This window comes from Mycobacterium montefiorense (assembly GCF_003112775.1).
In the GTDB taxonomy this organism is placed as follows: domain Bacteria; phylum Actinomycetota; class Actinomycetes; order Mycobacteriales; family Mycobacteriaceae; genus Mycobacterium; species Mycobacterium montefiorense.
The window spans coordinates 176,084-231,696 of the sequence record NZ_BFCH01000007.1 but is presented as its reverse complement, the minus strand read 5'-3'; the positions used below and the strand labels follow the sequence as shown (position 1 = coordinate 231,696).

Below are 55,613 nucleotides of genomic sequence, written 5' to 3'. Positions count from 1 at the left end.
GCGCCTTCGCCTTGCCCGGAATGCTCTTCGGGCCGGAAGTTGCCGGCGTTTCACGCGCAGCCGAACTGGCAGACCTCGACGCCGCCGCCGGACTGCCACACGATATGCCTGGCGGGCACCCGTCGGTAGGTGCTGGTGATCACCTGCCTACTGGCATTGGTGATCACCACATCCCTGCGGCGGGGGACCACACCGTCGCGGATGGGAACCACAGTCTTGGCGGCTACCCCATGGACGCGGCGGGTCACTACCTACCCGGCAGCTTGCCGTCATATGAACAGCTTCAAGGAATCACGTCGACAGCGCCGAATAGCGCATACTACTGGTCGGGGCGAACCGCCGATGGAATCGGAGTTGGCCCCGATGGCGCAGGAGTAGCGGAACTTATTGCTCACGGATTTGGGGGCAATACCTTGGAAATGACGCTTGCGGAGAACGGCGTAGATCCGCTCCCAGCCTGGAATCGCCATGATCCGGTATCGGTCAAGTTCTGGGAGGATGCTTCGGCGGCTTACGCGGGAAGCGCACGCGGTGAAGTTACCGCAATCGTGGGCAGCAATTTGCGTCCGGGCAACATTTGGCAATCTGTTGAGATACCTCGCTTGATGGAAAATCCAAATGTGACTCGCATTGTGCAGATAGATCCCGATGACGGTCATTCAACCATAATATTTGAGAGAGGTAAGTGAGGTTACACTACGTGACATCCGGAAATAACTTCAATGCAAATGATGCCGTTGTGCTATACCTGAGGCGCTATCCGGGAAAGAACGAAGAAGAATTCAATCTACACTATGGCTCGGCGAGAGAATACGCGCATGAACAGGTGCAACTATTACTCAAAGAAGCGATGCGGATCGAGCCTGACTGGAATCGCCTTACTCTAAATGAAGCCGGCGATTACATCGAATCTGTGATGCAGGAACGGCATCCAGATCTCACATCGGAAGCGCTGGAAGCAATCGGTAACTACTACACCTTCCTGATGCGCTGAGCTTGAGGCCTGGGGCGGTAGGCGAAAGGTTCCGTTGTGTTCTTCCGTTCGGTTGACCAATCGAGAAAGTCGCACTACTTCAACGACTTGCAGATCAATCCAGACTGTCGCTGGAAGAGATGGTGCAGAAGCTTCGGGGAGAGCGCGTAAATCTCGAAAATACCCCACGAGTCATCCCGATACTGCGCCCCGCCCGGGTCCTCCCCAGCGACGAGCCACGCGCTAGCTGCAGTGTGGCTAGTGTGACGACGGCAGACCAGCGGTTGGCCCGTCGCAGGAATTTGCGTTGCACTCGCGGGCGTTGGTTGTCGGCAGACCAAAGATCAACGGCGGCAGATAGGGAAGAGCATGAAATTCGGGATCGCGACGTTCGTCAACGACCACACCATCGACACGGTATCGCTGGCACGAGCGATCGAAGAGCGGGGTTTCGCATCGCTGGTCATCGCCGAACACACCCACATTCCGGCGAGTCGGGAGTCCGCCTATCCAATGGGTGGCGAGCTGCCGTCGATCTACTACCGCACCCTCGACCCCTTCGTGACGCTGGCCGCGGCGGCAGCGGTGACCTCATCCATCGAGTTGTTCACCGGGATCGCCCTGCTGATCGAGCGCGATCCGATCATCACCGCGAAAGAGGCTGCCAGCATCGACCTGATCTCCGGTGGCCGCTTCGTGTTCGGCGTGGGCGCCGGCTGGAACATCGAGGAATTGCGCAATCACGGCACCGATCCGAAGACGCGCGGCGCGCTGCTCGACGAACGCATTGAGGCCATCAAGGCGCTATGGACCACCGAGCCGGCGGAGTACCACGGCAAGTACGTCGACTTCGACCCTGCCTACCTTCGCCCCAAGCCGGTTCAAAAACCGCACCCGCCGATCTTCATCGGCGGCGATTCGGATGCCACCGTCAAACGGGTGATTCGCCACGACGCCGGGTGGATATCCAACCCGCTCCCGGTTGAGCGGCTCACCAAACGCGTTGATCAACTGCGTGAGGGCAGCGGACGCGATGTTCCACTGGCAATGTTCGGCACGCCGGCCGACCCCGGCTATTGGGACGCTGCCCGGGACTTGGGTTTCAGTCGACTCGCACTGATGCTGCCCACCAACCCACTGGACGAATCGCTTCGGTTGCTCGATGAGTACGCCGCAAAGGTAGGCAGCTACTCCGATTGAGGTGGTTCGACCCGTTCGATCGCGGCGGACGCTGAAACTGCGATCCCAATAATCCGTCGGCAGGCCTGGCCGATGGCCTTTGGGCCGTCCCACAAACCTTCGACAGGACAGCGTCGTCGATCTGTAGGAGGATGGTCTGATGCGGGGAATTCTTCTTTTGCTTGCAAGCTTTACTGCAGTAGTTGCCCTGGCCGTGCCGGCTCAGGCCGACCCCAGCCCGGATGCGAAATTTCTGGCCGCGCTGACCAAAGCCGGCATCACCTATCAGACCCCGAGCGTCGCGATCAGCGTCGGCAAGAGGGAATGCGCACTGATGGACCAGGGCATGCCCGAGGGGGACGTCATCAGGACGGTGTCGGAGAGCAACCCGGCATTCAAGGGGAACGCCGCCGTCGAGTTCACGACGATCGCAGAAGACGCCTACTGCCCTCAGCACGAAGGCGAATCAGCTGCCCAGCCGGCACCGCCTCCTGCATAGCTGAAGCCGATAGCCCTGTGCGGCAAACTATTTCGTAACTTATTGCTGGGTGCGGCTGATGTGGCCCGTCGGCCGCGTCCGCAATTGCGCTGGTAGGCTTTTGAATCCGTGCAAGGTCACCAACTCGAGTGGTTCGGGCTGCTCGCGCAGGCTCAAGCCGGGGAACCGTTCGAATAAGGTGCGAAGGGCGATGACGCCCTCTATTCGCGCCAGGGCCGCGCCGAGACAACCGTGTATGCCGGAACCGAACGCCAAATGTTCTCGCGCGTTGGGTCTGGTGATGTCGAACCGCCCAGGGTCAGTAAAGACGCCTGGGTCGCGGTTCGCGCCGCCCATCAGTAGCACCAACATCGCGCCGGTGCGGATGTGTTCGCCAGCGATCTCAACGTCGCGGCGAGCGGTGCGTACGAGCATCTGCACGGGGCTTTCGAACCTTAAGATCTCTTCGATGGCAGCCGGCCAGAGTCCCGGATCATCGCGCAACAGCGCCAACTGCTGAGGATGTTTGAGCAGCAGAACGATCCCGTTGCCGATCAGGTTCACTGTCGTCTCGAACCCGGCGCCGACCAGAAGCGCTGCATTCGCAGCGAATTCGCGGTGGGTCAGCTCGCCGCCGGCGGCCACCCGGCCGAACGGATCGTCGCCCGAGTCAGCCGCACGCGCCCGTTCGATGAACTCGGCGGCGTAGCGGTCGACCTCGCGCAGATGCTCGATGGCGTGCCGAAACGTCTTCCAGTTGGTACCGAAATCCAGCAGCGGCGCCAAGCTATAGCCCCATTCGCGCACTTGTGGGCGTGCATCGGTTGGTAGACCGAGGATCTCGGCGATGACGGCCACCGGTAGTTCCGTCGCGAAGTCGGCGACCAGGTCGGGTTGCGACTTCCGCTCCAAATCGTCGAGCAGTTGCGCCGTGATCTCTTCGACTCGAGTGTTGAGCCTGTCGATGGCTCGAGGTGTGAAGCTCTGCGCGAACAGGCGTCGATAACGGGTGTGATCGGGCGGATTCGTCATCACCATCGCCGGCCGCTCGACGGGATTGGGCAGGCCCGGATCACTTCGGGCGAGCAATGCCGGAATTGGCTGGGGGAGAGGCGCGTTGACGAGATTGGTGGCCCCGAACGCGCCGTCGCGCAGTACCGTGCGGCAGATTTCGTGGTCGGCGCTCACCCACACGAATGGCCGTTGTACCAGCCGCCCCTGAGTCCTGATGTCTTCGACGAGCCGATACATCTCGTCTCCGCCGGCACGGCCCAGCAGAAACCGGGCCAACGGTTGTCCGCGGCGAGCCTGCACCGTCAGGAATGCGCGCGGCGCACCGTACCTCGCCACCCAGCGAGCCCAGATGCTCGTCCGCACAGCGATTCCCCTTCGGCGGCCGCGATGTCGTTTGCGGGAACATATCACCGGCGTCCGTCGTCCGCCGCTCGGGCTGGACCATGCCAGCTGGTCAAGATTGGCCGGGGGCCAGGAATTTCCGGACTAATTCGGTTGCTCAGTACGAGCCGACCAATAACGGACGCACGCACTTTCAGTGAGTGTCGCTCCAGCGATCCAGCGACGGCTGTACGTCGGGGCAGAATGTCGCGACGGCGGCCCCCATGATCATGCCCGTCTGTCCGGCCGCATAGCCATTGCTCGCCTCCGTCGGGTAGATGGTGTCCTGGTCGCGAAGTGGTCTATATCTTGGCGGGCACGTAGCTCGTCCGCCCGCCGTCGACAACGAACTCCGCTCCGGTGGCGTATGCCGACTCGTCGCTGACCAGGAACACCACAAAGGTGGAAACCTCGCCCGGCGCGGCACCGCGCCGCAGCGGAATGGGTTGCATGAATTCTTCGGTGACGCCCTGGCTTAACGGGGTGTGCACCAGGCCCGGGTGGATGGAGTTGACCCGGATGTTGTGTTGGGCCAATTCCACCGCGGCCGATTTGGTAATGCCGCGCAGGCCGAACTTGGCGGCCACATAGCTATGCAGGTGGGCGCTTCCAGCCAATCCCTCTACCGACGAGATGTTGACGATCGATCCGCCGCCGACGGCGATCATTGGTTCGATCGCCGCTCGCATACCCAGGTAGGCGCCGGTGAGATTGACATCGAGGACTCGCTGCCAGTCGGACAGCGAGGAGCCGCGCAACGAACCGAGCTTGACGATCCCGGCGTTGTTCACCAGCGCGTCCAATCGCCCGAAGCGGCTCACCGCCGCATCAACGGCCTGGTCCCACTGATCCGGGTCCGCCACGTCCAGATGGACGAAATGAGCTGATTTCCCGAGCTTTTCGGCGACTGCGCAGCCAACGTCGTCGAGGACGTCGGTGATCAGAACGCAGGCGCCCTCGGCCACCAGCGCATCCGCATGGGAAGCACCCATGCCGCGGGCACCGCCGGTGACCAGCACTACCTTGCCTTCAACGCGTCCCGCTCGTCCCATGGCGGGTTACCGTACACCCGATCGAACTGCGCAGCGGGTACCCTCCAACGCCATGGCGGGGACACGATGAGCGCAGGTCTCTTCGGGCTCCTCGACGACGTCGCGGTTCTGGCACGCCTGGCGGCGGCCAGCGGCCGCGCGACAGCCAAGGCGGCCGGCGTGATCATCGACGACACCGCCGTGACGCCGCAGTACGTGCACGGCATCGCCGCCGAGCGCGAGCTGCCGATTATCAGGCGGATCGCGATTGGATCCCTACGCAACAAGCTCTTGTTGATCCTGCCCGTCGCGATGTTGCTCAGTCAGTTCGCGCCCCGGCTGGTGACCCCGATCCTGATGCTCGGCGCCGTCTATTTGTGCTACGAAGGCGCGGAGAAGGTGTGGGGGAGTTTCCGCGGTCATCACGCCCACGCAGCGCCGGCGGCCGAGAATGTCCTGGTGGCCGGGGCAGTCCGGACCGACTTGGTGCTGTCCGCCGAGATCATGGTGATCGCCCTGAATGAGGTCGCCGACCAGGTGTTCCTGCCGCGGTTGATCATCCTGACCGTGGTTGCCCTGATCCTCACCGTGGCGGTCTACGGCATCGTGGCCGTCATCGTCAAAATGGACGACGTCGGCTTGCATCTCACGTCGACCGGATCCCGAATCGGCCAGCGACTCGGCCGGGGCTTGGTCGCGGCGATGCCCCGACTGCTTTCAGCGCTCTCGGCCACCGGGATGGTGGCGATGCTCTGGGTAGGCGGACACATCTTGCTCGACGGCGTCGATCACTTGGGCTGGCACGCACCGCGGGGCCTGGTTCACCACGGCGAGCATCAGGTTGGCCATGCCGTCGATTCCGTTGGTGGCGCGCTGGCCTGGCTGCTCAATGCCGGGGTGTCCACGGCGATCGGGTTGATCGTCGGATTCGCTGGTTTCGCGGTCGTTCAGCTGCCGTCACGGGTCCGGCGAGGTCGTTAGGGCCCGCTACCGACCAGGTTGTTGTGCTGCGGGCAATAGGCGTGTACCGAGATGGTCACGTACGCCTCGGCGTCGCTGGCAAGTGCGGGGTTGCTCGTCCGGAAATCTGCGATTATCTGCTGCACCGTCATGCCCAGACGGATGTTCTCGCACACCATCTTGCCGTTGTAGATGGCGGCGTCGGGATTGGCGAAGGAGATTCCCCGGTCGTTGAGGGACTGAACGTACTTGTTGTCCTGATCCGGCGTCGACACGATCGATGACGGCGCAGCCGTCGATGCCGTCCTGGGTGTCGTGGGGGCTGCCGTTGATGTCGGCGCCGCGGTCGGTGGGGGCGCCGCGACTTTCGGAGGCGGGGTCAACAGCGAACGCCCCAAGACAATCGCGCCAGCGATCACGAGCCCGGCCGCGAGCAGAGCGGCGGCGGTGCGCCAGGTCGACCGCCACGATTGGCGCTGATTCGCCTTTTCGGGCGGCGTTTCGACGTCGTCGTCGCGGGACCACGCCAGGCCGGCCGAATTCGCCGAAGTGGCGGCCTCGGGCTCCGCGGAAGTGGGCGCGGCAGCTGTCTCGTCCCCGCCCAGCCCGGCAGTCTTGTCGGTAGCTGGTACCGGCTCGGACATGACGGCCATGGTAGCGGCCGTCAACGACGACTTGGGGAGCTAGTCGGGCGCCCGGGTGCCGAGCAGCTCACGGACCTGCGGACGCGTGCCCTCAGACCGAAGCAGGAAACTCGCCGGCCGCGGTCGCACCCGCAGTGGCCACCAGAACCAGCGTCCGAGCAGCGCGGCGATGGATGGCGTCATGAATGCGCGCACGATCAAGGTGTCGAACAGCAAGCCCAGACCGATCGTGGTGCCGATTTGGCCGATCACCATCAGGTCGCTGACGACCATCGAGGCCATCGTGACGGCGAATACCAAGCCCGCGGCCGTGACGACCTTGCCGGTACCGCCCATCGCCCGAATGATGCCGGTGCTTATACCGGCGGCGAGTTCTTCTTTCATTCGTGAGACGAGAAGCAAATTGTAGTCAGATCCGACGGCCAACAGAATGATGACGGACATCGGCAATACGAGCCATTCCAGCCCGAGCCCGATAATGTGCTGCCACAGCAGCACGGACAATCCGATGGATGCCCCCAGCGACGTTACGACGGTACCCACGATCACCATGGCCGCCACAAAACTCCGCGTGATCATCAGCATGATGGCAAAGATGAGGCAGAGCGACGCAATCCCGGCGATCATGAGGTCATACTCGGAGCCATCTTGCAGGTCTTTGTACGTCGCCGAGACGCCTCCGACGTAAATATTGGTGTTCTCCAGCGGCGTCGACTTAAGTGATTCCTCGGCCGCATTCTTTATCGCTTCGACGCGCGCGATACCTTCGGTGGTTGCGGGATCGCCCCGATCCGAAATGGTCATGCGCGCCGCTTTCCCATCCGGCGACATGAACAGTCCCATAACCCGCTGGAAGCTTGGGTTCTGGAAAACCTCCGGCGGCAGGTAGAACGAATCATCATTTTTCGCGGCGTCGAACGCTTCGCCCATCTGCGTCGAGATGTTGCCCTGCGAGTCGGCCTGGCCGATGATTCCGCTCATGGTGGAGTGCATCGTCAGCATCATGGTGCGCATGCTCTTCATGGTTTCAATCTGAATCGGGAGCTCTGCGGCCAGTTTCGGCATCAAGATGTCGATCTTGTCGACGTCTACGACTAGTTCGCCCAGTTTGTCGTTGATCTCGTCGATGCCGTCGAACGAATCGAAAAGAGATCTGATCGCAAAGCAGACCGGAATGTCGTAGCAGTGCTTTTCCCAGTAGAAGTAGCTACGGATCGGCCTCAAAAAATCCTCGAAATTCGAAATCTGATCTCGGATCTCACCGGTGATTGCCTGAATGTCGTGCGTCCTGCCGGCCAGGTCATGGGTCACGGCGTTCAGCTGCAGGATTAGGTGGTACAGCGTTGTTGTGATTCCGATCGTTTTGTTCAGCTCTTCGGCCTGCGTGAGCATGTCGTTCATGCGGGCTTTTTGATATTCGAGATTGACCAGCTGACTCGCGTTCATAACGCCGAACCGGAACGGGATGGTCGTATGTGCCATCGCGGTGCCCGCCGGCCGAGTGACAGATTGCACTCGAGAAACACCAGGAACCGCGAGGACACCCTTGGCCAATCGCTCCAACACCAGAAAATCGGAGGGATTACGCATGTCGTGATTGGCCTCGATCAACACGAACTCGGGCAACATCCGGCCCAGGGGAAAGTGCCGACTTGCGGCCGCATATCCCTGATTCGTCGGGAGGTCGTCGGGGAGGTACACGCGGTCGTGGTAGTTGGTGGTGTATCCCGGCAGTGCCAGCAGGCCGACCAGAGTGACCGCGCACGCCGCGGCGAAAATTGGTCCCGGCCAGCGCACTACTGCCGTGCCGATCCGTCGCCAGCGCCGCACCGTGATCCTTCGCGCGGGCTCGAACAGGCCGAATCGGCCACCGACGGCCAGCACGGCAGGAACCAGCGTCAGCGCAATCGCGACGGCAACCAGCATGCCCACCGCGCAGGGGACACCGATCGTCTGGAAATACGGCATCCGGGTGAAACTGAGGCAGAAGACCGATCCGGCAATCGTCAAGCCGGAAGCCAAGACGACCTTCGCCGTGCTCCGGTACGTCGTGTAGTAGGCCGTTACCGGATCTTCGCCGGCCTGGCGTGCCTCTTGATAGCGGCCGACGAAAAAGATCCCGTAGTCGGTCCCCGCCGCGATCCCGAGAGTGATCAGCAAATTGACGGCGAAGGTGGAAAGGCTGATGGCGCCGACATTTCCGAGGAATGCGACGATTTGGCGCGCGACTTGCAGCTCTATTCCGACCATCAGCAACAGCAGGACGACGGTGCCAATAGATCGGTAGACGAGGAGCAACATCGCGAAGATCACCACGAGGCTCACCACGGTGACCTTGAGGATCGTCCTCTGGCCGCTGTGATTCAGGTCCGAGATGAGCGGAGCGGGGCCGGTGACGTAGACCTTGACTCCCGCCGGTGCGGGCGTGCGCTCCACGATCTTGCGGACGGCGTCAGCTGATTGGTTCGCCGTGCTGGTGCCTTGGTTGCCGGCGAGCTTCAGTTGCACGTACGCGGCTTTACCGTCCTCGCTTTGGGCGCCACCCGCCGTGACTGGGTTGCCCCATAAATCCTGGATGTGCTGCACATGCCGCGGGTCGTTTCCCAATTGACGGAGCAACTGGTTGTAGTAGTGGTGAGCGTCGTCGCCCAGCGGCTGCTCGCTCTCCAGGACGATCATCGCTAAGGCGTCCGAATCGGATTCGTTGAAGTCCTGGCCCATCCGCTGCATGGCCTTGATCGACGGCGCATCTTTGGGGCTCAGCGATACCGAGCGCTCCTGCTCCACTCGCTCGAGCGAGGGCACGCCGATGGTCACGATGACGGTGAGAGCCAGCCACGCCAGGATGATGGGCACCGACAACAGATGGATCGTCCGCGCGACGCGGGGCGTACGACGTCCGCCGTTCACGCGTTGATCGGTCATGCGGCCCTCAGGCGGCAGAAGTTGTCGACGTTCACGTCGGATGTGGTCACGGTCGACCACGCCCTCCACCCCGGTGCGCCAGCAGCTGCTGTCACTATTGCTCGTCTCCTCTGGTGATGCAGTCGCCCCGCCCCGAGAGCAGGTGATATCCACGCAAGGCTTCCAAAGTCTCTCATTGATGCATCGGTGGCGACAGGAAACCTATTACACCTGACCGTAGCGGCCCGGTTTCGCGCGCGCCCGACAGGGCTGTGACCTGCGGTAACCATTTGTGTCTATCAGTTGCATGGCGGCACCTCTGATGGACCAGTAAGTTCGCGGGCAGGCTAATCGGGGCTTGTTTGCGCGCGGAGTTCGCGCGAGGACGGGATGTCAATGCATTGGGCGATCACCGGCGCGACCGGGTTTCTCGGGGTTCACATCCTGAGCGAACTCCTCCGTGAGGACGATACGTTCACCTTGCTGACTAGGCCGCAGTCCGACCCGGTGCTGCGCATCCATAAGGCTCTCCCGCTCGCGGTCACCGACGGGCTGGTGTGGACCGAGGGCGAGCTGCGCGAAAGATTCACCGTCGTGCCGGTGGATCTCGCCGCGCCCAAGCTCGGGTTATCGGATCAACAGTTCCAGAACCTTGCCGACAGCGTTGACGCGATCCTACATTGCGCCGGAATCATCGAGCTGGACGCCGATCTCGCCGACCTTCGATGTACGAATGTCGGCGGTACCACGCGCATCCTTGAACTGGCCGAGGCCGGGTCGCGGGAGCCGGATCTGTTCCATGTGTCGACCGCCTTCGTCGCCGGCCGGCGCCGGACGGGTCTCATCTACGAGACCGAGCTGCGCGACGACCAAGGATTCGAGAACAACTACGAACAGTCCAAATTCGAGTCCGAAACGCTGGTGCGGGAGTGGGCGCGGCGCACCGGGCGCCGGGTCGTGGTGTTTCGGCCGAGCGCCCTGATCGTCGAGCGGCCGCCGCATCCGGACTTCCCGTTGCACCCGCTTTCGTTTCTTTCGACGTCGGCAGACAGCGGGATGCGCCTGTTCTCGGTTTCCGGACGACCGTTGCGCACCAATTTGTCGATGCGCCTGCGAGGTGATCTCAACGGCCACTTGAACTACATGCCGGCCGACGAGGCTGCCGACGAGATGGTTCGGCTGATGCGGCTGGCACCCGATGGCCTGAGTAGCTTCCACGTCGTTCACCATCACGACGTCGCGGTGCAAACTCTGGTCGAACTTTTCAACGCCGTGTCTCCGATCCCCTTGACGCTGGTCGAGGGACCGATTGAGAACCCCAATCTGCTGGAACGCCGCCTGCGGTGGGCCAGCGGATTCATGCCCTACCTGGAGCACAGCCGGACCTACGACACGACCGATGCCCGAGCGGTGATCGGAGAGCCGCACCGCCGGACGGTTGTCGACTTCGACTACCTGCTGGGAAGCGTGGGGCGGTACAAGCGCTACTTCACGGTGAAATCCGAACCGCGCCAGCCCCGCGAGTCGGCGCCGGCGGTTGAACCCCTGGTATCGATTGGGCGTCCCTTCGATGTGACTGCCCACAGCGCCGACGAGGTTCGTCCCACGCGAGGGTTGACATTCATCGTCACGGTCGGACGAAGCGGATCCACCGCACTGTCGCGAATCCTCAGCGCGCACCCGGATGTGCTCAGCCTCAACGAGTTCTACCTGTCGGTGCGTGCTTCGTCGGCGGCCGATCACGTCCTGTCGGGTGAGCAGTTCTGGCGGATGCTGGCTGAGCCGCACCCGATCTTCGATTCGATGGTCCGGGGCGGTTCGGCCATGCCGGAGTTCATCTATCCACGACTGCAGGGGACCCGGTTCGATGCGAGCACGACCGGGATTCCCGCGATCTCCATGATGACGCTGCCGCATCTGACGTCGGACCCCGACGCCGTGTTCGATGCCCTTTCCGCGGAGGTTCCGTCGTGGCCGGAACAGAACTCGCGGCTGCACTACGAGCGTCTCTTCGCTTGGCTGGCAACATATTTCGGCGGTACTGTCGTCGTCGAGCGGTCGGCCATGTCGCTGAGCAGTGTCCCGTGGTTACGCGAGACGTTTCCGGACGCGAAGTTCGTGCACCTATTCCGGGATGGTCCGGACACGGCGGTTTCGATGAGCGACCACACCGGATTTCGCTTGATGGCGCTCATTCAAGACGCGCTGGAGCTGCTTGATCTCGATCCGGAGCGTCGCCATCCCGGGCTGCGGCTGGATCCGACGGCGATACCGATCGAGCTTGCCTCTTTGGTCGGCAACACCTGCGAGGTCGAATACCTGATGGGTCAGAACATGCCCGTCAGCCGATTCGCTCGTATGTGGAGCGAGCTGATCGTCACCGGCGAAGCCGAACTCGCCGATCTGAATGCAGACCGTTATCTCCCGCTGTCGTACGCCGACCTGGTGGCCGATACCCGGTCATCGCTGGCGCGGCTGGCGCGTTTCCTCGACGTCGACGCGGACCCGAAGTGGCTGGAATTCGGCGCTAGCGTCATCGACCCGAGGTTTACCGGCGCCTCTAATCGGTTGTCCGCGCAGGAACTACAGGCAGTCATCGAAAGCTGCGCTCCCGCCGTGACCCGTCTCGCGGAACATGCCGTTGCCGCAGCAGCCAACGAAATTGGGGCGGCCCGGTAGACGGCGCAGTAGGCTGCGGCCATGGCGATCGACCGTGCCGCGCTTATCGCGGGCAGTATCCGACTTGCTTCAGGTGTCCACTTTCTCGTCGATCCGCTGGGTGCGAACCGGCTCTGGGGCGACCCTGGGGAGCCGACGCCGACGGCGCGACTGCTGTTGCGATCGATGGGCTACCGCGACGCATTGATCGGCGGGCTGCTCGCGACGGCGGCGCTGCGCGGCAAGAACACCCGCGGCTGGTTCCTGGCGTCCGGCGGAGCCGATGCGGCCGATCTGCTGGGCGGACTCAGTGTGCATCAAGAACTCAAACGCTCACAGCAGCTGATCGGCCTGGGCGGCGCCGTCATCGGAATCGGCGTTGGATTGTGGGGCGCGGCGCGGCCCGCACCTAGAGCGGCGGAGACGTTGGAGGACTGAGGCCCGCCGCGAGCCCGGATGGGGTTGACTGGTGACCGTCAATCGGGGAAGGGAGCAGACGTGGGTATCGGTGTCCTGACTTTTGCGACCGACGAGGGGATCGGCCCCGTCGAGCTGGGTAGAGCAGTTGAGGAGCGTGGGTTTGGGGCGCTGTTCCTTGCCGAGCACACGCACATTCCGGTAGACGCGAAGACTGCCTACCCGCTGGGCGGCCCGATCCCGCGCAAGTATTACCGGACTCTGGATCCGTTCGTGGCGTTGACCGCGGCGGCGGGGGCCACCGAGAATTTGGTCCTGGGCACCGGTATCGCCTTGATCCCCCAGCGCGACCCGATCCTGACGGCCAAGGAAGTGGTGTCGCTGGATCTGGTGTCACAGGGGCGTTTCCGCTTCGGCGTCGGCGTGGGCTGGCTACGCGAAGAGATCGCCAACCATGGTGTCGATCCCGCTGTTCGCGGACGCGTGGCTGACGAGCGGCTGCGCGCGATGATCGAGATCTGGACACAGGAAAAAGCGGAATTCCATGGTGATTTCGTGAATTTCGACCCGATCTACGGGTGGCCGAAACCGTTGACGAAGCCGCATCCGCCGCTTTACATCGGCGGCGGGCCGGCCGGTTTCAAGCGCATCGCCCGGTTGAAGGCGGGCTGGATCGCGATGGCTCCCTCACCGAACGCGCTTTCGGGTCAGCTCGAAGAATTGCGCGCGGTGGCCGGGCACGACGTGCCGCTGATCAACATGCATATGGGGGAATCGACAGCGAAAGCCGTTGAGGGCTACCGTGATATCGGTGTTGAGCACGTCCTGGTAGAGCTGGAGACCGAGCCCCGAGACGAGACGCTCCGACGCTTGGACCAGTTGCGGGCCGAATTCGCAGAGGTTATGTAAGGCTAAGTGCCGCAAAACGTTTGGTAGGTCCCAAAGTCTTCAGGGGCCGGGCTGGTGTAGCGCTCGAGGCCTGGCCGCTCGTCGTAGGGAGCGGTCACGGCGTCGAGGAGCTGCTCGACTGGACCGAGATCGCCCGTCGTCGCCGCGGCCAGTGCCTCTTCGACCAAGTGGTTTCGCGGAATGTAGATCGGGTTCGTGCGATCCATCAATTCGGCGTCGGGACCCAACCCGCGCCAGCCCGACATCCAGTCGTCGAAGCCGGCGAGGTCGATGAACACACCGCGCGCTGGCTCGGCGTCGCCCCGGGCCGCATGGCCGAGGTGGCGGAAGAACGAGGTGTAGTCGACGTGGCTTTCCTTGAGTAGCCGCAGCAACTGATCGGCCAGCGCCGTTACGGCCCCGGCCGCGACACTCGCTGGTAGGCCGAGTTTGGCGCGCATGCCAGACGCCCACGTGGCGTCGTATTCGGTTTGGAATTCCCCGAACGTCTCCTCGGCGAACGCGACTCCCTCCTCGATTTCGTCGGATAGCAACGGAAGCAACGCCTCTGCAAACCGGGCCAGATTCCACCCGGCGATGGCGGGCTGATTGCCGTACGCGTAGCGCCCCCAATGGTCGATCGAGCTGAAAACGGTGTCGGGGTCGTAGGCCTCCATGAAGGCGCACGGACCGTAATCGATCGTTTCGCCGGAGATCGTGGTGTTGTCGGTGTTCATCACGCCGTGGACGAATCCGGTCAGCATCCACCGAGCGATCAACGAGGCCTGGACACCGACCACCGATTCGAACAGCGCGCGATACGGGTTTTCGGCCTCTGCCGCGCCGGGGTAGTGGCGCGCGATCGCATGGTCGGCCAGGCGTCGCAGCAGGCCGGCGTCGCGGGTGAGGGCCGCGTATTGGAAGCTCCCGACCCGCAGGTGGCTGCTGGCGACGCGGACGAGCACGGCCCCCGGCAGCAGTGAGTCGCGCTGCACCGGCCGCCCGGTGGCGACCACGGCCAACGAGCGCGTCGTCGGGACACCGAGGGCGTGCATCGCTTCACTGACCACGTATTCGCGCAGCATCGGGCCGACCGCCGCGAGCCCGTCGCCACCACGGGCGAACGGTGTCGCCCCGGACCCTTTGAGGTGGATGTCGCGAACGCGGCCGCGCTCGTCGGCCAGCTCGCCCAGCAGCAGTGCGCGTCCGTCACCCAATCGCGGGACAAGGCCGCCGAATTGATGCCCGGCGTAGGCCTGCGCGACCGGGACCGCGCCGCTGGGCAGCAGATTGCCGGCGAGAAAGCGCAGCCCGTAGGGACCCCGCAGCCAGGCGGCGTCCAGACCGAGCCCGGTGGCCAGCGACTCGTTGAGCACAAGCAGCTGCGGGGCCGGAGTCGTCTCGGCCTGCCAGCGCACCCCCATCTCGGGCAGCTCGCGGGCGAAGCGGTCTTGCAGGGGGACGCTGATCTCCGAAGCAACACTCACCCCATCGAGACTACGAGCATCGACACACCCGGTCCTTTGGGTGCGGTGGCTACGCTGGCGGGATGAGCGCCAAAAGCCGTATTCGGGTCGGGCGTCTCTACGACGACATCGACCCCGACGACGGCCAGCGCGTCCTGGTTGATCGAATCTGGCCGCGGGGGATCCGTAAGGACGACCCACGAGTAGGCATCTGGTGCAAGGACGTTGCGCCGTCGAAGGAATTACGCGACTGGTACCACCATCAGCCGGAACGTTTCGACGAATTCGCGTCGCACTACCAAGCCGAACTGACCGGCAACACCGCGCTCGACGAGCTGCGCGAGCTGGCCAAACGAGAGGTCGTGACCCTGGTTACCGCCACCCGGGAAGTGGAGGCAAGCCATGCGGCGGTGTTGGCGAAGTTGCTCAAAGGCCGCTGAATCCACGCGTGAGACGATCGTGCGATGCAGATTGGATTGCACGCTCTGGGAATCGGCGCCGGTGCCGATCGGGCGGTGATCGATGCCGTCGCCTCCTCGGCCGACGAATGCGGTTTCGCCACCTTGTGGGCGGGTGAGCACGTTGTCATGGTTGATCGATCTGCCTCGCGCTACCCGTACTCCGATGACGGCACCATTGCCGTTCCGGTGCAGGCAGATTGGCTTGACCCGATGATCGCGCTGGCGTTCGCCGCGGCGGCATCGTCACGAATCACCGTGGCGACGGGCGTCTTGCTGCTGCCCGAGCACAACCCGGTGGTGGTGGCTAAGCAGGCGGCGAGCTTGGACCGGTTGAGTGGCGGGCGGCTGACGCTGGGCGTGGGCGTCGGGTGGTCCAGGGAGGAATTCGCTGCCCTTGGAGTGCCTTTCGAGCAGCGCGCGGCGCGCACCGCCGAGTACGTAGCGGCGATGCGCACGTTGTGGCGCGACGACATCGCCTCGTTCGGCGGGAAGTTCGTCGGCTTCGAGTCGATTCGGGTGAATCCCAAGCCTGTTCGCGATCATCGCATCCCGATTATGTTGGGCGGCAACAGTGATCCAGCGCTGCGTCGTGTGGCAAGCTGGGGCGACGGTTGGTACGGATTCAACCTCGACGATGTGGCCGCGGTGCGCGATTGCGTTGGCAGGCTGGACCGGTTTTGCGTCGAGTCGGGACGCGACCGTGCCGGGCTGCGGTTGGCAGTGGCACTTCGCAATCCGCGCGATAGCGACGTCGGCGCGTTAGCCGAATTGGGGGTCGACGAACTGGTCTTGGTGGCGACCCCGCCTGACCGTGTGGACGCGGCCGCCGGCTGGGTGGCCGCGCTCGCCGAACGGTGGATCAAGAACCGCAGGTAGGCCCCGGGGGGAGGGGGTAATCTCGCCGGAAGACATGAGTAACTCCGAAGCGATCCTGCCCCGCCAACTGACCGGCATCAGCGCCGAGATCCGAAAGATCGCGCCGCCGCCGATACCGCAACTGCCGGCGCCGTACGGCTTGCGTCTTGCCGATCCCGATGTCGATGCCGAGTTGATCTCTGACTGGATGCACCGACCCCATTTGGCCGAATCGTGGGAGTATCCCTGGCCACCGGAGCGCTGGCATCGTTATCTGCGTGCGCAACTCGACAGTGACTTCTCCCGCCCCTTCGTGGCCAGCCTGGACGGGGTAGACCACGGATACCTCGAACTCTACAGAGCAGCAAAGGATTCCATCGCGGCGAGATATGACTACGATCCCTACGATTTAGGGTTACACGTCGCAGTCGCCGATCTGGATTATCTGAGTCAGGGGCACGTCAGCTACTTGCTGCCGTACTTGTTGATCAGCATCTTCGAGCTTGAACCGGAGTGTCGCCGGATCATGTTTGATCCCGACCACCGCAACGTGTTGGCGCGCAAGTTCTGTGAGCGTGGTGGCTGCGTGTTTCTCGGCGAGCACGATATGTCCAACCGGCGGATGGCGCTGTACGTGCTGCCCCGGACGCCCGATGACGTGCCCCGGCCTCGCGAGAGCTGATCTGTCTCTGCGAAAGTGAACAGCCATGTGGGCTCGACTTGTGGTGGCGCCATGGTGGGTGCTGTGGCTGGTGAATGCGGCAACCTTCACCGTCACGCTCGGCGCGATTTGTGTGCTCGGATTCTCCGGCTTTGCCGCCTGCGGCTGGACGTGGCCACTGCTGTCGGTCCTGGGCTTCAGCGTGATCGCGACCGCGCTGATAACCCTTTCCCGGCGCCCGGTACAGCAGAGCTATGCGCGGACCGTGGCCGGATTGAGCCGGGCGCAACGCTCGCAAGCGGTCGGGGCGCTGCGGCGTGGTGAGGCCCCCTCCGATCCGGCGGTCTTGGCGGCCGCCATCCGCATCGGCAACCTCTCGATGGCGTACCGGCGGCGGGTGCCGCGGTGGCAGAAGAGGCTGGCTTGGTGCGTGCCGCTGCTGTGGGTGGTGGCCGGAGTGCTGGAATTCATCGGCAACAATGCGCGCGGCGCGCTGACCTGGAGCGCGCTGGCGCTGCTGGTGTCGGCTCGAATGGCCTGGGCATCGCAGCGAGCACGCCGATTGCCGCAACGCCTTGAGCTGCTGCGTTCGGCGGCCGCCTTGAGCCCGCCTGCACTGTCGGCGCTGGCTGATACCCAGGACTCCGCCGCGCCGCCGCCGAGCCGGCGTTTTCGTCTGGCCTTTGCGGCCGTGGTCGCCGTTGCAGTCGCCGGAGCAATCGTCGCGGTGTACCAGCAGGGACAGCCCAGCCGGGACTGTCGTACCGCCAACGCGGTCGTTGGCTTCATCCACGCCCACCCCGACATGCTCGATTCCACGCTGATCAACCCCGGCGGGCCCGGCCTGGACAAGTACCAGGACTGGTCGGATCAACTGATCGCCTACTCGCAGCAGGTGTCCGCGCCCGATCTCGCGCCGCACCTGCGCCGCATCGCCAAGATCTCCACAGAGGCACTCAAGCTGGTGACTGAGGCGCGACAAGACTCCTTTGCAACCCAGCCCGGCAGCGAAGTAGTCGCTCGGCAAGTCACCTACCACGCGATCATCGGCCAGCTGATCGACGACGACAAAGCCCTCATCCCGCCGTGCCACCCACACCGCTAAGCAGTTGTAGGCGAACAGGTTTAGCGTCAGTAGTCGAGCTGTGCCAGCGAGATGTCGCCGAGGCGTTGCGCGTCGTCCAGTGACAAAACGGCCGGCACCATTTCGCTGGTGACCAGCCCGTGGCTGCCGGTCAACTCGTCGACGATGTCGAAACTTCGCGCGATCGACTCTGGGGTGTCGACGATGATGGTTGTCACCGGAACCCGCCGCGCGACCTGAAACATCTTGTCCCCGTGCGGTTTATGGTCGCCGTGGAATCCCCAGATGCCACGCAATACCGTCGCCCCGCGGGCTGTTCCGGAGTGCAGCAGTCGCTGTACGAGTGCGCGGTGGATCGGCAGCGCCTCGTGCCGGGTGGTTTCGGCCGTGTACACCATCAGCTTTTGCCACAGGGTGCGTCCCTGGCTGTCCGTCATCGGTAGCTGCTGCGGGCGTGCGAACGTCTCGCCGTCGCGCTTGCACAATCGCACCCGTTCGACCGTCATCAGCGGGTCGGTCAGAATGTCGGCCAATTCCGTTGCGGCATCAGATGCCTGAGCAGTTGTTCCGATGCCGATGATCATCATCGGAACATTGACGTTGCGGCCGAAAAAGTGTGCCCGGTGGCGCTGTCCGTGTGCTGTGCCGTCGACGCCGAGAAGCACGATGGCGCCGGCGAATCCGTGTCGATACAGCAGGTCGCAGACCGCGTAGTGGGCCGCCTTCGCGCCGACGCGCTCTTGACGGCCGACATACACGGTCAGTTTTGTGGCATCTCCGTTGTGCGCCTCGAAGCCGCCGAGCGCGTCGGTGCCTCGTCGCCGGGTGAACAGCCGCGCCCGCTCCAGAGTCAGCAGCCCGCGGCCGGTCATCGCGGCCACATCGTCGACCAGGGAGCGGATCTTGGGCTCAATGTCGACCGCGGCGATCGCCACCGCGGGATCCTCGGACAAGCTCAACGACACGTCGGTGCGCAGCTCGTGGCTCGACCCGAAACTTGCGATACCGCGCAGCATCACGCTGGTCGCGACGTCGTTGGCGCCGAACACGTCGAACATCGCATCGGCCAGAAAGCGCCCACCGTCACCGACGGCGCGTTGGCGCTCACCGAAGTACGCGGTCAACTTCAAGCAGGGCTGGTTCATAGCTGCTCCGCCAGCCATTGTCCAAGTAATGCCGCGGCCACGCCGAGCACGACGCTGACCACGATGTTGGCGGTCGCCGCCCACCTCCGACGCTCCTCGCCGAGGCGTTGGGTCTCCAGCATCCAGGTGGAGAACGTGGTGTAGGCGCCGACGAACGCGGTGCCCGTCAGCATCGCTGCGTCCTTGCTCAATGCGAGGCCGCTGAGAAATCCGAGCGCCAAGGCGCCGGTGATGTTCACCGCCAGCGTGCCGACCGGAAATGGCCGTGCCACCCGGCGGGTGACCGTGCGATCCACCAGAAAACGCAGCACCGATCCGATGCCGCCAATGACAACGACACCGGTCCAGACCAACATGGTCGTCGCGGTCATGAGCGAACCCGTACCCGGCGGACCAAAGCGGTGGCCAGATGCACTGCCAACAATCCCAGCACGATGCTGACGACCGTGTAGGACACCGCCAGCATCCAGTGGCCGTGTTCAAGCATCTTCAGGGTTTCGACCTGCATCGTGGAGAAAGTGGTTAAGCCGCCACACAATCCGGTGCCCAGCACCGGCCGTCGATAGCTCGACAACGGCAGCCGCTCCAGCAGACGGGTGGTGAAATAGCCGACCAGGAACGCGCCGACGATGTTGACGGCAAATGTCGGCCATGGCCACGTCGCGGGGTCAGGGGCCGCAAGGGTGCTCAGGGCGGCGCGCGCCAGCGTGCCCAGCGCACCGCCGACGAAAACCGCGGCCAACTCGCGATAGTCGGGTTGTGCCACTGGTTTGTTCCCTTTCGTTTGGCAATGCGCTACGCAGCATAGAGCGACGTGAACGTCCGACGCGGGCACAATCTGTAGATATGGCCAACCCGCGAGCCGGTCAGCCGGCCCAGCCCGAAGACCTCGTCGATCTATCCCATTTAGTCACGGCGTATTACTCCATCCAACCCGACCCCGACGACGTTGCGCAGCAGGTGGCCTTCGGCACGTCGGGCCACCGCGGCTCGGCCCTGGTCGGTGCGTTCAACGAAGCCCATATCTTGGCGATCACCCAGGCGATCGTCGAGTACCGGGCCGCGCACGGCACGAGGGGTCCGTTGTTCATCGGCCGGGATACCCACGGTCTCTCCGAGCCGGCGTGGGTGAGCGCGCTGGAGGTGCTGGCCGCCAACGATGTGGTCGCCATGATCGACTCGGCCGACCGCTACACGCCGACTCCGGCAGTCAGCCACGCCATCCTCACCTATAACCGCGGCCGCACCGACGCGCTGGCCGACGGGATCGTCGTGACGCCGTCGCACAACCCGCCGGCCGACGGCGGCTTCAAGTACAACCCGCCCAACGGCGGCCCGGCCGATACCGACGCGACCAACGCAATCGCCAAGCGCGCCAACGAGATCCTGCGCGCCCGTGGTGCGGAGGTGAAGCGGGTCCCGCTGGCCCGCGCGCTGCAGACCGCCCAGCGCCACGACTACCTAAACGCCTACGTCGCCGATCTGCCGAACGTCGTCGACGTCGACGTGATCGGTAAGGCCGGGGTCCGGATCGGCGCCGACCCGCTGGGTGGGGCCAGCGTGGATTACTGGGCCGCGATCGCCGAACGGCACAGCCTGGAGCTGACCGTGGTCAATCCGCTGGTCGACGCGACCTGGCGGTTCATGGCGCTTGACCATGACGGCAAGATCCGGATGGACTGCAGCTCCCCGAATGCGATGGCCTCGCTGATCGCCAACCGCGATCACTACCAGATCGCCACCGGCAACGACGCGGACTCAGACCGCCACGGCATCGTCACTCCCGACGCGGGGCTGATGAATCCCAATCACTACCTGGCGGCGGCTATCGACTACCTCTATACGCATCGACCGTCCTGGCCGGCTGGCATCGCGGTCGGCAAGACCGCGGTCAGTTCGTCGATCATCGACCGGGTGGTCGCGGGCATCGACCGCAAACTCGTCGAGGTGCCCGTCGGGTTCAAGTGGTTCGTCGACGGCCTGATTGGCGGCACCATTGGCTTCGGCGGCGAGGAGTCGGCAGGCGCGTCGTTCCTGCGGCGCGACGGATCGGTGTGGACCACCGACAAGGACGGCATCATCCTGGCGCTGTTGGCTTCCGAGATCCTCGCCGTCACCGGCGCCACACCCTCGCAGCAATATCAGGCGCTGGCCGACAAGTACGGCACACCGTTCTACGCCCGGGTCGACGAACCCGCCGATCGCGAGCAGAAGGCCCGGCTGGCCAAGCTGTCGGCCGACCAGGTGACCGCGACGGTGTTGGCGGGGGAGCCGATCACGGCAAAGCTGACCGCCGCGCCGGGCAACGGCGCCGCACTGGGCGGATTGAAGGTGACGACCGCCAATGCATGGTTTGCTGCGCGGCCTTCCGGTACCGAGGACGTGTACAAGATCTACGCTGAATCCTTCAACGGGCCCGAGCATTTGGCCGAGGTGCAAGAAACCGCGCGCGAGGTAGTTAATAAAGTCATTGGGTGACTTGTTCCCTCCGTCTTGCCCGCCCGGGGGGGCGCGGGTTGTCTTCAGTTCGGTTGCCGCGCGAAGTTTGGATTCTGAGCTGGGCAAATATCATGATCGCGCTCGGCTACGGCGTCGTCTCACCGGCGCTACCGACCTTTGCGCGCACTTTCGGGGTCAGCATCAAGGCGGTGACCTTCTTGGTTACCGTCTTTTCATTGGCCCGATTGTGTTTCGCACCGGTAAGCGGGTTACTGGCCCAACGGTTGGGTGAGCGGCGTATCTATATCGGTGGTTTGCTGATCGTGGCGGTATCCACAGCCGCGTGCGCGTTTTCGCAGACTTACTGGCAATTGCTGCTTTTCCGTGCGCTCAGCGGCATCGGGTCGACAATGTTTTACGTTTCGGCGCTGGGTCTGATGATTCACATCAGCCCGCCCGACGCGCGTGGGCGAATCGCTGGCCTGTTCACCACCTCATTCATGGTGGGCGCGGTCGGTGGGCCAGCGGTCGGCGGCCTGGCGGCGGGGTGGGGCCTGACCGCCCCCTTTGTCGTGTACGGCGTCGCACTGCTCGGTGTGGCGGTGGTGCTGTTCTATAGCCTGCGGAATTCGGAGCTGGCCGCGTCCCCGCCCCCGACACGAGCGACGGTGACGATGCGCGAGGCGCTGCGGGTCCGCGCGTATCGATCGGCGCTGCTGTCCAATTTCGCGACGGGCTGGGCGGCATTTGGGCTGCGCGTCGCGCTGGTCCCGCTGTTCATCGCCGACATCATGCACGGGAGCGTCGGCGTCATCGGTTGGGTGCTCGCGGCGTTCGCGGGCGGGAATGCTCTGGCCGTCGTGCCCAGTGGCTACTTGTCTGACCGGATGGGACGGCGCACGTTGTTGATCGTCGGCCTGGCGGCGTCCGGGGTGGCGACCGCCTGGCTTGGCCTCGTGTCGACATTGCCGGCGTTTGTGGTCGCGGCGGTGGTGAGCGGTGCGGCGACCGGCGTCTTCATGTCACCGCTGCAGGCCGCGGTCGCCGACATCCTGGGCGGTGAGGCTCGCGCGGGCCTACCCGTAGCGGCGGTCCAGATGGTGACGGATCTGGGCGCGATCGTCGGGTCCATGGTGGTCGGCTGGGCTGCCGAGCAGCTCAGCTACACCTGGGGCTTCGCGATCAGCGGGGCCGTGCTGCTGATCGCCGCGGTCGGCTGGGTGGTGGCACCGGAGACCAGGACGATCATCGATCCGGCACCGGATCTCTTACCGTCTGAAGCGGACCTGGATGCCGTCTGAGCAGCAACTTTGAAGGACCGTTGCCGGTGGTGTAGCTTCGATGGGCACGACATCTTGGGGCTATGGCGCAGTTGGTAGCGCACCACACTGGCAGTGTGGGGGTCAGGGGTTCGAATCCCCTTAGCTCCACCAAGATCAATGGCATTTTGAGCGACCTCGTTTGAGGCTTCTGACGACAACGGCAGGCTCCTCGGCGACCGCGACTGAAAAGCGGGGTGGCGCAGGAATGCGGCAAATCACGGACTCGTAGCTGTCGCAAGCCGGCCGTCTCGCACAGCTGATGGAACATCCGATTGACGCTGCACGGTTCGACGTAGCTGCCGGTCGCGGTTGTCTGAGGCTACTTTCCCAAACGGGAAAGGCGTTGTGTCGCAACCATAGTCAGACGCGTCCATTAGACGGCACGACTTTAGTCGATGTCATTGCGCCTAATGGTCGATCACCGCGCGAGCCACTGCGGTCACTTGTGGAACGCACAGATATCCAAGGCGGTTAGGAGAGCGTTGCGGTGAAGTGGTAGCTGGTACCGACCGCGGATTGGCTCACTCGATCGCCGTAGGCGTCGGCCAGTGCGTGTAGCGCTCGCCAGCCCGTGCAGTGGCCGCAGATGATGTACCGAATATCAAAGGGTTCCAGGCCGTCGACTGTTTCGGGGATGATCCGTTCCATGACCCCACCAAGATGTAAACCGCCCATTACGGCGTGGATCGGGATATCGGGAAACAGGCGGCGCACTTCGGTGCACACATTGACGATGCCGGCGTGAGAGCAGGCACTAAAGACAATGAGGCCGAGATCGCGAACGTGGACAACCAGCATCCGCTCGTCTAGAAGCAACGGATCCGGTTGCCAGTCCGCGGATCCGCCGGCGGGTCGGCACACGTGATCATCACGGCCCTTCTCAAAGGCCGTAACCCGCGGGATCTCGCCGCTGTAGTACGCGTGCCCGTCGCCCAGCAAGCGAGCCTCGTCGTCGTTGACCACCGTCGCGCCGTGGCTTCGAAGCTCGTCTGGTGTGGGTACCATCTCGACCGGTATTACCGCGCCACGCGACAGTCGCACCGCGCGCTCGTTGAACATCTGGGAATTGACGTGCACGGTCACCGATCCCCGTTGTGCGACGATCGCATCGACGGCCGCTGTCAGCGCCCCCATGTGGTCCCAATGTCCGTGGGTGATCGCGATTTCCTCGACGGCTCCCAAATCGAGGTCCAGGGAGTCGCAATTCCGAAGGAACGCAGCGGGTTCGGTACCGGTGTCGAACAGAAACGCGTGCTCGGCGGCGGCTAACCGGGTACGGAGCAGTAGGCCATAGCCAAGGTTGGCCACAAGCAGCGAATGGCCTGAGATAATCCTGGCGCCGCCGTTGATGACGTTGTCAATTTCGGAGCGGGCGAACGGCGTCTTGCTCACATAGGTGTCGCTGACGTTGTCGCTGATGACATCGACCTGCAACGAATCCAACGCAACCAGTGCTTCAACGGCGAGGCTCACCTCTTCACCCACCCGCCTGACCCAGAGACGGCAACCAGAGAGCATGGCATCTGCACGATGGTACGCAGGCACCGTCAAGTCAGGAGGCTGCGATCACAGCGCGGCTCATCGCAGCGCGCAGGAAAACTTCCCCTGCCCACCGCGCCGAGAGTCTCGGTGGGCTCGCCGTCGATGACGACGGCTGGCCACTGATCAACACCGCCTTCACCGCCTTCGCCAGGCCGCCGGCGGCAACGCGACAACAGAGCCGACCGTGAATGCGACTCGGCGTCCGACACCACCGTCGTCACCGTCCGCGCCGGGGCTGGTCCACTCCACCTGAGCCGTACCGGACAGCTGAAGGCTGGCGCCGGTGACAAAGTCGACGAACAACAGGGCAGCCTCATCGTCGACCGCCAGGTTGCCGAAGCTGTTGAACATGTTGTTGCCCGGGTAATCTGGCCACCACAGCCGTGTGGGGGAGTCGACCCGGACAAATCCGGCCGGACCTCCGCGGTGCGACGCATCACTGCCCCGGGTGGGATGCGTCGTACCCAGGAAGAAGGTATCCGCGGCTTCGATCATCGCCCGATCATCGGCGATCAAAGATGTTGTGTGCCTTGATTGTTCCACGGGAGAGGTGTCCGCGGGCACGAAGATGTCGCGCCGGTGGATGTACTGCGGGCAGTTCCCGTATGCCTGGTCGACGCGCACCGTCATGCCCGCGTTGTTCCGATCGACGAGGCTGCCGTTGATGCGCATTCTACGTCGGGCAGCGAACTCGAGGGCGATCAACCCAATCTGTTGTCCGACGGGCATTCCATGCAGGGGATCGCCTTCGCGCGCAGCGGCCGCGATCTGCAACGTGTCGTTGCAGCCGCGCAGGAATCCCGGCTGTCCCGACAGGGGGGAAATCCACAGCACCCCGTCGCCGTCGCGTCCGGTCAACGCGGCAAACCGCTGCCTTGTCAAGAACTGGGTAGCACCTGCGGATAATTGGTTCGCGCCGAGCATGTTCTCCAGCCGTTTTGCGGCGGCTTCGACGCCGGCTCGGCGTTGGGTGGCTATCTCACCCTCGTGAAAACCCGTTACGGCCACAGGCTGAGCAACGCCGCCGGTGGTGCAAAACTTCCCGTTGCCTGACCCGTACCGTCGTCAGCGAAATCTTGCGTCCTGGTACGCGTTGCTCGCGTGCTTCAGCTTCGCAACGCTGCCCGGCCTGCGGCACGGTGACAACAGCTCGAGGACCGCGTCAGCCATATCGCGGGCCTTCGACACCACCGGGTCGATGTTGTGTGGCTCCTTCGAGAAGCGCAGCGCCGCGGCTCTCAACTCGGCCTTCTCTTCGTCGGTGGGTGCGTGGTGGCCGAGCCAGTGGTCGCCAAGAAACCAAAAGACCCGCACCGCCAGGTCGTCGGCGTGCTCGAGTTGACTCATATTTCAGAATTCGAAGCTGTGCACCCTACGGATGGGTGTTTCACATCACCAAGGCGCGGAGCGGGCGTCCCGGGACGCTAATCCGGTCAAGACGCAGCGGCGGCTCAGTGCCTCCGGGGCTTATGAGTGCTCACCAGGTCGCGGATCAGCAGCCCCACCAAGGCCGCCACGCATAGTGGCACGTACAGCCTGAAGTTGTTTGAGGCGTGCTCATACAGCGCGATGTAGGCGATCGTTACGAGCGCCATGATGGTGAGCAGAATGTCGCGGATAACCTTGTCCGTGCTCATGCTTCGACCTAACTTTTCGGTCGGCAGTTTGCCGCGAACATCAGCATAAACCTCTCAACCTCATTTCTCACCGACCTATTTCGCGCGCCGCTGAAACGACGCGAATTGTGCGACACAATCGTGGCGATTCTGCGACACACGGATCATCGCTTTGCCGTCCGGCGATCCCGCGGAAAGCGGCTACCACTCTGGACGAGCGAGGCGCAAGCTCTACTCTGGCCCCATGGCACCGACGCCGCGCCCGCGCCGATCCGCTCTCTATCTCCCCGGCAATAAAGATCGAGCACTCGAGAAGGGGAAATCGCTACCCGCGGATGTGTTGATTTTCGATCTCGAGGATGCGGTAGGCCCCGACGCCAAAGCCGATTCCAGAATCAGGGTGTGTGACGCGGTCTCGTCAACGGGCTATCGGCCGCGCGAGATTGTGGTGCGCATCAATGGTGCAGGCACCGACTGGCATGACGACGATCTGGCCGCCGTGGCCGGTTCGGCCGCCGACGGTGTGCTGGTGCCGAAGGTCGAGACGGGAAAAGAGGTCCAAGCGCTGGCCGACGCGCTCGACGCGCTCGATGCGCCGCCGTCGTTGCAGCTGTGGGCGATGATCGAAACGCCGCGGGCCATTTTGCGGGCCGAGGAAATCGCCTCGGCCAGCGATCGATTGACTGTGCTGGTCGTCGGCACCAACGACCTGGTGAACGATCTCCATGGCTTGCACGTACCCGGGCGTGCGCCCGTCGCCCCGGCGTTGTCGCTTGCGGTATTGGGTGCGAGGGCTGCGGGGAAAGCCATCTTGGACGGCGTGTTCAACACCATCGCCGACGAGGCCGGCTTCCGGGCCGAGGCTCAGCAAGGCCGCGAGCTGGGTTTCGACGGCAAGACGCTGATCCATCCGTCCCAGGTTGGTCCGGCGAACGAACTGTTCGGCCCCTCGGAAAAGGAATTGGCCGACGCACGCAAGATCGTCTCGGCCTACCAGGAAGCCCGGGCAGCGGGAACCAGCGTTATCACCGTCGAGGGCCGCATGATCGAAAGCCTGCACGTGCGCGATGCTCAGCGGATCCTCGCGCTGGCTGACCTCATTTCCGAGCTGCAATCCCAATGACGGTCCGCCCGAGCCCATTTCGGGCCGATCTCCTGAAAGGGAAGGTCGCGCTGGTGACCGGTGGGGCTACCGGACTCGGTCTGGAGATCGCGCGGGTATTGGGCACTCACGGCGCGCGTGTGGCCATCTGCAGCCGAAAAGAACCCAATCTCCAAGCCGCGGTTGCGGCGTTGCGGGAACAGGGCATTGAGGCCAGCTACGGCGTGTGCGATGTTCGTCGTGGCGACGAGGTGACGGCCGTCGTCGAGGAAGTGTTGGCCACCTTCGGCCGACTCGATGTGGTGGTCAACAATGCCGCCGGAAACTTCCCGGTGCCGATCAGTGAACTCAGTCCCAACGGATTCAAAGCAGTGGTCGACATCGACCTGCTGGGAACGTTCAACGTATCCAAAGCGGCATACGACCTTTGGCTGCGCGATCACGGTGGTGCAGTGGTCAACATCAGCGCGGCGATCCAGTACCGCGGCATGGCCCTGCAAGCGCACGTCGTTGCGGCCAAGGCCGGTGTTGACGCGTTCAGCCGCGCCTGTGCGATCGAATGGGGGCCCAACGGTGTTCGGGTCAATGTCGTTGCCCCCGGGGCGATGTCGGGAACCGAGGGGGTCCGCAGAATCGCCGGCGACGACCAGCACCGGGCCATCCAGAATCCGCTGCGACGTCCCGGCTCGACCACCGAGGTCGCCGAGACGGTGCTGTTCCTGGCCGGCGACGCCGCGTCCTATGTGACCGGAGCAGTGCTGGTGGTCGACGGCGGTGGCTGGTTGACCGCCAGCGGCGTACCGGATCTACCGGGCTATCACTGACAACGATCACGCAACGGCGAGATCACGGCCGAGGCTCGGAGTCTCCTGGCCGATTAGGTGTTTTGCCCCGATCCGCATTATTCTTGCCCGCGGCTCATTGTCGACTCAGGAAAAGCAGATGCTTATTCAGCCCACTCTGCGACGGGCACAATCGCCGCGCAGCGCTCAACGTGTGATCTTCCCGAAGATCGGTCAGTGCTTCGACGTCGAAGTTACCCGGGAGACCGACGGGTGGCTCGTCCAGATCCCCGAGATCGCCGCGATGGCTCGTACCGGCCGCCGCTCGACCATCGAGTTGGTGGCGCGCGAGTGCATCGCCGCTCGCACCGGCATCCCGATGGGTTACATCAGCGTCTACGTGACGAAAGAGACCCGCTAGCGCCGCAACTGCGGTGCGTCGCCAGCGGTCGAGCCGACCGCTGGCTCAGATTTTCACGGTCAGCGGCCAGACCTTCCAAATGTCGTCGCAATACTCCGCGATCGCGCGATCGGATGAGAACTTACCGCTGCGCGCGGTGTTCAGGATCGACATCTTGGTCCACGACTCCCCATCCAGCCACGCGGCGCTCACCCGGCCCTGGCACTCCACGTAGGAGGCGTAGTCGGCGCACACCAGGAAGGGGTCGTCGTAACGCAGGTTGTCCACCAACGGCTTGAACACCTCGGTGTCGCCGTGCGAGAACGTCCCGTCGGCAATCAGATTCAGCACCGCGCCCAGCTCGTCGTTGCTGTCGATGTACTCCGCCGGGCGGTATCCGCGTGCCTTGAGCGCCTCAACCTCGTCGACGGTCAGGCCGAATAGGAAGAAGTTCTCTGCTCCGGCCTCTTCGCGAATCTCTACGTTGGCGCCATCGAGCGTGCCGACCGTCAGGGCGCCGTTGATCATGAACTTCATATTGCCGGTGCCCGAAGCTTCCTTGCCGGCGGTCGAGATCTGCTCGGAGACATTGGCGGCAGGATAGATCAGGTGCGCGTTCTGCACATTGAAGTTCGGTATGAATGCGACCTTTAGGAACTTGTTGACCATCGGATCGTTGTTGATCGTGTCGCCGACCGCGTTGATCAACTTGATGATCCGCTTGGCCAAGAAGTAACCAGGCGCTGCCTTACCGCCGAAGATGAAGGCGCGCGGCGGAATTGAGAGCTCCGGATTTTGCTTCAGCCGATAGTAGAGCGCGATGATGTGCAACACGTTGAGGTGCTGACGCTTGTATTCGTGAATCCGCTTGACTTGGATGTCGAAGATCCATTGCGGGTTCAGTTCGACGCCGGTCGTCTCGTGGATGAAGTTGGCCAGCCGCGCCTTGTTGTTGCGTTTGATGTCGCGCCACTGTTCCCGGAAGGACGAATCGTCGATGAACGGTTCCAGCCCACGCAGCATGCCCAGGTCCGTCAGCCAGCCATCCCCGACGGTGCGGTCCAGCAGCTCGCGTAGGCCGGGATTGGACAACGCAAGGAACCGCCGTGGTGTCACGCCATTCGTCTTGTTGCTGAAGCGCTCCGGCCACATCTCATAGAAATCTTTAAGCACACTGGATTTCAGTAGCTCCGAGTGCAGGGCGGCGACACCGTTGATGGCGTGGCTGCCGACGGTTGCCAGGTGTGCCATCCGGACGAACTTGGCGCCGTCCTCGCCGATCAGCGACATCCGGCGCACCCGGTCCGCGTCGCCGAGAAATCGGGTGCGCACCTCGTTGAGGAAGCGCCGGTTGATCTCGTAAATGATCTCCAGGTGTCGCGGCAGCGAGTCGCCGAACATCTCCAGCGGCCACGTCTCGAGCGCTTCGGGCAGCAGGGTGTGGTTGGTGTAGGCGAATGTGGCGACGGTGATGTCCCACGCCTTCTCCCACGCCAGTCCTCGCTCGTCGATCAGCAAGCGCATCAACTCGGCGACTCCGATAGACGGATGAGTGTCGTTGAGCTGCAAGGCGAATCGCTGGGGGAGTTCCCGGACGCCCGCGTCGGCGAGATCGTCCATGATGTGCAGCACGTGCTGTAGCGAGCAGGACACAAAGAAATGCTGCTGCAGCAGACGGAGCCGCTTGCCGGCTTCGGGTTCATCGTTGGGGTAGAACACCTTGGTGACCGTCTCCGAGGTCACCTCATCTTCGACCGCTTTGTAGTAATCGCCGGTGTTGAAGGCGTCCAGTGCAAACGACTTGACCGCCCGCGCGCTCCACAACGTCAACACGTTGCAGGTGTTGACGCCATAGCCCTGGATGGGCGTGTCGTACGCAACGCCTTTCAGTAGCAACCCCGGCACCCATCGGGAGCGCTCGCGCCCGGCCTCGTCGGTATAGCGCTCGACGTAGCCGCCCCATTTGACGAGATAGTTGACGTCGGGTTTAGCTATTTCCCAAGGATTTCCGCGATCCAGCCAGTTGTCGGTCTGTTCGACCTGCCAACCATCGTGGATCTCCTGGTCGAAAATGCCGAATTCGTAGCGGATTCCATAACCGATTGCCGGGCGCTCCAGAGTGGCCAGCGAGTCCAGATAGCAGGCCGCGAGCCGGCCGAGGCCGCCGTTGCCCAGTCCGGGTTCTTCTTCGCAGGCCAGCACCTCGTCAAGCCGCTGTCCCATCGCGGCCAGTGCGGACTTCGCTGCGCCCTCCAAGCCCAGGTTCAGCAGGTTGTTGCCCAGCTGCGGGCCCATCAGGAATTCGGCCGACAGATAACAGGTCACCTTGCGTCCGAGGTCGAGCGAGGTCTGCGTCGATGCCACCCGACGGTCCTGCATGCGGTCCCGCACGGCCAGCGCCAGGGCCCGGTAGTAATGCTCGGGCCGCAGCGCCGCGGCCGGACGGCCGATCGAATACCGCAAGTGATCGGTGATCGCACGTTGCAATGCGGGAGCGCCCATCCCGGTACGGGAGTGCTCGGTCAGGTCGGCCGGCCGGGATCCGGCGGCCGACATACCGTCGGAGGGGGTCTGATCGAGATCGGTCATGTGAATCCTACTCCCTAGATGTGGTGGCAGTATCGCACCGATCTGGTCGGCTTGGCGCAGTTCGTCAGTCTGACAGCGGTGTTTGCATTCCTGGCGCGAAACGGACGACGGCCACGTGAACGCAACCTCACGCACTGGCGACAAACCGGCGTTGCCGGGGCAGACGAAGGCCGGGCAAAATCTCCTGCTGTGAAGCAGGTGCCGTTGGCGTCGGCGGGGGCGCGCTGGTTGATCGCGGCGGCCGTGCTCGGCTCGGGGATCGCCTTGCTGGACGCCACCGTGATTAATGTCGCGCTGCCGGCCATCGGGCGAGAGCTGGGCGCGGACCTGACCGGCCAGCAGTGGGTGCTCGACGGCTACCTGCTGACCCTGAGCGCGTTGCTCCTCTCCTGCGGCGCGGCGGGCGACCGCTATGGCCGCCGCCGGGTATTCCTAGTCGGGTTGGCCGTCTTCACCGTGGCATCACTGGCCTGCGGTGTCGCCCCGACCATTGGCTGGCTGATCGGCGCCCGGCTGGGGCAAGGTGTCGGCGCGGCCGCACTGGTTCCCGGCAGCCTCGCGTTGATCGATGCCGGAATCACCGACGACGACCGGGGCCGCGCGGTGGGAATCTGGGCGGGCATGTCGGGGGTGACGACGGCGCTGGGCCCGTTCATCGGCGGGTGGCTGGTCGACTCGGCGTCGTGGCGCTGGGTGTTCTTCTTGAACGTTCCACTCGCCGTCGCGGTGGCGTGGATCGCGGCCCGCCACGTTCCCGAATCACGAAATCCGGCCGCCTCTGGCCCTCCGGATATCTTCGGAACGTCCTCTGTCGCAGTCGGTTTGGGCGGAGTGGTATACGCGCTGATCGAGATTCCGGCACGGGGTGCGACGCTGAGCACCGTCGCCGCCGCCATTGTCGGCGTCGCCGGGCTGGCTGCCTTCCCGCTGATCGAAGAGCGGGTGCAGTCACCGTTCTTGCCTCTCAAGCTCTTTCGTTCCCGGCAGTTCACCGGTGCCAACCTGACTATCCTAGCCGTGTACACCGCGGTCGGTGGTGCGCTGTTCCTGTTGGTCCTGCAGCTGCAACAAAGCATGCACTACTCGGCGCTGCGGGGTGGGCTGGCGACGCTGCCGATGACGATCATCATGCTGGTCGGTTCCCCATGGATAGGCGCGGTCGCACAGCGAACCGGTCCGCGGATCCCGATGACGGTCGGGCCGCTGATTGCCGCGGCAGGCGTGGCTCTGATGGCGCGCGTCGTGCCCGGGGCGACTTATCTGGGTGCGGTTCTGCCTGCCGTAGTCGTGTTCGGCCTCGGCTTGGCGATCACCGTGGCGCCGCTGACTTCGGCAGTCCTGTCCGCAGTCCCCGACAGCCATTCCGGCACCGCATCCGGTGTCAACAACGCGATTTCGCGCGTCGCGGGACTGCTCGCCGTCGCCGTGCTGCCGGTCGCAGCCGGGATCCGTGCGGGCCCCGGGCAACCACTGGGCCCCGGCTTCTCACTGGCGATGCTGATTACCGCCGGCATCTGCCTGATAGGTGGGATCACGGCGTGGGTGACCATCCGCACCGGCGCCGTCGTCGCACACCAGGTGCTGCCGGGAATCAACCACGCCTGCCAAGACCCATCCACCCGACGAGCCCGCGATGTTGCCTAGTCGAAGATGACGACCGCGCGTCCGACCACGTCGCCGCGCCCCAACGCATCCAAGTGCTCGTTGATGTCGTCCAAGTTGACTCCGATGACGTGGTGTCTGATCAGCCCACCGCAGACGTGTTGTGATACAGCCGCTTTGACCCTGACAATGCCAGCAAACAATCAAGCTGGCAACAGCGAGCTCGCTCGACTACCCGGTGACCGTCATCTGGTCGTCACCGCTGTCCCACGATCGCATGAAGACGTCGATCGGGACCTGCTCGTCGCGGCCCTGCTCGCTGCCGCTGTCGTTGAGGTGCACGATTCCGGCCGCGGTGTCGACACCGGTCACCACCACGGCGTGGTTCGCCATGGGCTCACCGTCCGAGTTTTTGTCCTCGACGGGCTCGCCCCAGATGATTTCGGCGTTGACCCCGGCAATGACCTTGTGGCCCTTGGCCAGATCCTGCTCGAGCGCCACCAGGCCGGTTGGGACGTGTGTCGTCGCGGCACTTTGCTTGTCGGTGCTTTCGGCACGGATTCCGTAGTGCGCCAACAGCGTCGGTTCGTCGTCGAATGAAGTGCCCTCGCCGCTCTTGTGTTTCTTCGGCTTGGTGTAGATCGGCCCGGGGTGAACGCTGCTGGGAGTCGTTTGGGCCAGTTTGACGATCTCGGGCTCGGAGGGCTGCTTGCCGGTCAGTTCGCCGACCACGTCGGCGACCGCCATCTCCACGCAGTCGTCGTCGTATTGCTGGTAGCGCCAGAACGGGGCGGCTGCGGTGGGGTCGCCGTAGAGCGTGCCCGCGCCGCTGGGTAGGCCGGGGCCGCCCGGAGCGGCGTGGGCTGTGCCCACCGCCAACCCGAGGGCGGCCGCGCCGGTCAGCACCGCAACGGCAGCGCTGCGGGCCACGGTCGCAATCCTGATCATTCGGTGTCCTGTTCCAGAGCTTCGCGTCGGTGCGGCGACTGTCCAGGAAAGGGTCTCTTGCCGACCTCCACGAATTCTTGAAGTCCTGGTCCGGATAGGTGGAGGCGCGCGTTAGGGTCATGCTCCATGACTTCTGCCCACGTCCGAACGCCGATGCGTTTCGACGTCAGCGACGTGGTCGGGGAGCAGGCCTCGCTGGCCGCGACTTACTACCCGGCACGCAACGGCATCGCAGCCCGCGCGCTGCTCGTCTGCCTGCCCGGCGGCACCTACAGCCGCGAATACTGGGACCTGCGCGTTGTCGGCCACAGCGGATACAGTTTCGCCGACTTCGTCACCGAGAACGGCTATGCCGTCCTGACGGTCGACCCGTTGGGCACCGGCGAAAGCTCAAAGCCGGCACGCGATTTCGGCTTCACCGATATCGCCACCGCGCTCGCCCGCGCCGTCGCCGTGCTGCCCGCCGCAACCGGTAACCACGCGCCGCCCATCGCGGTAGCGCATTCGCTGGGCGGTTATCTAGCGATCACCCAGCAAGCGCTGTTCTCCAGCTACGCAGGGCTCGCGAATTTCGGATGCACCAATCAGCACGTCGCACCGCTGAACTTGGACCCGGCATTCATTGCCCGCGCCGCCACTGCGGACGGCCGCGCGGCGCTTGCGCAAGAGATCCTTTCGGCTCTTCCCGAAGCGTATTTCGAAGGCCCGCGCGAACACTTACAGGGTTGGTTTCACCTCGACGATGTTCCCGCCGATGTGGTGGAAGCCGACATCGTAACCGCGAAATCGGTGGTGCCGCGGGTATTTGGCACGGCCATGATTCCCGGCGTTGTCGCCCAGCACGCCGCGCTGATCGATGTCCCGGTCCTGCTCGGCTATGGCGTGGTGGACGTCTCGCCGAACCCGCGCGCCGAGGCCGCCCTGTATTGCAGTAGCCCCGACATCACCACGTTGGTGGTGGCCGGCAGCGCACACTGTCACAACATGGCATCGAGCCGGCACCGGCTGTGGCGGCGACTGCTCGCGTGGACGGAAGGCGTCGTCGCTCTCAGTGGGCGCCGGACAAGTTCAACATAATCACGCCCACGATGATCAGCCCGACGCCGACGACTTTCGCCACGGAGATCGGCGAGCCCAGGAACAGCACGGCGATCAGCACGATCACCGCCGTACCGATCGCCGACCACAACGCGTAGGCGACGTCTGTCTGCATACCGCGCTGGATCGACCAGGCCAGCAGCGCGAAAGAGGCGCCGTAGCCGAGCAGGCAAATCACGGTCGGCCATAAACGGCTGAAGCCTTCGGTGCTCTTGAGCAGGCTCGTCGACACCACCTCCGCGGCGATCGCGCCGAACAGGAGCAGGTATGTCAGTGCGCCTCCTTGCATACGGACGTGTTTACACCACCCGCACGACCTCGTGGTCGCGACGCTCACTGGGCCGTCGGCCGTAACGTGGCGCTATGACGACGAGTCTCAACGACCGCCTGACGCGCTACACGCCAGCCGCGGTGAGCCTGTTCCGGTTGGTCTACGGGTTCCTGTTCGCCTGCTACGGCTCGATGCTCCTGTTCGGCTGGCCCGTCCGGCCACCCGCGCCCGTGCCGTTGGGAGCATGGCCCAGCTGGTATGCGGGACTCATCGAATTCGTTGCTGGGCTACTGATCTGCGCCGGATTATTCACTCGCCCAGCCGCATTCATCGCCTCCGGTCACATGGCGGTCGCGTACTTCTGGATGCATCAACCGCGTTCGGTGTGGCCGATCGGTGACCCACCGGCCGGCAATGCCGGAACCCCGGCGATCCTGTTCAGCTTTGGTTTCTTGCTGTTGGTGTTCGTCGGCGGGGGCCGCTACTCGGTTGACGCCTGGCGCAAACGCTGATCAGATCAGTTGCCCCACCGACCCTGCGAGGCCGCTAATTCCAGCAGGGTGACGCCGTCGGTCTGGCGCTCCTGCAGCACCTGGCTGGGAAATGTGTAGGGCGGCGCCGCCTCGGGGCTGCGCTCTGCCTGCGCGGCGATCGCGTCCATCAGCGTGCGCGCCATCGCTAACCGTGGATAGCGGGCGTGGATCGTGGCCGCGATTTCGTCGTCGATGAATTCGGCGTCGCGGCCGAAATCCGCACCCACACCGCTGCGCACCAGGTGGCACAGCGCGCCCCGCCGGTCGGCGATGCCCATCGAGGTGTGTAGGGCAATGGCCTCCCACACGCCGTCCACCAGCGCGCGCTCGCAGCCGTGTTCGGTCAGCAGCGCGGCCGCGAGGTCGGCGCCTTCGACTTCGAACCGCTGCTTGCCGAGCGCCGCGGAGCCAGCGCCCAGGTCGTGCAGGACGCATCCCAAAAACAGGGTGTCCCCGTCGTAGTCCGCGCGAGGGCGCATTCCCTCGCGTGCGGCGATCAGTTCGCCGAACAGATAACTGCGCACGCTGTGGTTGAACACTGACGGCGACTCGGTCGACTGCGCCAACCGGATGGCGGCCTGTGCGACGGCGGTGTCGGCGAGAGCGGAAATGACCTGCATAGCGAGAACATTAGGGTCGCCGCCGCCATCTGGTGAGTGGCTGAAACGACACGATCCCCACGATTTGAGCCACGATGCCGGGGGGCGGTGCCTGCGCTTCGCATCGATCAGTGATAATGGCGTTCTCTAGTTTGGAGAAGGCATTTCCGTTTAGCGGACCGTCCCGAGGAGGTCGACGATGAGCGCCAACCAACGATGCGACGGGATGGTGGCCCTGGTCACCGGCAGCAGCCGCGGATTGGGTAAGGCAATCGCCGCGCGGCTTGCCGCGCAGGGTGCCGCGGTCGCGCTGACCGCCCGAACGATGGACCCCGATCCCAAATACCACGGGTCACTGCGCGAGACCGTCGATGAGATCGTCGCCGCGGGCGGGCGGGCTGTTGCCGTCCAAGCGGATCTGTCCCAACCCGAGGAACGCGAACGGCTGTTCGTCGAGGTGGTGGATGCCGCTGGCGCCCCGGACATCCTGGTGAACAACGCCGCGGTCACCTTCCTGCGGCCGCTCGACGGGTTTCCCGAGCGGCGTGCCCGGCTGATGATGGAGATGCACGTCCTTGGGCCATTGCATCTGTGCCAGTTGGCAATTCCCGCGATGCGCGAGCGCGGTCGGGGCTGGATTCTGAACCTGACCTCGGTCGGCGGCGACTTACCGCCCGGGCCACCGTTCTCCGAATTCGACCGAACCGCCGGCTTCGGGATTTACGGCACAGCCAAGGCCGCGCTCAACCGACTGACGAAAAGCCTTGCCGCGGAATTGTACGACGATGGTATCGCCGTCAATGCCGCCGCTCCTTCCCATCCCGTGGCGACCCCGGGCGCGGGCACCCTCGATCTCGCCAAAGTCGACACCGAGGATATCGAGCTGATCACCGAGACCGCGTACCGGTTGTGCACGGGAAATCCGAAAACCCTTACCGGTCGTGTCGCCCATACCCAGGCCTTCCTCGCCGAGGTCGGCTGGTTTGCGTCCGCCGGCTGATGGTCGAGGTCGACCTCGACGAGCTGCGAAACCGGCTCGCGGCTGCCGACATCACCGACGTCACCGCGTTGGCCGGCGGTGCCTCCGGCTTGACCTTTCGCGGCGCGCGATCCGGCAGGCCAGTGGTGATCAAGCTCGCCCCGCCAGGCGTTGAGCCGATCGCGCACCGGGATGTGCTGCGGCAGGCCCGCATCCTCAAAGCGCTTGCCGGGACTCGGGTTCCGGTTCCTGAGGTGCTATGGGAGGAGCCGGGGGATCCGCCCGCCATCCCTCCGCTGTTCGTGATGTCACACGTCGACGGCGACTCCGCCGAGCCGCTGTTCGACGGTTGCGCACCGGCACCCGAGGTGGTCGAGCGCTACCGCAACGCATGCCGAGCGATGGCCGCATTGCACAGTTTGTCACCGGGCGACCTCGGGCTGCGCGGGGAACCGGTCGTCGAGCCGGTCTCGGAAGTCGAGCGCTGGTGCCAGACGTTGCAGACCGTCGATGCGGCGCTGGTTCCCGGCTGGCAGAGCGTACGCGACGCATTATTGCATTGTGCGCCAACGGCTATCGGGTCGAGCGTGGTGCACGGTGACTTCCGGCTGGGCAACCTGATGGCCGTCGGAGCCAGCGTCAACGCGGTAATCGATTGGGAGATCTGGTCGATCGGTGATCCGCGCATCGATGCGGGCTGGTTTCTGATCAACTGCGACCCCGAGACGTACCGACGCGTTGCGGCCCCGGCCGGTATCGCACCGCCGATTGCCGAACTCGCCGAGATCTACCAACGCGAACTGGGGTACGAGGTCGCCGACCTCGCCTGGTTCAGCGCGCTGGCATGTTTCAAGTCGGCGGCCACCTGGTCGCTGATCGTCAAGCACAACCGCCGAAGGCGTGCCCCGCGCGAAGAATGGGAAGCCATGGCATCAACGTTGCCGAGGCTGTTGACCCGTGCCCGGTCGATTGTGGACTAAGCCGACGGGAGGTCGGTTACCCGCACCGAATGAAAATATTCTGGCAATACATTCCGACACCGTCCCAGTTCTTCTCTATTGGGCGGCCACGGTCCGCCGGATTCGTGAATATCGAGGGCGCGTCAATCGTGTCGAATTGACCGAGTTCTGGGATAACTGGAATCGGGGTAGGGCCGTCGGGATCCGCCTGTGCCAGCCCGGTACCGCTGCAGAGGGCAACGACGCTGATCGCACCGGCTACCAGTCCGCGAGCACACGCACGAGCTTTCATAGCGCCCTCTCTGTCGTTGCCTTGTGTCAGCCTCCTGCAATTTTAGCCGGTGGCTGGCTATAGGGGCCAATGCCAGCGTGCCGAGGCCGCATCGCATATCAATTACGAACGCGCAACAACTCTGCCGGATCGGCCAGCAAATTCCCCGGCTCGAATGTCACGGCGCATACGTTGGTGCCCGTGAGGGGGAAAGCCCTGGTCTTGCGTCGCGCCGGCGTATTTGCCGTGTGCGTGGCCATGTCCGTGATCATGGCTCCCACGGCGGGAGGGGATCCCGACACCGAGTCCGTCGCTGCCGCTGCGGCACCGGCCGGCGGGCCGGTGGCCTCGAATCCTCCGGCAACGATCACGACACCCGATGGCTGGAGCCTGGGCCTCGGCGCCAAGGACGAGGCCCAGGTGCCCGTCTCACCGCTGACGACCGCGATCTCGTCCCGGGAGTACCTCTCGAGCGGAGTATTCGTCGGTTCGCTAAGGGGGCCCGAACAAGCCCAGGGCATCCTCGAAGTGGGTTACGAGATCGGTTGTGGAATCGACATGAGCACGTCCAATGGTGTCGAGGTGGGCGGCAACGCCGGGCTTACCCCGTCGCTGGGTTTCACGGGCGCGTTTCCCATACCGGGAACCCTCCTGCCGGTGATTTCCGCCCCGATGGGCGGTTCGATCAATGTGGGGCTCAAGCCCGGCTTCGTGATCGTCGTACCGGTAGTCAAAAAGCAGTTCCGGGGCGCGAATCCGTGGGTGATGATCAGCAACTTCCACGTCAAGATCGACGGCTGCGTGGGCCAGTCGTTCATTCGCTCCTACGCCACGCTGACCCGGGTGACCGATCTTTCCGACGTGGTGCTGTCCTACGTAGGTGTCACCACAGCCGTCTGAGGGCTAGCCGCGGGGGATGGCGGCCAGCTTGTCGGCGAACTTGGCCTCGGCGGCCGCACGCAGCCGCAGCAGGTGTTCGGAGGGAAACAGATCCGGCGCGGGCTCGCGGTCTTTGAGTAGTAGGCGGGCCAGCGTCACCTTGTGCACTTCGGTCGGGCCGTCGGCGAGGCCGAGTACAAAAGACTCCACCAGATACTGCACGAACGGCATCTCATGCGTGGTACCCAAGGATCCGTGGAGTTGCAGTGCCCGCGCCGACACGTCGTGCAGCACCTTCTGCATCATCGCCTTGACCGCGGAGATGTCGGCGCGCACCGCCTTGTAGTCGTTGAATTGGTCAATCTTCCAAGCGGTTTGAAGGGTGAGTAGCCGAAACGCCTCGATCTCCATCCACGAGTCGGCGATCATCTCCTGCACGAGTTGCTTGTTGGACAGCGCCTCGCCCTGGGTGTGGCGCGACACGGCCCGTTCACAGATCATGTCGAAGATCCGTCGCACCAAGCCGACGGTGCGCATCGCGTGATGAATGCGCCCGCCGCCCAGGCGGGTTTGCGCCACGACAAATGCTCCGCCCCGCGGGCCCAGCATGTGATCGGCCGGCACCCGCACGTTCTCGTAACGGACGTATCCCTCGCGCCCGCCGCCGAGTGGCTGGTAGCCGAGTCCGACGTCGCGCATCACGTTGATGCCGGGTGTGTCGCCCGGGACGACGAACATCGAGTAGCGCTGGTAGGGAGCTGCATCGGGGTCCGTCATCGCCATCACGATGAGGAACGACGCCATCGAGGCAAACGACGAGAACCACTTCTCGCCGTTGATGATCCAGTGATCACCGTCGGGCACCGCGGACGTGGTGAACACCTTCGGGTCCGCACCGCCTTGTGGTTCGGTCATCGAGAAGCAGGACACGATGCGGTTGTCCAGCAGCGGCTCGAGGTAACGCGACTTCAGTTCGGGCGTGCCGTAGTGCGCGAGGATTTCGCTGTTCCCGGAATCGGGAGCTTGGGAACCGAACACGATCGGCGCGCACTCCGAACGACCCAGAATCTCGTTGAGCAGAGCCAGTTTCACCTGACCGTAGCCCGGGCCACCCAGATGCGGGCCGAGGTGGGTGGCCCACAGTCCGCGGTCCTTCACGATCTCCTGCAGTGGTGGGATCAGCGCTTGGCGCACCGGATCGCCCAGATCGTGCGACTCCTTGACGATCAGGTCGATGGGCTCGCACTCGGTGCGCACGAAATCCTCGACCCATTCGAGTTGTTGCGCCCAGTCTGGATCAGTGGAGAAATCCCACGACATCTTTCATTCCCTTCATTTCGTCAGTGCGAGTTGCTTTGCGCCACCACTCCGGCGTTCACGAGCTCGGTGACGGCGTGTTCATCGAATCCCATTTCGTGCAGTAGGGCGTTCGTGTGATCGCCCGGCAACGACGGCGACGAGGGCGTCTCGGGCGGGGTACGTGAGAAGCGTGGCGACGGCGCGGGCTGGGTGATTCCATCCACCTCGATGAAGGTGTCCCGGGCTACCAGGTGTGGATGCCGCGGCGCCTCTGACAACGAAAGAACCGGTGTTGCACAACATCCCGGTGAGTCGAGGAGTTGTTCCCACTCGGCGCGCGACTTCTCGGCGAAGCGTGTAGCCAGCGCCGTGCGGTGTGCGGCCCAGCCGGCCGGTTCGTCGTCGTCGTGAGGAACGTCGACGCCAAGGCGATCGCAGAGTTCGGCATAGAACTTGGGTTCCATTGCGCCTACGGCGATATGGCGGCCGTCCGCGGTGGCATACGTGCCGTAGAAATGTGCGGCACCGTCGAGCAGGTTGTCCTGGCGACGGTCGCGCCAGGTGCCGGCGGGCACCATCCCGAAGTAAGGGGCCAGCAGCGTGGCGACGCCATCGACCATGGCGACGTCGAGTACCTGACCTTCACCGGAGTCGCGGGCCTCGAGAATGGCGCTGAGCAGGCCGACCGCCAGGAGCATTCCGCCGCCGCCGTAGTCCCCGACCAAATTAAGTGGCGGAATCGGTGATTCGGCGGTGCCGATGCCGCGCAGCGCACCGGCCAGTGCGAGGTAATTGATGTCGTGGCCGGCGTGACCGGACAGCGGTCCGTCCTGCCCATAGCCAGTCATCCGGGCGTAGACAAGACGCGGATTTCGGGTTCGCAGCGCGTCCGGGCCGATGCCCAGCCGCTCGGCCACACCCGGGCGGTAGACGTCGACGAATGCGTCGGCGTCGGCGACCAGCCGGTGCACGATATCCCTGCCGCGGGGATCCTTCACGTCGGCGGCAAGGGACCGCTGGCTGCGGCGGACCGTGTAGTCGATGGGGAGTGGACCGTCCACGCCCGCAACGGGGTCGACGCGGATGACGTTTGCGCCCAAGTCGCCCAACAACATCCCGCAAAATGGTGCTGGCCCCAGGCCTCCCATCATCACGATGCGGACGCCGCCCAGCGGACCGCTCACTTCGACCACTTCTGCCGGCGCGCGGCCGCTTCCTCGGTGGCGTGCGAGATCACCTGATTGCGGTTCTCCAACTCCAGCGCCGAGGAGAGATTCGCCGCGTCGGTGTTGACCTGCAGCGCGCGCTTGGTCAGCTGCACCCCCAGCGGGGAAAGATCTGCGATCGACGATGCCAACTCGACCGCACGGTCGGTCAGCCGATCCGGCTCGACGAGCTCGCTGACCAGACCGCGCCGTTCGGCCTCCGGGGCCGACACTGTGCGACCGGTGAGCATCCAGTCCGCCGCGACGCTGGTCCCGACGATGCGGGGGAGGTGATAGCTCATGCCCATCTCGGCGCCCGACAACCCGAGCAGGATCGCAGCATTACCGAATGATGCTGCCGCCGAACAGATACGGATGTCGCAGGCGAGGCAGAGCGCGAATCCCGCGCCGACGCACGGGCCGTTGACGGCGGCGACGACGGGCGCGGGCAACGCGCGCAGAGCCTCGGCCAATGCTGCCATCCTCTCCTGAAACCGCATCCGGTCCAGTGCGGGCGCCGTGGCCTCGAGCATGCCGGGCCCGAAGTCGCGCATATCGATTCCGGCGCAAAAGCCCCGCCCGGTGCCCGTGAGAACGACAGCGCGCGCCGAGCCGTCGTCGGCTAAATCGCCGAAGACCTGGATCAATTCGGATTGCATCACCGCGTTGATCGCGTTGAGCCGCTCGGGCCGGTTCAAGCGCAGGATGACGACGCCGTCACGGGGCCGGTCGAGGTTGAGCATGCTCGGCATGGTCACAGCCGCTCGACGATCGTCGCGGTACCCATGCCGCCACCGGTGCACATGGTCACCAGTCCAGTTGTCAGGTCACGACGTTCGAGCTCGTCGAGGATCGTTCCGATCAGCATCGCGCCGGTGGCACCGATCGGGTGGCCCAGGGCAATCGCGCCGCCGTTGACATTGACCCGGTCGGGATCGATGTCGAGGTCGCGGATCGTCTTGAGCGGCACCGCGGCGAAGGCCTCGTTGATCTCCCACAGGTCGATGTCCGCCACCGTCATGCCGGCTCGCTCCAGGCAGCGCTGCGCCGCCGGACCCGGGGCGGTCAGCATGATGATGGGCTCGCTGCCGATCGCGGCAGCGGCCCGGATCTGGGCGCGCGGTTTCACTCCGTTGGTCTGTGCCCAATTCGGTGAGGCGAGCAACACCGCCGCCGCACCGTCGACAACCCCGGAGGAATTGCCGGCGTGATGAACGTGGTCGATCTGATCGATGCTGGGATAACGCTCGAGGCAGATCTCGTCGAAGGTGCGGTGTTCGCCGCCGGCGCATGCCGCACCCATCGCCGCGAACGCCGGCCGCAGTCGCGCCAGCGTCTGGGCCGACGACCCGGGGCGGGGGTGCTCGTCACGGGCGAAGGTGCCGTCGGGCGTAGCCACCTCGACCAAGGAGCGATCGAATCTGCCCTCGTCGATGGCGGCGGCGGCGCGGTCCTGGCTAAGTGCGGCATAGCTGTCGACAACCTCGCGGGTGAAGCCCTCGAGTGTCGCGATCAGATCGGCCGAAATACCCTGCGGCACCGTCGGATAAGCCGCACGGAAGTCTGTGTTGTTGCCGTCGATGGTCGGCACTCCGGCCGTGACGTCCCAGCGGGACATCGATTCGACGCCGCCGGCGATCACCAGATCTTCGCTGCCCGCGGCGATCGAGGACGCCGCGACGGTGACGGCTTGCTGACCCGATCCGCAGAACCGGTTCAGTGTCATCCCCGGCACGGTCTCGGGCCAGCCGGCCAACAGAACGGATAGGCGCGCGATGTCGTCGCCGTGGTCACCGGAGAGGATGCCGTTGCCGGCGATCACGTCACCGACGTGCGCTGGGTCGAAGCCGGTGCGCCTGGCCAGCGCCGCGAGGCAAGTGGCGAACAGCGTCTGCGGATGCACGTCGTGTAGTCCGCCGTCCGGGCGGCCCCGGCCTCGCGGCGTGCGTACCGCATCGAGAATCCAGGCGTCGATGGTGGGCTCCGATCGTTGTACGAGGGTTTCGATACGGCCCCGTTGATTCGTTTCCGATCGTAATGGGTCTCGCTATTTTGGAGAATAATCCTCTCCAAAATAGCGAAGCTATTCTCGGTCGCGCTGGGACACCGGCGCGGGTTTGGGTAGGTCGAAAGAACATGGCCCAGTGAGCGGCGCCTACTTGATCGCAATCGGTGTGGTCGGGGAGCCAACGGCCCCGCTGATGCGAAGCGGTGGGGCGACAAACATGAAGCTCCACTTGCCATCGGCCGCGCAGTCTTGCGATAGCGCATCCAGATCGAGAATCTCGGCCAGCGGCATGCCCATGTCGCGGATCAAGATGCAATGCAGCGGTAGCAGGGTCGCCGTTTGACTTGGCACGACTTCGACGGCCCAGTTATCCGCGCCGATAGCGGCGACGCGCCGGTCACGCAGCCAGCGTGGACAGTCGATACCCAGTCCGGGCTCGGCCTCCATCCACCCGTCCTTTCCTTCTCTTGCTAAGCGCTGCCGCCAACCGGTGCGAACCAGGAGAAAGTCGCCATCACCGACGGTCACGCCTTGTGCGCGCTCGGCCTCCTCGAGGTCGCCGACGGTGACCGCGGTACCGGGCCTCAACCAATCGGCACCATGCAGTCGAGCGATGTCGAGTAGTACGCCTCGGCCGACGATTCGATCGCTGAAAGCATCAACCGCCAATTGCTGGGCGCCATGGAGGGCACTGACTTGGTCGATGCCATAGCCGTTATACAGTTTGCCGTCGTAAGCGATGTGCGACAGGGCGTCCCACTGAGTGCCGGACTGCAACGGCATGACGATCCAATCGTCGGCCACCTGCGGGCCGTCAGGATCCCAGTTGCCGGGTTGCATGGACATTAGGTGAACGGGATTGACCCGACCGATAAACCCGTTTTGCGGCCCGTCCTTCCCGACCGGAATGCTCAACTGGAATACCTTGCCGGTGACGATTTCGCCGGCGGCAGCTTGAATGTGACTGGCAGTAACCAGGTTTAGCGTGCCGATCTGATCGGCCGCACCCCAGCGTCCCCAGTTGGACAGCTCTTGGCCCAGGGCTTTGAAGTCGATACTCATGATTGCAATTTAATGCGGTGGTGCGCCTTCACATTGCCTACGCCCTGGTGGTACGTGCTGTGGTGTCGCGCTGCGGGACGGGGATTGCCCGGCCCGACCCGCGCAGCGTGGCCGCCGGCGTTTCGCCGTACCGGGCGGCGTGTGCCGCGGCGAAGCGTCCGGGGTTCGTGTATCCCCAGCGCTTGGCGATCGATGCCACGGTTTCGACCGAAGGATCGGCGTTGATGAGCTCCTCATGCGCGCGCCTCAACCGCACCTGCCGCAGGTAAGTCATCGGCGACATACCCATATGGCGGACGAAGCTCTGCTGCAGGGCGCGCGAACTGACATGGCATTCAGCTGCTAGGGAGGTGATCGTCAGCGGCAGATGCGGCTCCGATTCGATGATGTCCACTGCTGGCCGAATACTATGGGGTGCAACAAGTTTGGTCCGTTCTGCGAGCACATCGCGGTATGGGTGGTCCGCGGCAAGTAGCAGCGCATGCAGCAAGCTGTCCACGAATGGAGTCGCCACCAGCGGTTGTGACAGGGCACTGTCAGTTCGAAAGAGCTCCTGGGCGAACACGGTGAACATGTGCATCCAGCTGCGCGCCGGTCCTTTGGTGGTGACCATGGACGGCTTGAATTCGATCTGTGTGGTCAACGGGCGCCCGAGCGCTTCGCCGAGAGTGTCCTCGAGCGCATTTCGGCCTACCCGCAACGCAATCATTCGGCAGCCCGCTTGCCACCGAGGGACCATCAGTTCACCCTCGGGCAGGCAAATAGTCGCCAGACCGGGCGCATAGGTAATCGAAGAGCCACGCTGGAATAGCTCCATTTGGCCGGACGCAAGAATATTGACTTGGTAAAACGGCCGATCATGGGAGCACCGAATGCAGGCATCGACATTCAATGCCAGGTCAAGGACTGTGATGGGGCCGACACTGCCGGCGCGTTGGGTCAGCGAAACCGGTTTCCGGCGGTCCAGCGGGCCAAGCGCTTGGATACACGGAAAGAATTTGGCGACTTGCTTGAAGGTGTCGGTTGTCTTGAGTTCCGCGACGATTGCCGATCCGCTTTTCTCGCCCATTTCGAACTCCGCTTCTGCTGCTTTGTAGTCCGCTGACCGGACTAGTCGGGCATTCGCGGCAAGTGCCTGTACGGATCGCTTAATGTGGCGGACGTCACACCGTCCCATTCGCGATTGCGGGACGTTCGCAATTGGGCGTTTGCGGATTTCCACAACCGTTGAGAGCTCGAACCTCGGCATGCGTAGCAAAGTGTCTCAAACGTTGCGCGAACTGTACTGATAAGAGGTATCGCGGGCCTAGCGGCTCTAGCCTCGCTGTGAAAGCGTTACCCGACAACGGATTTCGTACGCGTGATCGGAGTGAGATGACATCAACGTCAGCGCAGTGTCCCACAGCACATGAGGAGCTGTTGGCCAGTGCGGTGCGATTGCAGCCGCTGCTTCGTGAAAGCACGTTGGCGAGCGAGGCCACGCGCAGGCTGCCGAACGAGGCGATCGATGCCCTGGCCGAGGCCGGCTTCTTCCGCTTGCTCAAGCCAGCTCGGTTCGGCGGTTTGGAAGCCCAGCAACGGACGGTGCTCGAGATCGCCGAAACTCTCGGCCACGCAAACGCATCGGCTGCGTGGCTGGTGATCATCGGGGCCGGGGCCGCAATCGTGGCCAGGCATGGGTCGGAGCAGGCTCAATCCGAAATCTTCAGTGCGCCCGACGCCCGGATCGCCGGCGGACTGGCCCCGGGCAGGGCGCGACGCGTGGCGGGCGGGTTCTCGATCAGCGGAAGCTGGTCATACGCATCGGGCGCTCCGCACGCCGACTGGGCATCCATCGGCGTCCTGGTGCCCGATCAGGACGAACGCGACATGGAGACTTTTCTGTGCTTCGTGCCGGCCTCCGAGGTGCGACTGCGCGACACCTGGCACACCGTTGGTATGCGCGGTACCGCGAGCCAAACATTGTTGGCTGAAGACGTTTTCGTCCCGGAGCACCGCGCGATCGCATTCGGCACATTGCTGAACGGGCGGACGCCCGCAGATGAATCCGAACATCAGCTTCCGTTGGCTCCGGCCGCAGCTCTTCTTCTGGTCGGGCCACTGCTCGGCATCGGCCAAGCCGCCGCGGACCTGGTGCTTTCGACAGCGACGTCAAAACCGCTGACCAACACGTCTTTTACCCACCAAAGTGACTCGGCAGGTGTGCAGATACAGGTCGCGGAGGCCGAGCTAAAGCTGCGGACCGCCAGACTGCATGCGTTTGAGGTCGCCGATGCCTTGGACGCGGGTGAGATCGTCAACGGTGAGGCGGGATACCCACTGCGCGCCCAAGCGCGCGCGCAGTGCGCTTACGCCGCCAGTCAAGTGCTCGAGGCGATACAGACGCTGATAAATGTCCACGGCGCAGGAAGCTTCGCTGATTCCAGTGCCATGCAGCAATATTGGCGCGACGCCAACGTCGCAGCCCGACATGCCGCGCTGAATTCGTATGTCGGATATGAGATTTACGGTAAATCGCTGCTGGGTGTGCTCGAACGCATCGCCCCGCTCGTATAACGGGGGTAGGCGGTGTCGACTTTTGTCTTGGTTCACGGGGCGTGGCATGACGGCTCGTCATGGGATCGGGTCGTCGAACGGTTGAATGCCCGGGGGCACAATGCATGTGGTCCCACCGTTGCCGGTCATGGCCGGGATATTGGCTGCCCCGTGACCCACGCCGAGACGACGCGTTCCATCGTGGATTTCGTCATTGACAATGAGCTGACCGATATCGTGCTGGTCGGTCACGGATACGGTGGCGTCGTCGTCAGCAAGGTGGCCGAAGCGATTTCGGAACACATCCAACGCCTGGTATTCGTGAGCGGCTTTGTGCTCAACGACGGCGAATGTCTGCTTGATGCTATTCCGCTCGAGGATCGAACGGTCCTGACACAGTTAGCCTCCGAGTCGGCAGACGACACCGTGACGATGCCATTCGAGTATTGGCGACAGAGATTCGTCAACGGCACGGACTTGGCGACGGCATGCTGGACCTACGATCAGCTGTCGCCTCAGCCCTTCGGGCCGATGAGCGAACCATTGGACCTGAAGAAGTTCCACGCACTCGACACGCCGAAAAGCTACTTGGTGTGCACCGACGACATAGCGATGCCGCCCGGTGAGTGGGGCTGGCATCCCCGGCTATCCAGCCGGCTCGGGACGCACCGGCTCGTTCAAATGCCGGGAAATCACGAGACCATCTTCACCGACCCAATTAGTTTGGCCGACAGAATCATCGAAGCCGCCAGCGACTGAATCACCTGGAGTAGTCATGAATTTCGTAAGTCCGTTTCCCCACGTCGTCATCCCGGAGACCGGTGTGTACGAGTACGTGTTCGGCGACCTTGACGAGGCCGACGGCGATCGCGTCGCACTGGTCGAGACCGCAACCCAAACCGAAGTCAGTTACCGCGCGCTGGTCACCCGCATCGAGTCCTTCGCCGCCATGCTGGCCCACCGCGGAATCGGTGTCGGCGATGTAGTGGGTCTGCTGTCGCCCAACAGTTCGGCGTTCGCGGCTGCCCTGCACGGCATCCTGCGGGTAGGCGCAACGGCCACGCCGATCAATGTCTTGTTCACCGTGGACGAGATCGTCCGCCAGCTACGGGATTCGGGCGCACGACTGCTGATAACGGCCCCACGATTGCGAGCGCAGGCCGAGGAGGCGGCGTCCGCGGCGGGCATATCCGGCAGTGATGTCGTGCTGCTCGATATTGACGAACACGCAAGTCCAACGGGCAGCTGCAGTCCGGACGTCGACTTTGATCCCGCGACACATGTGGCGGTGTTGCCCTACAGCTCGGGGACGACCGGAAAACCGAAGGGGGTGATGCTGACCCATCGGAATCTGGTCGCGAACGTAGCCCAATTGCACCCAGTGTCAGGAGTGGGTCCCGATGAGACACTGATCGCGGTGGTTCCTTTCTTTCACAGCTACGGATTGACTGGGCTCCTGTGTGCCGCCCTGCGGGACAGAGCCCGGCTGATCGTCATGCCGGCCTTTGACCTCGGCGAATTCCTGACCGCCATACAGGATTACCGTTGTACGCAGGCTTATATCGCGCCGCCGGTGGCCGTGGCACTGGCCAAAGACCCGATGGTTGATTCGTTTGATCTATCGTCCCTGCACACCCTGACATCGGCGGCCGCGCCGCTGGACGAAGAACTCGCCAAGGCGGTGATGCAACGGCTCGGGTGCTGCGTCGTGCAGGCCTACGGGATGACCGAACTAAGCCCCGCCAGCCACGTGATCCCGCTCGAAGGCCGGCATCCGGCGGGCACGGTAGCTCCCGTGAGCTCATGCGGGTGGACGGTGCCGAACTCGGAGAGCAAGCTCGTCGACATCGAGACTGGGGACGAAATACCCGTTCCCTCTTCAGGATTCAGTGAATCGGGTGAGTTGTGCTTCCGTGGGCCCAACGTAATGGCGGGCTATTTGGGAAATGCTGCCGCGACGGCGGAGATCATCGACGCCGACGGGTTTCTGCACACCGGTGATTTGGCGCGGGTGGATGCGCAGGGCTGCGTGTATATCGTGGATCGGCTCAAGGAGCTGATCAAATACAAGGGTTATCAGGTCGCACCCGCCGAACTCGAGGCGCTCCTGTTAACCCATCCAGGGATCGCTGACGTCGCGGTTGTCGGTGTCATCCATAACTCCTCGGGTGAAGAAATTCCGAAGGCGTTCGTGGTAAGGCAGGATGGCGTCGCGCTGTCGAAGGGTCAGGTCATCGACTTCGTTGCGGAAAAAGTGGCTCCCTTCAAGAAGATTCGCCAGGTCGAGTTCGTCGACAAGATCCCGAAATCGCCGACCGGCAAGATTTTGCGCAAGGATCTGCGCGCGGGCTGACCGCCGAAAGCCAGGGGGACATGTCCACCACCCAACTCGGACGTCCCTTAACACATTGAAATGGATGCTGATGATTGATACACAACAGCACGCGCGTGATGGCGGTGTCGTAATCATCGGTGCCGGCCCGGCGGGAATCTCTGCGGCACTGAGCCTTAACGATCTGGGCATCCGGCCGCTGGTCGTCGAACGGGCTGGTGAAGTCGCCGCAGCATGGCGCGGTCGGTATGACCGGCTCAAACTCAACACCGGCAGGCAGTTCTCGCATCTACCCGGAAGACGTTATCCGAAAGGGACTCCGGTCTATCCGAGTCGCGACCAGGTCGTCGAACACTTCGAAAAGCACGCTCGCGAAGAGGGTGTCGAACTAAAGGTCAACACAGAGGTCAAGCGGATCGACCGGCAGCCGTCGGGATGGCTGATGAGCACATCCGACGGCGACATCGAGGCTCGACATGTCGTGGTGGCCACCGGCTATCTGCACACGCCGGTCCTACCCAACTGGCCGGGCAGCTTCGCCGGTGAGTTGTCGCATTCACATGGCTACCGCAATCCGGCGCCGTATGCCGGCAAGCGAGTACTTGTCGTCGGCTCGGGATCCTCGGGTATGGAAATCGCCCATGACCTGAGCACCGGTGCCGCCGCTAAAGTCTGGCTGTCCGTGCGCACGCCGCCGAACATCATGCCGCGCAACGGTCCTGCCGGTCTGCCCAACGACGTGCTATCGATCCCCTTCTACCATCTGCCTGCGCGGCTATCGGACCGGATCGCCACCGTCGCGCGCCTCAAGGCATTCGGGGATCTCACCGAGTTCGGCTTGCCGGTGCCGGCGGAAGGCCCATTCGCCAGAGCGCATCGGTTAGATGTCGCGCCGACGATCGTCGATCCCGAGGTCGTCGACGCGGTCCGCGATGGATCCGTCGAGGTGGTGCCCGCGGTCGCCGGATTCGAGGATAGCGACGTCGTCCTCGGCGACGGCAGCAGAATCAACCCCGATGCGGTCATCGCGGCGACGGGTTACCGGGCCGGATTAGAGCCGCTGGTCGGACATCTGGGCGTGCTCGCGCCCGATGGCGTACCGATTTATTTGTCGCCGTCACCCGCCGCTGATGGACTGTATTTCCACGGGATGCTGACCCGGCCCGGGTTGATCGGCCATGTGGCCAAACAGTCGCGAGCGCTAGCGAAAAGCATCGCCCGCGGCTGACGCCGCCGCTCAGTCCAGGTTGGTGCTACCGGTCAGCTGTTCCCATTTCGCGATCAGGCTGGCGCGGGCGTCCGCGGTGTAGCGATACAGGGCCAGGGCGTCGGGGCCCAGCAGCAAGAAGGCGGGTGGCTCGCTGGATTCAACAGCGGTGACGATCGCGGCGCCGGCTTTAGCCGGGTCGCCGGCCTGATTGCCGTCCATGGTGTCGTTTTCCTTGCGTCGTCGGCCAGCTGTGTCGGCGTAATCATCTATGGCAGTAGCTGATTGGACCAGTGAACGTCCGGCGAAGTCGGTGCGAAATGCGCCCGGCTCAACAACTGTCACCGATATGCCGAGCGGAGCCAGCTCGCCGCGCAGCGCCCCACTCATGCCTTCGAGTGCCGCCTTGGCCGCGGAGTAGTAGCCCGATCCTACCGGCGTCACCTGAGCGCCGATCGAGGAGACGTTCACGATCGTGCCGCTGCGGCGCTCCCGCATGCCGGGCAGGACGGCCTTGATCATGGCGACGGCGCCAAAGAAGTTCGTCTCGAACAGGGTGCGGACTTCTGCGTCGTCACCCTCTTCGACTGCGGCGCGATAGCCGTAGCCGGCATTGTTGACCAGCACGTCGACACCGCCGAACCGCTGTTGAGCCTGTCGGATGGCCGCATCGATCTGATCTGGCTTGGTGACGTCGAGCGCCACAGCCAGCACCCGGTCGGGTGCGGCGTCGGCGATATCCGCGACGTTCGTGACGTCGCGCGCGGTGACGACGGCATTGTGGCCGGCCCCGATCACCGCGTCGGCGAGCGCGCGACCGAGTCCGGTTGAGCAGCCAGTGATGAGCCAGGTGGGCATGAGCGGTCCTCTTCGGTTCGTGGCGCAGTCTGTGCCAGCATCGTTTCTAGCTCAGTCGGTCAGCGCGCGGCCCACAATCAACGGATCCGGCTCGCCCACCACCTCGTCGTCCTTGTCGTCGTAGTCGGATTTGGCGAGGACGTAGCGCATGGCATTGATGCGGGCCCGCTTCTTGTCATTGCTGCGCACCACGATCCACGGCGCAACGTCGGTATCGGTCGCTTCGAACATTTTCTCTTTAGCCGCGGTGTAGTCGCCCCATCGATCTATCGACTTCATGTCCATCGGCGAAAACTTCCAGTGCCGGACGGGATCGACCAGACGGATGGCGAAACGGGTGCGTTGTTCGGCGGGGGAAACAGAGAACCACAGTTTGGTCAGGTTTATCCCGTTGGCAACCAACATCTCTTCGAACAGCGGTGCTTGCTGCATGAACTCGGCGTATTCGTCGGGGGTGCAGAAGCCCATCACCTTCTCGACGCCGGCCCGGTTGTACCAGGACCGGTCGAACAGCACTATTTCGCCGCCCGATGGCAAGTGGTTGATGTAGCGCTGGAAATACCACTGCGTCTTTTCGCGATCAGTCGGCTTCTCGAGCGCCGCGACCCGCGCCCCGCGCGGATTGAGGTGCTCCATAAATCGCTGAATGGTTCCGCCTTTGCCGGCCGCGTCGCGACCCTCGAACACAATGACGTGCCTGGCCGCGGTCCGCTTGCTGTGTTTCTGTAGCTTCAGCAGCTCGATCTGCAGTCGCCGCTTCAAATGCTCATATTCGTCGCGCGGCATCCGGTGATCGTAGGGATATCGCTCGCGCCAAGTCTGGATGTGATTGCCCTCCCGGTCCAGCAAGACCGGGTCGTCGTCATCGTCGTCGATGACGGTGTAGCCGTGTTCGGGAGTGGACAGGGCTTCGAGATCGATCTCTGCCATGCAATCTGACGCTACTGCCATGTGACAAGGCCGTACTACAACCCCACAGAGGCGTGCCGCTCCAGGCGGAAGGTGCGCATGAAACCGCCCGGTTGCGTCGTCAGCGTCACCTCTACGGCCCCGCTGGGCGCGACGATGTAGCGCTCTTCGACATCCGGTCCGTCCGTCCACCGACCGACCGGCTGGCGCCCGAGGTCGTCGCGGTCGTACAGGGCGGGGTCGAACGGGAACAGGACAGGATCGTAGGGGGTCACGTCGCCGTCGGGGCGGCCGTTGACGAGGCGGCTGCACTCCACGAAGCGGAAATGCCCGATATTGTGTGCGGCTCGGTACGTCCGCCGGACGATCAACGGAGTGTCCGCGCCGGTCGACAGTGAGACGTCTTTGGGCACGATCGGGTCGGCGTACAGAACTTCGTCAGTCCGAAGCAGTTCAAAACGAACATCTTGTGCGAGAAGCACAACAACGATCTGCACGTGGCCGACGATGCGGCTCTCCAATTCGCAACTTTCATCCGAACAATCGCTTTGCGATTTCTCAACGGCGCGGGCGAATGGGGCGCACACGAAGAGATCACCATTTCGGGCGAAGACTTCCAGAATTGGGTTCTCAAACTGATTGTGAATCATGCTGTCGGAAAAGCTTTTAACGGCAACAAAGCCAAGTTTCCGCGAGAGGCGGTTGACCTGTTGTTGGGCCGCGCGATGTGGCCGCGAAACTGGGGGTTGTGCGTCGCCGGAGACCTATCCCACGACGAACTTCGGTACCGCCCGTTTGACCGCGTGGAAGACTCCACGACCGACTGGTGGTCTGTCCAACCCTTGGTGCACCGAGATGGATGGGTGGGCGGTGGAATCGTCAATCTGAACGGGATAGGACTTGGCTTAACCGTGTTCGATCCAAGCCGCGACAACCCCGACGCTTTCGACAACAACCCGCAAAACCCGTTGCGGGGCTTGTCTACCGAGGTTGGACCTCGCCTCATATCCGAGACTTTCGCCTACTTCTCGGAGGGCATCGAACATCGGCCCGATGCCGTCGGCGGTGGCTCGGACGTAGTCGAGGTCTTCGCTATATCGATATGGGCGGTCCGTGTGCAGCTTGTGCAGTGCGGTGCCACCCCGGAATGCCAGTTCCTCGCCGAGGTACGGGTGATTGGCGATTTCGCATATTGCACGTGAGAGCAGCAAGTCCTGCTCGACCTGGCGCCGTTCCGGCCACGGATGATCGACCGACCAGCCGGTGATGACGTTGCCTGGCAGCATTAGATGTCTGCCTCCACCTCGGCGTTGAGTCGCAGCGCCCAGCGATGGTCAGTGTTGCCCGTCGTCGGTCCGGTCGGGCTGAGCTGCGATGCCGCCGCAGGCCGAGCAGCGACGACGGCGTGCAGTGGTTCGAGGCCGTCGCGCTTACCGACGTTCTTCAGAATCCATCCGATGCGTCGGCCCGCCGCGGCAGGAAACAGCGCCGACAGTTCGACGAGCGCTGCGCTGTCGAAACCTTCGTCTGCCAACTCGACCAGGACCGTTGCTGCGTTGTTCAGCCCGCCCGCCCTGGTGATATCCGTCGCGATGTCGAGCATCGTCACTTCCCGCGTCGACACCACAAGTGAGCCTGACCGCGTGGTGCGGCGCTCTGTAGGCACCACGGTCACGTTGTCCCGCATAGCAAACCTGAACTTGGTCCGCCCGACGGCGCGGTCACGGACATGCCGGTGAACGGCGACCTGGAACACCTGCGGCGCCTGATGCGCCGCTCCGTGCACCGCAGCCGCTGACAGCCAGCTGTGCGCGCCGCCGATACTTCACCGCACGGCGCTGCGATCCGGGTTCTCAGAACTAACGTTCTGCGTTTCTCGAAAGCCGCAGTGAAAAGTATCGGGGTCGAGCGTGGTCGCCCAACTAGAACTGAGCTACCTACCGCGGCGTGACTTGATGATCTCGAGGCGTTCCTCGAGCAGTTCCTCGAGTTGCTCGATCGAGCGGCGTTCCCGCAGCATGTCCCAGGGTGTGCGCAGCACTTTGACCTTCTTGGGCTCGGCCAGCTCACCACCCTCGATCAGCCTGCCCTCCATGCCGTTGCGACACCACCAGGTGCCGGGCATCTCCGCGTCGTCGGCGAAGGGGACCGCGAACTCCTCGCCGTTCGCGGTGCGGTAGCGCGCTATCTGGCGCGGCGCCAAGTCATGGCTGCGCTCGACCTCGTAGCTCACGGCTCCGAGGCGACTACCCCTCATGTGGTGGCGGTCCGCCATCATCAACACCCCAAATCGAACAATCGCCCCGCATCTGTTCAGGCTACGCCCGGCCCGACGAGGGGCTTAATGACGCCTGGCGCCAGCAGGGCTACGGTTCGGGGCATGCCCGACAACCCTGCACAACCTGTCGACTTGTCGTGGTTCTACACGCTGGACCCCAAAGACCGGGTTGAAGTGCTAACCCGTGCCCAATCCCCGCAGCTTGCCGACCAACTCAAAACCACCCTGCGTGGGCGATCGCCGCTGGATGACCGCGATGTCGTAGCACGGCTAGACGAGATCCGCTACGAACTCAACTTCTGGTGGCAGGAGGATCGGCTCACCGACCACCTGCGCGACGACCTCATCGAACACCGCGCCGACGACACCTACCGCGACTTGATGCAACTCGAAGCCGCCGCACTTGGCGTTGAACTGCCTTTGTTGCGCACCTATCTTGACCTGCAGGCCAGGCAACCGAGCTAACGGGTGGCGGCATACCGCCACCACCGCAGTGGCGCTTGCGGCGAATGGGGCGTTATCCCGCACAAGACACCGGGCTCAGCGACTCCGGTGATCCGCCCGATCGGCGTGGCGAACCATGCGCTCCGACAATTCAACGAACGGGTTCTCATTCACCGCAGACGAGTAACCCAGCTTCCGCACCTCGGTCGCGAACCCCCGCACCTCGAAGACCAACTGCTCCAACTCGTTCATCGCGTTTCACCCCTCGAGCGACGCCGCACGCACCGCTGCGCGCGGGGTACCCGCTCCGACAAGATGTAAACGGCCCAGACGTTTACACCTCGGG

The 55,613-nt window shown here is 63.9% G+C and carries 56 protein-coding genes, 1 tRNA gene and 1 pseudogene (1 of these 58 cut by a window edge); 29 read left to right on the top strand and 29 right to left on the bottom strand.

Annotation, left to right across the window (positions count from 1 at the left end; translation table 11 throughout):
- From DB708_RS27525 to DB708_RS04720, 4 genes are all read left to right on the top strand, one after another.
- Positions 1-689: the 3' portion of a hypothetical protein gene (locus tag DB708_RS27525; protein WP_235616626.1), read on the top strand. It extends 481 nt beyond the left edge of the window; 689 of the gene's 1,170 nt are visible here — the last part of the coding sequence; the start codon falls outside the window, past its left edge; it ends in the stop codon at positions 687-689.
- An 11-nt stretch (positions 690-700) separates the two neighbouring features.
- Positions 701-994 (top strand): hypothetical protein, encoded by a 294-nt coding sequence (locus tag DB708_RS04730; RefSeq protein ID WP_108920794.1) that lies wholly within the window; start codon positions 701-703, stop codon positions 992-994.
- A 348-nt stretch (positions 995-1,342) separates the two neighbouring features.
- On the top strand, positions 1,343-2,173 hold the full coding sequence (locus tag DB708_RS04725) for an LLM class F420-dependent oxidoreductase (protein ID WP_108920793.1): 831 nt from the start codon (positions 1,343-1,345) through the stop codon (positions 2,171-2,173).
- Positions 2,174-2,312: 139 nt separating this feature from the next.
- Entirely contained in the window at positions 2,313-2,651 is a 339-nt protein-coding gene (locus DB708_RS04720) for a DUF732 domain-containing protein (RefSeq protein ID WP_108920792.1), read from the top strand.
- Between the two features lie 39 nt (positions 2,652-2,690).
- Here the strand turns inward: DB708_RS04720 and DB708_RS04715 are convergent, their stop codons facing one another.
- Together DB708_RS04715 and DB708_RS04710 are read right to left on the bottom strand one after the other, a co-directional pair.
- The gene (locus DB708_RS04715) at positions 2,691-4,007 is read right to left on the bottom strand and encodes a cytochrome P450 (protein ID WP_108920791.1); all 1,317 of its coding nucleotides are present in this window, start codon (positions 4,005-4,007) and stop codon (positions 2,691-2,693) included.
- A gap of 320 nt (positions 4,008-4,327) precedes the next feature.
- Complete coding sequence (locus DB708_RS04710; RefSeq protein WP_108920790.1) at positions 4,328-5,077, bottom strand: glucose 1-dehydrogenase; 750 nt, start codon at positions 5,075-5,077, stop codon at positions 4,328-4,330.
- A 66-nt stretch (positions 5,078-5,143) separates the two neighbouring features.
- Between DB708_RS04710 and DB708_RS04705 the strand changes: the two genes are divergently transcribed.
- On the top strand, positions 5,144-6,037 hold the full coding sequence (locus DB708_RS04705; RefSeq protein ID WP_108920789.1) for a DUF808 domain-containing protein: 894 nt from the start codon (positions 5,144-5,146) through the stop codon (positions 6,035-6,037).
- Here the strand turns inward: DB708_RS04705 and DB708_RS04700 are convergent.
- Entirely contained in the window at positions 6,034-6,660 is a 627-nt protein-coding gene (locus DB708_RS04700; RefSeq protein WP_235616625.1) for a DUF732 domain-containing protein, read from the bottom strand. The genes DB708_RS04705 and DB708_RS04700 overlap by 4 nt on opposite strands.
- Before the next feature lie 39 nt (positions 6,661-6,699).
- Complete coding sequence (locus DB708_RS04695) at positions 6,700-9,585, bottom strand: MMPL/RND family transporter (protein ID WP_108920787.1); 2,886 nt, start codon at positions 9,583-9,585, stop codon at positions 6,700-6,702.
- Between the two features lie 369 nt (positions 9,586-9,954).
- Here DB708_RS04695 and DB708_RS04690 point away from each other — a divergent pair, with 369 nt between their 5' ends.
- The 3 genes from DB708_RS04690 to DB708_RS04680 are packed head-to-tail and all read left to right on the top strand — an operon-like array spanning position 9,955 to position 13,548.
- Positions 9,955-12,243, top strand: coding sequence for an SDR family oxidoreductase (locus DB708_RS04690; RefSeq protein WP_108920786.1), 2,289 nt, complete (start codon positions 9,955-9,957; stop codon positions 12,241-12,243).
- Positions 12,244-12,264: 21 nt separating this feature from the next.
- Positions 12,265-12,660 (top strand): DUF4267 domain-containing protein, encoded by a 396-nt coding sequence (locus DB708_RS04685; RefSeq protein ID WP_108920785.1) that lies wholly within the window; start codon positions 12,265-12,267, stop codon positions 12,658-12,660.
- A 60-nt stretch (positions 12,661-12,720) separates the two neighbouring features.
- Positions 12,721-13,548, top strand: a complete 828-nt coding sequence (locus tag DB708_RS04680) for an LLM class F420-dependent oxidoreductase (protein ID WP_108920784.1) — start codon at positions 12,721-12,723, stop codon at positions 13,546-13,548.
- Between the two features lie 2 nt (positions 13,549-13,550).
- Here the strand turns inward: DB708_RS04680 and DB708_RS04675 are convergent, their stop codons facing one another.
- On the bottom strand, positions 13,551-14,951 hold the full coding sequence (locus DB708_RS04675) for a protein adenylyltransferase SelO (protein ID WP_409347556.1): 1,401 nt from the start codon (positions 14,949-14,951) through the stop codon (positions 13,551-13,553).
- A 125-nt stretch (positions 14,952-15,076) separates the two neighbouring features.
- Between DB708_RS04675 and DB708_RS04670 the strand changes: the two genes are divergently transcribed.
- From DB708_RS04670 to DB708_RS04655, 4 genes are read left to right on the top strand one after another with little or no spacing between them, the layout of a single operon-like run.
- Positions 15,077-15,433, top strand: coding sequence for a DUF488 domain-containing protein (locus DB708_RS04670; RefSeq protein ID WP_108920782.1), 357 nt, complete (start codon positions 15,077-15,079; stop codon positions 15,431-15,433).
- A gap of 24 nt (positions 15,434-15,457) precedes the next feature.
- Positions 15,458-16,330: an LLM class F420-dependent oxidoreductase gene (locus DB708_RS04665; protein WP_108920781.1), complete on the top strand. Its 873-nt coding sequence runs from the start codon at positions 15,458-15,460 to the stop codon at positions 16,328-16,330.
- A 34-nt stretch (positions 16,331-16,364) separates the two neighbouring features.
- Positions 16,365-16,991 (top strand): GNAT family N-acetyltransferase, encoded by a 627-nt coding sequence (locus DB708_RS04660; protein WP_108920780.1) that lies wholly within the window; start codon positions 16,365-16,367, stop codon positions 16,989-16,991.
- A 25-nt stretch (positions 16,992-17,016) separates the two neighbouring features.
- Complete coding sequence (locus DB708_RS04655; RefSeq protein WP_133250976.1) at positions 17,017-18,075, top strand: hypothetical protein; 1,059 nt, start codon at positions 17,017-17,019, stop codon at positions 18,073-18,075.
- Positions 18,076-18,101: 26 nt separating this feature from the next.
- Here the strand turns inward: DB708_RS04655 and DB708_RS04650 are convergent, their stop codons facing one another.
- The 3 genes from DB708_RS04650 to crcB (DB708_RS04640) are packed head-to-tail and all read right to left on the bottom strand — an operon-like array spanning position 18,102 to position 19,965.
- Positions 18,102-19,199 carry a DUF190 domain-containing protein gene (locus DB708_RS04650; RefSeq protein WP_108920778.1) on the bottom strand — a complete coding sequence of 366 codons (1,098 nt, stop codon included), beginning with the start codon at positions 19,197-19,199 and terminating at the stop codon, positions 18,102-18,104.
- On the bottom strand, positions 19,196-19,570 hold the full coding sequence (gene crcB / locus DB708_RS04645; RefSeq protein WP_108920777.1) for a fluoride efflux transporter CrcB: 375 nt from the start codon (positions 19,568-19,570) through the stop codon (positions 19,196-19,198). Before crcB (DB708_RS04645) ends, DB708_RS04650 begins: the two co-directional genes overlap by 4 nt.
- Complete coding sequence (gene crcB, locus DB708_RS04640) at positions 19,567-19,965, bottom strand: fluoride efflux transporter CrcB (RefSeq protein WP_108920776.1); 399 nt, start codon at positions 19,963-19,965, stop codon at positions 19,567-19,569. The genes crcB (DB708_RS04645) and crcB (DB708_RS04640) overlap by 4 nt, the downstream gene beginning before the upstream one ends.
- An 80-nt stretch (positions 19,966-20,045) precedes the next feature.
- Here crcB (DB708_RS04640) and pgm point away from each other — a divergent pair, with 80 nt between their 5' ends.
- The 3 genes from pgm (at position 20,046) to DB708_RS04625 (ending at position 23,071) form a co-directional block, all read left to right on the top strand.
- Complete coding sequence (gene pgm, locus DB708_RS04635; RefSeq protein ID WP_108920775.1) at positions 20,046-21,677, top strand: phosphoglucomutase (alpha-D-glucose-1,6-bisphosphate-dependent); 1,632 nt, start codon at positions 20,046-20,048, stop codon at positions 21,675-21,677.
- A 92-nt stretch (positions 21,678-21,769) separates the two neighbouring features.
- Positions 21,770-22,939, top strand: coding sequence for an MFS transporter (locus tag DB708_RS04630; protein WP_108920774.1), 1,170 nt, complete (start codon positions 21,770-21,772; stop codon positions 22,937-22,939).
- Between the two features lie 56 nt (positions 22,940-22,995).
- A tRNA-Ala gene (locus DB708_RS04625) sits at positions 22,996-23,071 on the top strand.
- Positions 23,072-23,431: 360 nt separating this feature from the next.
- Here the strand turns inward: DB708_RS04625 and DB708_RS04620 are convergent.
- The 4 genes from DB708_RS04620 to DB708_RS04605 form a co-directional block, all read right to left on the bottom strand.
- Positions 23,432-24,433: an MBL fold metallo-hydrolase gene (locus DB708_RS04620; protein WP_165839731.1), complete on the bottom strand. Its 1,002-nt coding sequence runs from the start codon at positions 24,431-24,433 to the stop codon at positions 23,432-23,434.
- A 204-nt stretch (positions 24,434-24,637) separates the two neighbouring features.
- Positions 24,638-25,510 carry a pyridoxamine 5'-phosphate oxidase family protein gene (locus DB708_RS04615; RefSeq protein WP_108920772.1) on the bottom strand — a complete coding sequence of 291 codons (873 nt, stop codon included), beginning with the start codon at positions 25,508-25,510 and terminating at the stop codon, positions 24,638-24,640.
- A 57-nt stretch (positions 25,511-25,567) separates the two neighbouring features.
- Positions 25,568-25,849 (bottom strand): hypothetical protein, encoded by a 282-nt coding sequence (locus tag DB708_RS04610; protein WP_108920771.1) that lies wholly within the window; start codon positions 25,847-25,849, stop codon positions 25,568-25,570.
- Between the two features lie 104 nt (positions 25,850-25,953).
- On the bottom strand, positions 25,954-26,139 hold the full coding sequence (locus DB708_RS04605) for a hypothetical protein (RefSeq protein ID WP_108920770.1): 186 nt from the start codon (positions 26,137-26,139) through the stop codon (positions 25,954-25,956).
- 223 nt (positions 26,140-26,362) lie between these two features.
- Here DB708_RS04605 and DB708_RS04600 point away from each other — a divergent pair, with 223 nt between their 5' ends.
- The 3 genes from DB708_RS04600 (at position 26,363) to DB708_RS04590 (ending at position 28,423) form a co-directional block, all read left to right on the top strand.
- Positions 26,363-27,241 carry an HpcH/HpaI aldolase/citrate lyase family protein gene (locus tag DB708_RS04600; protein WP_108920769.1) on the top strand — a complete coding sequence of 293 codons (879 nt, stop codon included), beginning with the start codon at positions 26,363-26,365 and terminating at the stop codon, positions 27,239-27,241.
- Positions 27,238-28,044: an SDR family oxidoreductase gene (locus DB708_RS04595; protein WP_108920768.1), complete on the top strand. Its 807-nt coding sequence runs from the start codon at positions 27,238-27,240 to the stop codon at positions 28,042-28,044. The genes DB708_RS04600 and DB708_RS04595 overlap by 4 nt, the downstream gene beginning before the upstream one ends.
- Positions 28,045-28,162: 118 nt before the next feature.
- On the top strand, positions 28,163-28,423 hold the full coding sequence (locus DB708_RS04590; protein ID WP_235616624.1) for a long chain fatty acid-CoA synthetase: 261 nt from the start codon (positions 28,163-28,165) through the stop codon (positions 28,421-28,423).
- A gap of 45 nt (positions 28,424-28,468) precedes the next feature.
- On the opposite strand, the gene DB708_RS04585 is transcribed toward DB708_RS04590, so the two are convergent.
- Positions 28,469-30,958, bottom strand: coding sequence for a glycogen/starch/alpha-glucan phosphorylase (locus DB708_RS04585; protein WP_108920989.1), 2,490 nt, complete (start codon positions 30,956-30,958; stop codon positions 28,469-28,471).
- 222 nt (positions 30,959-31,180) lie between these two features.
- Between DB708_RS04585 and DB708_RS04580 the strand changes: the two genes are divergently transcribed.
- On the top strand, positions 31,181-32,635 hold the full coding sequence (locus DB708_RS04580) for an MFS transporter (RefSeq protein WP_235616623.1): 1,455 nt from the start codon (positions 31,181-31,183) through the stop codon (positions 32,633-32,635).
- Between the two features lie 189 nt (positions 32,636-32,824).
- On the opposite strand, the gene DB708_RS04575 is transcribed toward DB708_RS04580, so the two are convergent.
- Positions 32,825-33,541: a cysteine peptidase family C39 domain-containing protein gene (locus DB708_RS04575; protein ID WP_108920766.1), complete on the bottom strand. Its 717-nt coding sequence runs from the start codon at positions 33,539-33,541 to the stop codon at positions 32,825-32,827.
- 126 nt (positions 33,542-33,667) lie between these two features.
- Here DB708_RS04575 and DB708_RS04570 point away from each other — a divergent pair, with 126 nt between their 5' ends.
- Positions 33,668-34,618, top strand: coding sequence for an alpha/beta hydrolase (locus tag DB708_RS04570; protein ID WP_108920765.1), 951 nt, complete (start codon positions 33,668-33,670; stop codon positions 34,616-34,618).
- Here DB708_RS04570 and DB708_RS04565 read toward each other — a convergent pair.
- Complete coding sequence (locus DB708_RS04565) at positions 34,590-34,913, bottom strand: DMT family transporter (RefSeq protein ID WP_108920988.1); 324 nt, start codon at positions 34,911-34,913, stop codon at positions 34,590-34,592. The two genes, DB708_RS04570 and DB708_RS04565, sit on opposite strands and share 29 nt — an antisense overlap.
- A gap of 89 nt (positions 34,914-35,002) precedes the next feature.
- Between DB708_RS04565 and DB708_RS04560 the strand changes: the two genes are divergently transcribed.
- Complete coding sequence (locus DB708_RS04560) at positions 35,003-35,422, top strand: DoxX family protein (RefSeq protein ID WP_108920764.1); 420 nt, start codon at positions 35,003-35,005, stop codon at positions 35,420-35,422.
- A gap of 5 nt (positions 35,423-35,427) precedes the next feature.
- Here DB708_RS04560 and DB708_RS04555 read toward each other — a convergent pair whose 3' ends face one another.
- The gene (locus tag DB708_RS04555; RefSeq protein ID WP_108920763.1) at positions 35,428-36,063 is read right to left on the bottom strand and encodes an HD domain-containing protein; all 636 of its coding nucleotides are present in this window, start codon (positions 36,061-36,063) and stop codon (positions 35,428-35,430) included.
- 178 nt (positions 36,064-36,241) lie between these two features.
- On the opposite strand from DB708_RS04555, the gene DB708_RS04550 reads away from it, so the two are divergent.
- The 3 genes from DB708_RS04550 (at position 36,242) to DB708_RS04540 (ending at position 39,151) form a co-directional block, all read left to right on the top strand.
- Positions 36,242-37,042: an SDR family NAD(P)-dependent oxidoreductase gene (locus tag DB708_RS04550; protein WP_108920762.1), complete on the top strand. Its 801-nt coding sequence runs from the start codon at positions 36,242-36,244 to the stop codon at positions 37,040-37,042.
- Positions 37,042-38,001, top strand: coding sequence for a phosphotransferase family protein (locus tag DB708_RS04545; protein ID WP_108920761.1), 960 nt, complete (start codon positions 37,042-37,044; stop codon positions 37,999-38,001). The genes DB708_RS04550 and DB708_RS04545 overlap by 1 nt, the downstream gene beginning before the upstream one ends.
- A 466-nt stretch (positions 38,002-38,467) precedes the next feature.
- Positions 38,468-39,151 carry an MspA family porin gene (locus DB708_RS04540; RefSeq protein WP_235616643.1) on the top strand — a complete coding sequence of 228 codons (684 nt, stop codon included), beginning with the start codon at positions 38,468-38,470 and terminating at the stop codon, positions 39,149-39,151.
- Between the two features lie 3 nt (positions 39,152-39,154).
- Here DB708_RS04540 and DB708_RS04535 read toward each other — a convergent pair whose 3' ends face one another.
- The 6 genes from DB708_RS04535 to DB708_RS04510 all read right to left on the bottom strand — a co-directional run bounded on the left by DB708_RS04535 (position 39,155) and on the right by DB708_RS04510 (position 45,953).
- Positions 39,155-40,450, bottom strand: coding sequence for an acyl-CoA dehydrogenase family protein (locus DB708_RS04535; RefSeq protein WP_108920759.1), 1,296 nt, complete (start codon positions 40,448-40,450; stop codon positions 39,155-39,157).
- A gap of 20 nt (positions 40,451-40,470) precedes the next feature.
- Entirely contained in the window at positions 40,471-41,613 is a 1,143-nt protein-coding gene (locus DB708_RS04530) for a CaiB/BaiF CoA transferase family protein (RefSeq protein WP_108920987.1), read from the bottom strand.
- Positions 41,610-42,386, bottom strand: coding sequence for an enoyl-CoA hydratase/isomerase family protein (locus DB708_RS04525; protein WP_108920758.1), 777 nt, complete (start codon positions 42,384-42,386; stop codon positions 41,610-41,612). Before DB708_RS04525 ends, DB708_RS04530 begins: the two co-directional genes overlap by 4 nt.
- 2 nt (positions 42,387-42,388) lie before the next feature.
- Positions 42,389-43,597, bottom strand: a complete 1,209-nt coding sequence (locus tag DB708_RS04520; RefSeq protein ID WP_235616642.1) for an acetyl-CoA C-acetyltransferase — start codon at positions 43,595-43,597, stop codon at positions 42,389-42,391.
- 192 nt (positions 43,598-43,789) lie between these two features.
- The gene (locus DB708_RS04515) at positions 43,790-44,704 is read right to left on the bottom strand and encodes a cyclase family protein (protein ID WP_108920756.1); all 915 of its coding nucleotides are present in this window, start codon (positions 44,702-44,704) and stop codon (positions 43,790-43,792) included.
- 37 nt (positions 44,705-44,741) lie between these two features.
- Positions 44,742-45,953, bottom strand: coding sequence for an AraC family transcriptional regulator (locus DB708_RS04510; protein WP_108920755.1), 1,212 nt, complete (start codon positions 45,951-45,953; stop codon positions 44,742-44,744).
- A gap of 125 nt (positions 45,954-46,078) precedes the next feature.
- On the opposite strand from DB708_RS04510, the gene DB708_RS04505 reads away from it, so the two are divergent.
- From DB708_RS04505 to DB708_RS04490, 4 genes are all read left to right on the top strand, one after another.
- A complete protein-coding gene (locus DB708_RS04505; protein WP_108920754.1) occupies positions 46,079-47,260 on the top strand; it encodes an acyl-CoA dehydrogenase family protein in 1,182 nt (393 codons plus the stop codon).
- A 12-nt stretch (positions 47,261-47,272) separates the two neighbouring features.
- On the top strand, positions 47,273-47,998 hold the full coding sequence (locus DB708_RS04500) for an alpha/beta fold hydrolase (RefSeq protein ID WP_108920753.1): 726 nt from the start codon (positions 47,273-47,275) through the stop codon (positions 47,996-47,998).
- 16 nt (positions 47,999-48,014) lie between these two features.
- Entirely contained in the window at positions 48,015-49,592 is a 1,578-nt protein-coding gene (locus DB708_RS04495) for an AMP-binding protein (RefSeq protein WP_108920752.1), read from the top strand.
- A gap of 64 nt (positions 49,593-49,656) precedes the next feature.
- Positions 49,657-50,799: a flavin-containing monooxygenase gene (locus DB708_RS04490; RefSeq protein ID WP_235616622.1), complete on the top strand. Its 1,143-nt coding sequence runs from the start codon at positions 49,657-49,659 to the stop codon at positions 50,797-50,799.
- A gap of 9 nt (positions 50,800-50,808) precedes the next feature.
- Here DB708_RS04490 and DB708_RS04485 read toward each other — a convergent pair whose 3' ends face one another.
- The 6 genes and pseudogenes from DB708_RS04485 to DB708_RS04460 form a co-directional block, all read right to left on the bottom strand.
- Entirely contained in the window at positions 50,809-51,636 is an 828-nt protein-coding gene (locus DB708_RS04485; RefSeq protein WP_108920751.1) for an oxidoreductase, read from the bottom strand.
- A gap of 51 nt (positions 51,637-51,687) precedes the next feature.
- Complete coding sequence (gene ppk2, locus DB708_RS04480) at positions 51,688-52,566, bottom strand: polyphosphate kinase 2 (RefSeq protein ID WP_108920750.1); 879 nt, start codon at positions 52,564-52,566, stop codon at positions 51,688-51,690.
- Between the two features lie 35 nt (positions 52,567-52,601).
- A pseudogene (locus DB708_RS04475) lies at positions 52,602-52,967 on the bottom strand (Hsp70 family protein); the annotation flags it as partial.
- A 483-nt stretch (positions 52,968-53,450) separates the two neighbouring features.
- The gene (locus DB708_RS28155; protein WP_108920749.1) at positions 53,451-53,831 is read right to left on the bottom strand and encodes a nucleotidyl transferase AbiEii/AbiGii toxin family protein; all 381 of its coding nucleotides are present in this window, start codon (positions 53,829-53,831) and stop codon (positions 53,451-53,453) included.
- Positions 53,831-54,346, bottom strand: coding sequence for a type IV toxin-antitoxin system AbiEi family antitoxin (locus DB708_RS04465; RefSeq protein ID WP_261859469.1), 516 nt, complete (start codon positions 54,344-54,346; stop codon positions 53,831-53,833). The genes DB708_RS28155 and DB708_RS04465 overlap by 1 nt, the downstream gene beginning before the upstream one ends.
- A 132-nt stretch (positions 54,347-54,478) precedes the next feature.
- Positions 54,479-54,820 (bottom strand): RNA polymerase-binding protein RbpA, encoded by a 342-nt coding sequence (locus tag DB708_RS04460; RefSeq protein ID WP_108920985.1) that lies wholly within the window; start codon positions 54,818-54,820, stop codon positions 54,479-54,481.
- A 105-nt stretch (positions 54,821-54,925) separates the two neighbouring features.
- Between DB708_RS04460 and DB708_RS04455 the strand changes: the two genes are divergently transcribed.
- Positions 54,926-55,288 carry a hypothetical protein gene (locus DB708_RS04455; protein WP_108920747.1) on the top strand — a complete coding sequence of 121 codons (363 nt, stop codon included), beginning with the start codon at positions 54,926-54,928 and terminating at the stop codon, positions 55,286-55,288.
- Between the two features lie 75 nt (positions 55,289-55,363).
- On the opposite strand, the gene DB708_RS27185 is transcribed toward DB708_RS04455, so the two are convergent.
- The gene (locus DB708_RS27185) at positions 55,364-55,519 is read right to left on the bottom strand and encodes a hypothetical protein (RefSeq protein WP_165839728.1); all 156 of its coding nucleotides are present in this window, start codon (positions 55,517-55,519) and stop codon (positions 55,364-55,366) included.
- Positions 55,520-55,613: the final 94 nt, after the last annotated feature.

What these genes read in the sequence shown, in the direction of transcription:
- DB708_RS04725 (WP_108920793.1), top strand. Translation starts at nt 1,343, where the DNA reads ATGAAATTCGGGATCGCGACGTTCGTCAACGACCACACCATCGACACG.
- DB708_RS04720 (WP_108920792.1), top strand. Translation starts at nt 2,313, where the DNA reads ATGCGGGGAATTCTTCTTTTGCTTGCAAGCTTTACTGCAGTAGTTGCC.
- DB708_RS04710 (WP_108920790.1), bottom strand. Translation starts at nt 5,077, where the DNA reads ATGGGACGAGCGGGACGCGTTGAAGGCAAGGTAGTGCTGGTCACCGGC.
- DB708_RS04705 (WP_108920789.1), top strand. Translation starts at nt 5,144, where the DNA reads ATGAGCGCAGGTCTCTTCGGGCTCCTCGACGACGTCGCGGTTCTGGCA.
- DB708_RS04700 (WP_235616625.1), bottom strand. Translation starts at nt 6,660, where the DNA reads ATGTCCGAGCCGGTACCAGCTACCGACAAGACTGCCGGGCTGGGCGGG.
- DB708_RS04695 (WP_108920787.1), bottom strand. Translation starts at nt 9,585, where the DNA reads ATGACCGATCAACGCGTGAACGGCGGACGTCGTACGCCCCGCGTCGCG.
- DB708_RS04690 (WP_108920786.1), top strand. Translation starts at nt 9,955, where the DNA reads ATGTCAATGCATTGGGCGATCACCGGCGCGACCGGGTTTCTCGGGGTT.
- DB708_RS04685 (WP_108920785.1), top strand. Translation starts at nt 12,265, where the DNA reads ATGGCGATCGACCGTGCCGCGCTTATCGCGGGCAGTATCCGACTTGCT.
- DB708_RS04675 (WP_409347556.1), bottom strand. Translation starts at nt 14,951, where the DNA reads ATGGGGGTGCGCTGGCAGGCCGAGACGACTCCGGCCCCGCAGCTGCTT.
- DB708_RS04670 (WP_108920782.1), top strand. Translation starts at nt 15,077, where the DNA reads ATGAGCGCCAAAAGCCGTATTCGGGTCGGGCGTCTCTACGACGACATC.
- DB708_RS04665 (WP_108920781.1), top strand. Translation starts at nt 15,458, where the DNA reads ATGCAGATTGGATTGCACGCTCTGGGAATCGGCGCCGGTGCCGATCGG.
- DB708_RS04660 (WP_108920780.1), top strand. Translation starts at nt 16,365, where the DNA reads ATGAGTAACTCCGAAGCGATCCTGCCCCGCCAACTGACCGGCATCAGC.
- DB708_RS04655 (WP_133250976.1), top strand. Translation starts at nt 17,017, where the DNA reads ATGTGGGCTCGACTTGTGGTGGCGCCATGGTGGGTGCTGTGGCTGGTG.
- DB708_RS04650 (WP_108920778.1), bottom strand. Translation starts at nt 19,199, where the DNA reads ATGAACCAGCCCTGCTTGAAGTTGACCGCGTACTTCGGTGAGCGCCAA.
- crcB (WP_108920777.1), bottom strand. Translation starts at nt 19,570, where the DNA reads ATGACCGCGACGACCATGTTGGTCTGGACCGGTGTCGTTGTCATTGGC.
- pgm (WP_108920775.1), top strand. Translation starts at nt 20,046, where the DNA reads ATGGCCAACCCGCGAGCCGGTCAGCCGGCCCAGCCCGAAGACCTCGTC.
- DB708_RS04630 (WP_108920774.1), top strand. Translation starts at nt 21,770, where the DNA reads ATGATCGCGCTCGGCTACGGCGTCGTCTCACCGGCGCTACCGACCTTT.
- DB708_RS04610 (WP_108920771.1), bottom strand. Translation starts at nt 25,849, where the DNA reads ATGAGTCAACTCGAGCACGCCGACGACCTGGCGGTGCGGGTCTTTTGG.
- DB708_RS04605 (WP_108920770.1), bottom strand. Translation starts at nt 26,139, where the DNA reads ATGAGCACGGACAAGGTTATCCGCGACATTCTGCTCACCATCATGGCG.
- DB708_RS04600 (WP_108920769.1), top strand. Translation starts at nt 26,363, where the DNA reads ATGGCACCGACGCCGCGCCCGCGCCGATCCGCTCTCTATCTCCCCGGC.
- DB708_RS04595 (WP_108920768.1), top strand. Translation starts at nt 27,238, where the DNA reads ATGACGGTCCGCCCGAGCCCATTTCGGGCCGATCTCCTGAAAGGGAAG.
- DB708_RS04590 (WP_235616624.1), top strand. Translation starts at nt 28,163, where the DNA reads ATGCTTATTCAGCCCACTCTGCGACGGGCACAATCGCCGCGCAGCGCT.
- DB708_RS04585 (WP_108920989.1), bottom strand. Translation starts at nt 30,958, where the DNA reads ATGTCGGCCGCCGGATCCCGGCCGGCCGACCTGACCGAGCACTCCCGT.
- DB708_RS04575 (WP_108920766.1), bottom strand. Translation starts at nt 33,541, where the DNA reads ATGATCAGGATTGCGACCGTGGCCCGCAGCGCTGCCGTTGCGGTGCTG.
- DB708_RS04570 (WP_108920765.1), top strand. Translation starts at nt 33,668, where the DNA reads ATGACTTCTGCCCACGTCCGAACGCCGATGCGTTTCGACGTCAGCGAC.
- DB708_RS04560 (WP_108920764.1), top strand. Translation starts at nt 35,003, where the DNA reads ATGACGACGAGTCTCAACGACCGCCTGACGCGCTACACGCCAGCCGCG.
- DB708_RS04555 (WP_108920763.1), bottom strand. Translation starts at nt 36,063, where the DNA reads ATGCAGGTCATTTCCGCTCTCGCCGACACCGCCGTCGCACAGGCCGCC.
- DB708_RS04550 (WP_108920762.1), top strand. Translation starts at nt 36,242, where the DNA reads ATGAGCGCCAACCAACGATGCGACGGGATGGTGGCCCTGGTCACCGGC.
- DB708_RS04545 (WP_108920761.1), top strand. Translation starts at nt 37,042, where the DNA reads ATGGTCGAGGTCGACCTCGACGAGCTGCGAAACCGGCTCGCGGCTGCC.
- DB708_RS04535 (WP_108920759.1), bottom strand. Translation starts at nt 40,450, where the DNA reads ATGTCGTGGGATTTCTCCACTGATCCAGACTGGGCGCAACAACTCGAA.
- DB708_RS04525 (WP_108920758.1), bottom strand. Translation starts at nt 42,386, where the DNA reads ATGCCGAGCATGCTCAACCTCGACCGGCCCCGTGACGGCGTCGTCATC.
- DB708_RS04515 (WP_108920756.1), bottom strand. Translation starts at nt 44,704, where the DNA reads ATGAGTATCGACTTCAAAGCCCTGGGCCAAGAGCTGTCCAACTGGGGA.
- DB708_RS04510 (WP_108920755.1), bottom strand. Translation starts at nt 45,953, where the DNA reads ATGCCGAGGTTCGAGCTCTCAACGGTTGTGGAAATCCGCAAACGCCCA.
- DB708_RS04505 (WP_108920754.1), top strand. Translation starts at nt 46,079, where the DNA reads ATGACATCAACGTCAGCGCAGTGTCCCACAGCACATGAGGAGCTGTTG.
- DB708_RS04495 (WP_108920752.1), top strand. Translation starts at nt 48,015, where the DNA reads ATGAATTTCGTAAGTCCGTTTCCCCACGTCGTCATCCCGGAGACCGGT.
- DB708_RS04490 (WP_235616622.1), top strand. Translation starts at nt 49,657, where the DNA reads ATGCTGATGATTGATACACAACAGCACGCGCGTGATGGCGGTGTCGTA.
- DB708_RS04485 (WP_108920751.1), bottom strand. Translation starts at nt 51,636, where the DNA reads ATGCCCACCTGGCTCATCACTGGCTGCTCAACCGGACTCGGTCGCGCG.
- ppk2 (WP_108920750.1), bottom strand. Translation starts at nt 52,566, where the DNA reads ATGGCAGAGATCGATCTCGAAGCCCTGTCCACTCCCGAACACGGCTAC.
- DB708_RS28155 (WP_108920749.1), bottom strand. Translation starts at nt 53,831, where the DNA reads ATGCTGCCAGGCAACGTCATCACCGGCTGGTCGGTCGATCATCCGTGG.
- DB708_RS04460 (WP_108920985.1), bottom strand. Translation starts at nt 54,820, where the DNA reads ATGGCGGACCGCCACCACATGAGGGGTAGTCGCCTCGGAGCCGTGAGC.
- DB708_RS04455 (WP_108920747.1), top strand. Translation starts at nt 54,926, where the DNA reads ATGCCCGACAACCCTGCACAACCTGTCGACTTGTCGTGGTTCTACACG.
- DB708_RS27185 (WP_165839728.1), bottom strand. Translation starts at nt 55,519, where the DNA reads ATGAACGAGTTGGAGCAGTTGGTCTTCGAGGTGCGGGGGTTCGCGACC.